The sequence below is a fragment of the Streptomyces sp. NPDC002790 genome (genome assembly GCF_040295505.1).
Taxonomy (GTDB): domain Bacteria; phylum Actinomycetota; class Actinomycetes; order Streptomycetales; family Streptomycetaceae; genus Streptomyces.
Genome location: NZ_JBEOVM010000031.1, coordinates 1 through 55,375, shown reverse-complemented (window position 1 = coordinate 55,375; position 55,375 = coordinate 1). Strand labels below are relative to the sequence as shown.

Below are 55,375 nucleotides of genomic sequence, written 5' to 3'. Positions count from 1 at the left end.
CGCGTACTGCTGGGCCGCGGCGAGCGTCTCGTCGACCACCTGGCCGTGCAGCCGGACCTCGGCGCCGTACTCGCGGGTCGCCGCGACCTTCGGCAGGGGCGCGCCGACGGGCATGAACACCGTGGAGCGCACGCCGAGGAGCGAGGAGGCGAGGGCCACACCTTGCGCGTGGTTGCCCGCGCTCGCGGCCACGACCCCGGCGGCCCGCTCCTCGGGCAGCAGGCCCGCGATCCGCACGTAGGCGCCGCGCAGCTTGAAGGAACCGGTGCGCTGGAGGTTCTCGCACTTGAGGTGGACCGGTGTCCCCGCCAGCTGGGAGAGGTGGTGGCTGTGCGCCATCGACGTCACCCGCGCCACCCCGGAAAGCATCTTCTGGGCGCCGCGGACGTCGTCGAGGGTCACCGGGGGCGTCGAGGTCGGCAAGTAGTCAGACGCGCTGTTGCTCATGACGAAAGTCTTGCAGCTCACGGCGTACGCCTCTCGGGATGCTCACGCTGCGAGACCGGATTGCGCAGGGCCGGTACGGTCGGCGCTTTCGCCGCGTACCCTGTGGGACCAATCCAGTGCAATCCACCACCCACGCATGAAGTGAGCCCCCGGCCATGCCCACACCACAGGAAATGATGGACATGACGACCGCCGGCGACACCGGCCTCCTCGAAACGCTCCAGCACGAGGTGGCGGTCTTCGCCCGTCGCGCCGAACAGACCCGGCTCGGCGGGGTCGGGCAGGTGCGCAATTCGATGGACCGAGCGGCCTATCTGCTGCTCAACCGCCTCGACAAGGAAGGCCCGATGGGCGTCAAGGCGCTCGCGTCGAGCATGGGGATCGACTCCTCGACGGTGACCCGCCAGGTCGCCCCGCTCGTCGACACGGGTCTCGTCAAGCGCACCTCTCACCCGGAGGACGGACGTGCGGTGGTGTTGCAGCTGTCGCCGCGCGGTGCGGCCCGGCTCGACGAGGTACGCACATCGAGGCAGGAATTGATGGCGCAGTTGACGCAGGAGTGGGAGCCGAAGGAGCGCGAGCAGTTCTGCGCGCTCCTCGCACGCTTCAATTCCGCGCTCTCCGCGCGCCACGGCCAGCCGACGCCGCCCGTCGACTCCTGACGGTTCCGGGGCACACCGGTACGGCACGAGCGGCTCCCGCCTCTTGACCAGGGAGCTGCGGTCGGCCTCATATGAAGGGTGCGTCAACGGCAGGCGTTGCAGGACGCCCGCCGGGCCCGTGAGTTCGAGGCGTTCGTCGCGGGCGCGGCCGGGCGGCTGCTGCGTGCCGCGACACTCCTGACGGGCGAGCCCTCGGACGACAACCCGCGCGCGCGGAAGCTGCTCACGGCCGCCCTCGGCCGAACGTACGCCTCCTGGGACCGTCTTCGGGGTGAGGATCCCTACGACTGCGCGCGCACGGATCTGGCCGCCCGGTTCGCGCGCGGCGCGTGGCGACAACATCGCGCGCGTGGCGGCGCGTTGGGGCAGCTGGGCCCCCAGGAACGCCTCGTCCTCGTGCTGCGGCTCTTCGAAGGGGTCGGCGAGGAGCAGACCGCGTCGCTGCTCGGGCTGCCCGCGGAGCGCGTCCGCGCCGTGCACGCGCGGGCGGTCGCCCTCGTCCTGCACCCGCCGCGCGGCCCCGCGCCCGCCGAACTGCGGGGAGCGGCCCGGGTATGAGTCTCCAGGAGCGCAATGAGGCGGCCGTGCGGGCCGTACTCGACGGCGGGCCCGCGCCGGTGGTGCCCGCGGAGCTGTGCGCGGACGCGATGCGCAAGGGCGGCCGCGCGCGCAAGCGGCGCAGGGCGGCGGCGCGGTTCCTGTGGTTCGTGCTGATCGTCGCCGTCGTGGCGTTCGTCGTGTGGGCGACGGTCGAGCGGCCGTGGGTGGAGCCGCCCTCGAAGACGACTCCACAGCTGACGGGTTGGTGACCTACTTGTTGTCGAGCGCCTGCTGGAGGTCGGCGAGCAGGTCGTCGACAGATTCGATGCCCACGGAGAGGCGTACGAGGTCGGCGGGGACCTCCAGGGCGGAGCCCGCGACGGAGGCGTGCGTCATCCGGCCGGGGTGTTCGACGAGGGACTCGACGCCGCCGAGGGACTCGCCCAGCGTGAAGAGCTTCGCCCGGTCGCAGACCTCGACGGCCGCCTCCTCGCCGCCCTCGACCTGGAACGACACCATGCCGCCGAACGCCTTCATCTGCTTCGCCGCGATCTCGTGCCCGGGGTGCTCGGGCAGGCCCGGGTAGAGCACCTTCGTGACGCGCGGGTGGCGGGAGAGCATGTCGGCGACGCGGGTCGCGTTCTCGCTGTGCCGGTCCATGCGGACGGGCAGCGTCTTGATGCCGCGCAGCACCAGCCAGGCGTCGAAGGGGCCCGCGATGGCGCCCATGGCGTTCTGGTGGAACGCGAGCTCGTCGCCGAGGGTGTCGTCGTTGACGACGAGCGCGCCGCCGACGACGTCGGAGTGGCCGCCCATGTACTTGGTCATCGAGTGCACGACGACGTCGGCGCCGAGCGCGAGCGGCTGCTGGAGGTAGGGGCTGGCGAAGGTGTTGTCGACGACCAGCCTGACCCCGGCCTCGCGGGCGACCTGGGCGACGGCGGCGATGTCGGTGATGCCGAGGAGCGGGTTGGAGGGCGTCTCCACCCACACGGCCTTGGTCAGCGGGGTGATCGCGGCGCGTACCGACTCGACGTCGCTGGTGTCGGCCACCGAGAACTCGACGCCCCACCGCGTCACGACCTTCGCGAACAGCCGGAACGTGCCGCCGTACGCGTCGTTCGGGATGACCACGTGGTCGCCGGGGCTGAGCAGCGTGCGCAGCAGGCAGTCCTCGGCGGCGAGCCCCGAGGCGAAGGCGAGCCCGCGCCGGCCGCCCTCCAGGGCGGCGAGGTTCTCCTCCAGGGCGGTACGGGTCGGGTTGGCGCTGCGGCTGTACTCGTAGCCGCCGCGCAGGCCGCCCACGCCGTCCTGCTTGTACGTGGAGACCTGGTAGATCGGCGGGACGACGGCGCCCGTCACGGGGTCGGCCGTGTTGCCGGCGTGGATGGCGGTGGTCTCGAAGCCGCGGGGGGTGCTGCCGCTGTGGCTGTGCGTGTCGCTCATGGCGCCCGAGCGTAGGCGCTCGGGAGGGTGCGGGTGGGGCGCGGCGCCCTTTTGCCGCCACTCCGGTTGTCGCCGCCGCGCTCGGGAACCCCGTGTCGGACCGGCACGTTAGCGTTGTTGATATGGGAATTCTCTGGGGGCTGATGGCCGCGGTCATGATCGGGCTCGTGGTGTCGCAGTTGCTGCGGCGCCGCGGCGGGATTCGGCAGGTCGCTCCGGGGTCGCCGGACGCCGCCGACCCGGCGGACTACGGGTTCATGCTTCAGGAGGACCTGGACGTCCGGCTCCCGGGGCCCGACCAGGACCTGCTCGACGTGATGTCGGTCGTGCAGCGGAACCAGGACTTCACGGCGGCCTCCCAGCTGCTCGCCGGGACCGGCAAGGAGACGGAGACCCGCTGGGAGCGCGTGCAGGCGGTCGCCGGAGCGGCCGCCCTCGAGGCCCAGCAGACGCCGCGGCTCGGCGCCGGGTGGCTGCACGCGTGGCGCTCGCAGGCGCCGAAGGACGCGGGCGGGGCGCAGGTCTTCGCCGAGTTCCTGGTGCAGCAGGCGTGGCGTGGCGGCGGCACGCCCGAAGAGCAGCGGATCGTCCTCGAGGAGGCGCGCGACGCGTGCGACCAGGCGGCGCTGCTCGCTCCCGGCGACCCCGTCCCGCACATCACGCACCTCGCCGTCGCGCGCGGACTCGGCTACTCGCAGGCCGAGTTCGAGCAACTGTGGCTGAAGATCCTCGACACCGCGCCCGGGCACATGGGCGCGCATCTGGCGGGCCTTCGGTACTGGACGGAGAAGTGGCACGGCTCGCGCGAGCAGGCCTTCTCCTTCGCCGAGGCCGCCGCCGCGCGCGCCCCGCGCGGTTCGCTGCTGGCGGCGCTGCCGCTCTTCGCCCTCTACGAGCACGTGCCCGACGTCAACCTGGTGCGCGGCTTCTACGAGAGCGAGGTCGTCACGAAGGCGCTGCACGGCGCCCTGTTCGCGGTGCACGCGGCGCGGCCGGACGACCCGATGCTCGCGCACGTCCGGCATCTCCTGTTGTTCTTCCTGGTCCGCAGCGAGCGCTGGGCCGAGGCGATGCAGCAGCTCGTGCACATCGACGGCCACGTGGGCGCGATCCCGTGGACCGCCGAGCACGATCCGGCGGCTTCGTACGCGGTGTACCGGGCGCTGGCCGTGGCCGGTTACGAGGCGAACGGCGGGAGCCCGGCGACACTGCGGGCCTGAACTCGTCAGGTGACCAGGCCCTGGCGGTAGGCGTAGACGACGGCCTGGACGCGGTCACGGAGGCCGAGTTTGGTGAGGATGCGGGACACGAAGGTCTTGACGGTCTCCCGGCTGATCAGGAGCACCGCCGCGATCTCGCTGTTGGACAGGCCGTCCGCGATCAGCCGCAGCACCTCCAACTCCCGGGGGGTGAGCGGGAGATCCCGCTCCGGGCCGCCCTCGGCGGGCCTGATCCGGGTGGCGTACCTGCCCACCAGCCGGCGCGTCACCTCCGGGTCGAGCAGTGCCGCGCCGGTGGCCACGGTCCGGATGCCGAGCAGCAGCCGGTCCGGCGGCGCGTCCTTGAGCAGGAAGCCGCTCGCGCCCGCGCGCAGCGCCTCGTAGACGTACTCGTCCAGGTTGAACGTCGTCACCACGAGCACCTTGACGGGCTGCGGCACTCCGGCGCCGGCCAGCAGGCGGGTGGCTTCGATGCCGTCGATCCCCGGCATCCGGATGTCCATCACCACGATGTCGGGGCGCAGTCGCTCGACGAGGTCGATGGCGGTCCGCCCGTCCGCGCACTCCCCCGCCACCTCCATGTCGGGCTGCGCGTCGATGATCGTCACGAGTCCGGTGCGGATCAGCGCCTGGTCGTCGCAGACCAGGACCCGGATCGGCGCGCTCACGCCGGGCTCCCCGAAGGGATGCGTGCGCGTACGACGAAGCCGCCGCCCGTCCGGGTGCCCGCGCTGAACTCGCCGCCCAGGACGTCGACCCGCTCGCGCAGACCGGCCAGGCCCCGCCCGCTGCCGCCCGGGGAGACCGCCCGCGGCCCCGGCGCCTCGGTGCTGACCTCCACGGCTATCTCCTTCTCGCCGTGGCGGACCCGGACCGAGGTACGGACGCCGTGGGCGTACTTGAGGGCGTTCGTCAGGGCCTCCTGCACCACCCGGTACGCCACCAGGTCGGCGCTGCCGGTCGACTCCGCCGGGGTGCCCTCCTCGGTGAACTCCACCGGCTGCCCCGCCCGGCGGGTCTGCTCCACCAGCGTGCCGACCCGCCCGATGTGCGGCGCTTCGGTGCCGTGATCGGGATCGAGCAGGTCGAGCAGGTGCCGCAGGTCGCCGATGGCCTGCCGGCCGGTGTCCGAGACGGCGGTCAGGGATTGTTCGAGGCGCTCGGGCGCGGCGGTCAGGTAGCGGGCCGCCTCGGCCTGCACGACCATCGCCGTCACATGGTGGGTGACGACGTCGTGCAACTCGCGGGCGATACGGGTGCGTTCGGCGGTGCGGGTCTCCTCGGCGACGTGCCGACGGCGCTCGTCCTCCGCCTCGCGGGCGGAGCGCAGCCAGGCTCCCAGGCCCCACACCATCGCCGTCACCACGTAGAACAGCACGAACTCGCTCACCGGTTCGCCCGACCCGAGCCGGGTCAGGGCGACGGCCAGCGGTACGTACGCGACCGAGAGGGCCAGCACGGTGACGCCCCGGTGCCGTTCGAGCCGGGATCCCGCGCCCAGCAGTGCGAGGGCCAGACCCGTGCCCGCCAGCGAGTGGTAGCCGCGCAGCTGGTCGGCGGCGAAGCCCAGTGACACCAGGGCCAGACAGATCGCGGGCCACCGCCGGCACACCGTCAGGGGCAGGCACTGGAGGGCGACGGCCACGACCGCCAGTGTGTCGAAGGAGCGGCCCGGCACCCCACCGACCTGCGTGCCGTGGCTGTGCATCGACGGTACGAACGACGCGGCCAGCAGGAGCGGCCCGAGCAGGACGTACGAGGTCGTGACGTCGAACCGGCGCCACTGGAGCCGGAGTTGACGCAGCCGGGCCTGGGCGGTTCTCCGGAGACCGATCACCGGACGAGCGTAGTGGTGGCCGCGGCCGGGCCGGTACGCCGGTGGGCTCGTCACTGGCCGTCGGTGACCTGCGCGGTGACCTTCCGCACGGCCTTGACGGCAAGGTCGGGCCGGTCGACGTAGATGTAGTGGCCGCTCTTGGCGGCGGTGCTGAGCCTGCTGTGGGAGGAGAGCCCGAGCCATTCCCGCTGCCCCTTGGACCACATGTCCTCCAGGGCGGGGCCGTAGTCGGGCACCTCTGCGTACTGGCTCTCGTGCTTGATGATCTCAACGGGGAGGTCGCCTGCGGAGGCGACCTCCCCGTCCTCGATGACGTACTTCTCCGGGTTCGCGCCGCCGTTGACCGCAAGGGTCTGCTCCCGCAGCTGGCCGCCCACGCCGGTGGCCGACTTGGGGATCACCTTCGTGAAGCCCGCGTTCAGCGCCGGGATCGTGGCGTCAAGGAGGACCAGGCCCTTGACCCGGTCCTGGTGCTCGGGGGCGTAGCGGGCGGCGATCAGTCCGCCCAGTGAGTGGCCGGCCAGGACGACCGGGCCGTCACCGGCCACCCGATCGAGCACGGCGGTCAGCACGTTCGCGCTGTCCGCCTGATGCTGGACGGCCTTGGGCTTGTCGCTCGCGCCCTCGCCGAGCCGGTCGTAGGCGCAGACCCTGGCCTGCTTGCTCAGGGTCTTGCGGAAGCCGGCCATCTTGCTCATCGCGTCACCCGCACCGGCCAGCAGTATGACGACGGGCTGATCCTCGTCCGCCGCCCTGCCGGAGCAGGACACGTTCACCGACCGGCCTGTCACCTTGATCTTCTTGGTTCCGGAGAACGTCTTGCCGAGGGCCTCGTCGACGGCTCCGTCGACGGCGTCGTCGATGGACTTCTCGGCGGCCTTCTCGGACGGTGAGCTGTCCTCGCAGCCAACGAGCCCCGTACCGGCCACAGCACAGCAGAGTGCGGCCAGGGCGGTTGCCTTGAGGGTGCGCTTCATGAGGAGCTCCAAGAAGAATGGGGCGAAGTTCCGGTGACTCCGGCGATTCCGAGGCCCGGTGGCCATGCCTGAACGCTAGGGAATCGGTGATCCGGAATCGTCACCCCCGGGAGCGGACTTGCCTGTCGCTCACGTGGGGGACAGCAGCGAGCCGGTCGCGTGGGCGGGCATGGCGAAGCCCCCCTCGGGGCAGGTGAGCCTGCCGGGGCCCGAGGGGGGCGATCATGACCTCTCAGTCTCAGGTCATGAGAGTGGTGCGGGTTGCTCAGATGGTCGCCGCGTCGATCACGAAGCGGTAGCGCACGTCCGAGCCGAGGACGCGCTCGTACGCCTCGTTGACCTGGCTCGCCTCGATCAGTTCGATCTCGGCGCCGAGGCCGTGCTCGGCGCAGAAGTCGAGCATCTCCTGGGTCTCGGCGATGCCGCCGATCATGGAGCCGGCGAGCACCTTGTTGCCGCCGATGAGGGAGAACAGGTTGAGCGCGATCGGCTCCTCGGGGGCGCCGACGTTGACGAGCGCGCCGCCCGTCTTGAGCAGGCTCAGGTACGCGCCGAAGTCCACCTGCGCGGAGACCGTGGACAGGATGACGTCGAAGGTGCCCGCGAGCTCCTCGAAGGTCTTCGGGTCGCTCGTCGCGTAGTAGTGGTCGGCGCCCAGCTTCAGGCCGTCGTCCTTCTTGCGCAGCGACTGCGAGAGGACGGTGACCTCCGCGCCGAGCGCGTGCGCGATCTTGACGCCCATGTGGCCGAGGCCACCGAGGCCGACGACCGCGACCTTCTTGCCGGGGCCCGCGCCCCAGTGCTTCAGCGGGGAGTACGTGGTGATGCCGGCGCAGAGCAGCGGCGCGGCCACGTCGAGCGCGAGGCCCTCGGGGATGTGGACGGTGAAGGCGTCGGAGACGACGACCTTCTGCGAGTAGCCGCCGTAGGTGGGCTCGCCGTCCTTGCCGACGCCGTTGTACGTCTGGACGTTGCCCTTGACGCAGTGCTGCTCGAACCCGGTCTTGCAGGGCTCGCACTCACCGCAGGAGTCGACCATGCAGCCGACGCCGACCCGGTCGCCGACCTTGAACTTGGTGACGCCCGCGCCGACGGCCTCCACGACACCGGCGATCTCGTGCCCCGGCACCATCGGGAAGATGGCCTCGCCCCAGCCCTCGCGGACCTGGTGGATGTCGGAGTGACAGATTCCGGCGAACTTGATGTCGATCAGTACGTCGTGCTCGCCGACGGTGCGGCGTTCGATGGTGGTGCGCTCCAGCGGGGCCTTGGCGCTGGGAGCGGCGTATGCGGCAACAGTCGTGGTCATGGGTTCAACCCTGCGCCCGCCGGACCCGGATCGGCAAAGTATGCGCAGGTCACCGCTTTGCGTACGTTCAGTGGTCCTACTACTGGCGGGGTCAGGCTCCCGGGCGTACGACCGGGAATACTGGACAGCATGGACGAGAACGATGCGGCCGGGGAACCGGCGGCGGACCGCCCGGACCAACTGGACCGGCGCGCCGAACTGAGCGAGTTCCTGCGTACCCGGCGGGCGCGGCTCAAGCCCGAGGACGTGGGTCTCGCCTCGATGGGGCGGCACCGGCGGGTGCCGGGCCTGCGGCGCGAGGAGCTGGCGCAGCTCGCCGGGGTCTCGGTCGCCTACTACACACGCCTGGAACAGGGCAACGGGCGCAATGTGTCGGCGGAGGTGCTCGACGCGATCGCGCGCGCCCTGCGCCTCAGCGACACCGAGCACGCGCACCTCGTGCACCTGGCCAGACCGACGCGGCAGCGCCGTGCGTCGCCGGCGCCGAAGCGGCAGCAGCAGGTGCGGCCCGCGCTGCGCCACCTGCTCGACTCGCTGGAGGGCGTGCCCGCCTACATCGGCGGGGCGCGCTCGGACATCCTGGCCTGGAACCGGATGGCGGCGGCCCTGTTCGGCGACTGGGGGCGGATGCCGCGCGCGGAGCGGAACTGGGCGCGGCTCACGTTCCTCAACCCGGACTACCGGGAGCTGTTCATCGACTGGGACTCCAAGGCGACCGACATGGTCAGCTTTCTGCGGCTGTACGCGGGCCGCAACCCCGAGGACCCGGAGCTGTCGGCGCTCGTCGGTGAACTCTCCGTCAAGAGCGAGGAGTTCAGGCGACTGTGGGCCACGCACGACGTGAAGGAGAAGGGCCACGGGGTGAAGCGGATGCGGCATCCGCTGGTGGGTGAACTGACGCTCGCGTACGAGACGTTGCACTTGCCGGATGATGACGGGCAGTTCTTGTCCGTGTACCACGCGGAGGCGGGGACGGCTTCGGCGGAAGGACTCCGCTTGCTGGCGAGTTGGGGGGCGGATGCCGCGTTGCGGGAGAAGTTGTAGACGCCGCGGGGCGCTGCCCCGGACCCCGCGCCTCAAACGCCGGCGCGGCTTGAATTGGGGCTAAGAGCGGTACGGCGGCGCCGCGCCCCACGTCCAGTGGGGTACCGGTTGGTCGGTGGGGCGGGTGGTGTTCGGGGCTGAGAAGTAGGTGGCCAGGCGGGTGCCCCATTCGATGTACGCGAGGAACGCGGAGCGGAACTCGGCGTCCGTCGGGAGGCCCGCCTCGTCGGCGGCGTCCTGGATGAGGTTGACCCAGCGGCGGCGCTGCGGCTCGGTGATGCCCTTGCCGATGTGCATCGCCACCATGTGGCTGTGGCCGCCGAGCTGTTCGGAGTAGGCCGAAGGGCCGCTGAAGACCTCGCCGAGCCAGAGGGCGACGTGTTGCGCGTGTTCCGCCGGGAGGTCGGCGAAGAGCGGGCCGAGGAGGTCGTCCTTCACCACCTTCGCGTAGAAGGCCGAGGTGAGGCGATCGAACGCCTCGGCGCCGCCCGCCCATTGGTAGAGCGTGGGTTCCGAGGAGCCCGTGCCGCGCACCGTGGTCGGCGCGTAGTGGCGCATCTCGTCGATGTACCCGACGTAGGGGCGGATCGCGGTGAGGTACTCCGGGAAGAGCTCGGACGTGCGGAAGCCCTTCAGGTGGTCCTCGGTCGACGTCCACTCGATGCGCAGGACGTAGTGCTCGAAGTCCTCTTCGCAGCGGGTGAGTTCGTACGAGACGCAGTACGGGGACGCCGAGAGTTGCGTTGCCGCGTGGGTGTATGCGGCGAGGAATTCGGCGGAGCGGGGCTCGGGGATGTGGTAGCGGATGTACTCGATGGTGCCGGATCGAGTCGTCATGGCTTCAGCCAAGCACCGACGTGCTCCCGCGGCCAGCGTCGGGGTTGCGGTTGCGGGGCTCCGCCCCGGACCCCGCTGCTCAATCGCCGCAGGGGCTTAATCGGCTAGTCCGCTGTCACTGGACGGTCCTCTCTCAGTTCAGAGAAGAGGAGTTGTGACTTCTGTTTGTCCCAGAGGATGACGCTGCCCTTGGAGGTGGCCAGGCCCAACGTACCGACAGGGACGCCGAGTTGTTGGCCCTGGCCCGAGGACACCGACTGCATCGACTTGAAGAGGCTGGTCAGTTGGGGGATCTTGGTGGACTTGTCGACGATGAGTGTGTCCAGGCCCGCGCCCGCGGTGCCGTACATCGTGGACGGGTTCATCAGCACCCCGGGCGACGCCGCCTTCTTGGCGAGCGCGGAGAGGAACTTCTGCTGGTTGCGGGAGCGGCCGAGGTCGCCCTCCTTCTCCTGGTGGCGCTGGCGGACGAAGCCGAGCGCCTCGCGGCCCGTCAGGTTGTGGCAGCCCTTGGCCAGGTCGAGGCCCGCCTTGTCGTCGACAATGTGCCGGTCGACGCACATCGGCACGCCGCCGACCGCGTCGACGATGCCGACGAACCCGGCGAAGCCGATCTCCGTGTAGTGGTTGATCCGCAGCCCGGTGTTCAACTCGATCGCGCGGACCAGGAGTTCGGGGCCGCCGAGCGAGAACGCCGCGTTGAGCTTGTTCTTCGCCGGCTTGTGGTGGATGCCGGTCTTCGGGTCCACGTACGGCGGGATGGTGACCCAGGAGTCGCGCGGCAGGCTCATCAGCGTGCTGCCGTGCGCGCCCGTGTGCAGCACCATCATCGAGTCGGTGCGGCGCCCCTCGGAGCCCAGCTCGGAGCCGGTGTGCAGGTTCTTGGTCTGCTTCTCGCTGAGGCCCTCGCGGCTGTCGGAGCCCACGATCAGGTAGTTCGTGCCCTTGCCCGGGGCGGCCCGCGTCGGGAGCGAGGCCAGGTCGACCTCGCCGTCGAGCCGGGTGCCCGCCCACACGTACGTCCCCGCGCCCGCGAGCACCGCAAGCAGTACGAGCAGGCACAGGCCGCGCACCACGAGCCCGAGCTTGCCGCGCCGCCGCCTGCGCTTGGGCTCGCGTTCGCTGCGCTTGTAGCTGCCGTCGGCCCGCCCGCCGGGCCTGTTGGCCGGCACCGGGTCGTACGGGTGGTGCTCGACCTCGTACTCGCCGTACGGGTACGGCGTCGGGGTGTGGGCGCTGGGGTTCACGGTCGTCACCTCGCGACCGGCAGGTCCGGCTGTTCGGCCGGCCTGACGATGTGCTGGGCCGCCGCGGCGGCCGTTCCGGAACGGTGCATGCGCTGCCACTTCAACCGGCTGCCGCCGACGAAGGCCACCACGGACTGGATGACCACGAGGTACATCAACTGTCGGTACACGAACAGCTGGAGGGGCAACGACCAGAGCGTGCGCCTGCGCTCCCCGTCGAGCTTCAGGGCGTATGCCGCGACGACCATCTGGAGGGCGAGGAAGCCCAGCCAGGCGGCCACGGACGTGACCGTGTCGCCGGCGAACACGGCGCTGTAGAACATGAAGACGTCGATCATCGGGGCGAGCAGCGGCAGCACGACCTGGAAGAGGAACAAGTAGGAGAGGCCGCGCCGCCCGAAGCGGCCCGCGGGCCCGACCTCCAGGACCGCGCCCCGGTGCTTCCACATCGCCTGGAGGGTGCCGTAGCACCAGCGGTAGCGCTGGCGCCACAACTGCCGCAGGGACGTGGGGACTTCGGTCCAGGCGATGGCCGTCTCCTCGTACACGACCCGCCAGCCGGCCCGCCACAGCGCCATGGTGAGGTCGGTGTCCTCGGCGAGGGTGTCCTCGCTCAGGCCGCCGACGCCCATCAGCGCGTCGAGCCGGAAGGCGCCGATCGCGCCGGGCACGGTCGTCATGCACTCCAGGACCTCGAACATCCGGCGGTCCAGGTTGAACCCGAAGACGTACTCCAGATGCTGCCAACGGCCGAGCAGGCGCTTGCGGTTGCCGACCTTGGTGTTGCCGCTGACCGCGCCGACGGCCGGGTGGGCCAGCGGCTGGACCAGGCGCTGGATCGCGTCGGCCTCGAAGACGGTGTCCGAGTCGATCATCACGACGTACGGGCAACGGGTGTACTTCAGGCCGTGGTTGAGGGCCGCCGCCTTGCCCGAGTTGGGCTGGCACAGCACCTGCACGCGCGCGTCACGGGCCGCGTACTCACTCGCGATCCGCACCGTGCGGTCGCTCGACCCGTCGTCGATGACGATGATCTGCATCGGCTGGTGGGTGGACGCGAGCAGCGAGCGCAACGTCGCGCCGATGCCCGCCTCCTCGTTGTACGCGGGGACGAGCACGGTCACCGGGTCGCGGATCTCGCGCAGCCAGGGCGAGCCGGGGCGGAACCGTTCGAGTCGTCTGACGTGCGCGCGGGCGAACAGTACGAGGACGAACAGGCGCAGCACGCCGAGCCCCGCGGCGGCGAGGAGCACCCACGAGATGGCCGAGACGAAGCTGCGGCCGAGGGTCTGGAACCAGATCAGGCCCTGCCCGAGCCAGCGCACGGGCGCGGCCACCTCGGACGTCGCCGGCCGGTTCGTCTGTGCGCCCTCCGTGATGGTGGCGAAGTTCTGGGCCCGCGGGTTCGCGAGCAGTTTCTGCGTCTCGCGGTAGCCGAGCGAGGTCTGGCTGAGCTGGCGCACCAGGCCGTCCCGCACCCGCTGCCCGGACCGGTCGGCGGCGACGAGGGTGTAGCCGGCGGCGGACGCGGCCTGCGCGGCGGGCCACTCGCCGCCGCACATCGTGGCGACGGTGGTGGTCATCGGCATCCGCAGGAGCGTGGTGTGGAAGCCGCCGCTGCCTGCGAACGCGCTCTGGGTGAGCCCCAGTTCGAGCTTTTTGCGCACCGTGGACGAGCTGCCCATGTCGGCGCCCGTGTAGGTGTTGGAGCCGATGTCGTGCCCTTCGGCCCTGATCCGCTCGACCAGCTTCGGGTGCTGCGCGGCCTTCGCGCCGTTGAGGAAGAACGTGGCGTGCGCGTGGTGCTTCTTGAGCAGCGCGAGCAGCTTCGGCGTCGCCTTCGGGTAGGGGCCGCCGTCGTAGGTGAGTGCGACGGTGCCGGGCCGCATCGAGGCGCTGTGCACCCGGCCGCCGTCGATGGACAGCACCGGGCCCGCGCCGGAGGCCGACGCGGGCACGGGCTGCGTACAGGCAGGCTTCTCCTTGGCGCCGTCCACCTCGTTCTGGGTCCAGCCCTGGAAGAGGAGGGCGCCGAACAGCACCGGCAGCGTGAGCGCGAGCAGCAGCCAGTGCGCCCGCGGATCCCTCGCTTGTTTGTGCCGTGCCCCCATCAGGCGTCGGCGCCGGCGTCGCCGCCCGGCCCGCCCCGGCTTCGACGAAGCGACCACATTCGGTGCCCGTTCTCCACGTTCCACTCACACATGAGAGGCGAGTGTATTGATGTGACCGGTTGAGAATTGGGGCATTGGCAAACATCTGGGACCGGAGTGCCAAGTGACAAACGGCACACCTTCCGTTTCGAGTACAACCCTTTGCTCGATACGTGTTCACTGTGACGCCACCTGTGAGGTGTCCGGGTCACCTGCGGGGCGTCCGCGTCAGGCGGCCGAGGCGTTCTCCGTGACCGTGACCCGTCCCTTGCTGATCGTCACGAGGCGGGGTGCCTTCCGCGCGATCGACGAGTCGTGGGTGACCATCACGAAGGTCGGCCCGTGCTCCTTCCAGCGCTCCTCCAGTACGTCCATGATCTCGTCGCGCATCGACTCGTCGAGGTTGCCCGTGGGCTCGTCGGCGAGCAGCACCTTCGGGTTCTTCACCAGGGCCCGCGCGATGGCGACGCGCTGCTGCTGGCCGCCGGACAGCTCCGCCGGCAGATGCCGCAGGCGCTCCCCGAGCCCCACGGACTCCAGCGCCTGCGCGGACCGCTCGCGCCGCTCGGCGCCCTTCAGGCCGAGCGGCACGAGGGCGGTCTCGACGTTCTCCAGGGCGTTGAGCGTAGGGACGAGGTTGAAGGACTGGAAGACGAAGCCGATGGACTCGGCGCGAACCTTGGTGAGCCGGGCCTCCGGCAGCGTCGCCAGGTCGACGCCGTCGAGCACGACACTGCCCGCGGTGGGCCGGTCGAGCCCGCCGAGCATCTGGAGCAGGGTCGACTTGCCGCCGCCGGTCGGGCCCTGGATGACGAGCCGGTCGCCGTCGCCGATGGTCAGATCGACGCCCGCGAGCGCGTCGACGGTTTCCTTGCCGCGCCGGTACCGCTTGGTGACGCCGGTGAGCTGATACATGGTGCAACTCCCGTACTACGTAAGGTGATGGGCGTGACCGGGGGTACTACTCGACGCGGCGCAGCGCGTCCGCCGGGCGCAGCCGGGAGGCCCGCCAGCCGCCGAAGGCGCCGGCGATCAGGCCGCCCGCGACGGCGAGGCCGACCGCGAGGGCGATGGTCGTGCCGGAGACGGGCGCGCTGAGCGCGATGTCGAGGGTCTTCGCCCCTCCCCCTGCCGCCTGACGCATCCCGCCGCCACCGCCACCACCACCGAAGCCGCCGCCCATGCCGCCACTGCCGCCCGCGCCGCCGCCCGCCGAACCGCCGAGCTGTGCGGACAGGGTGGGGCTGATCGCGGTCACGACGTACGCGCCCGCGAGCCCGACGGCGATGCCGAGGACGCCGCCGATCAGCCCGTTGACGACCGCCTCACCGACGACCTGCCGTGTCACCCGGCCCGACGTCCAGCCGAGCGCCTTGAGCGTGCCGAACTCCCGTACCCGCCGGGACACCGCGGAGGACGTGAGCAGCCCCGCGACCAGGAAGGCGGCGACGAGCACCGCGATCGACAGCCACTTGCCGACGTTCGACGCCAGGTTCGAGGCGGTCGAAAGGGAGCCCGAGACGGTGTCGGCGAGGTCGGCGGACGTGGTGACGGTGGTGCCGTCAATGTTCTTCTGGATGGCCGTCTTCACGGCGTCGATCTGCTGCGAGTCGCTCGCCTTGACGTAGACCGTCGTCACCTTGTTCTTGCTGTCGGCGAGCGTCTGGGCCTGCTTCAGCGGCACGTAGAGATTGGCGGCCGCGTCCCCGCTGTCGGCGGTCGCGACGCCGATGACCTGGTACTTGGCGCTCTTGACCGTGACCTTGTCGCCGACGGCGAGCTTCTTCTCCTTCGCGTACGAGGAGTCGACGACGGCGACCTTCGCGTTCGTCTCGGAGGTCTTGAAGCTCCGGCCCTTGGTGATCTTCGAGGAGGTCAGCGGGCCGAGTTTCTGCTGGGTGACGTCGGTGCCGTACACGGAGAAGGAGTTGACGTCGAAGTTGGCGCCGCCGCCCTGGACGCGGCCCTGCGGTTGACCGCCCTCACCGCCTCCGCCGGGGCCACCGCCCTGCGTGCCGCCGCCGCTCTCGTCCTGCTTGAACCGGCCGCGCGTGAACTGGCCGCTGACCTTCATCACTTGCAGGCTGAGCCCGCCGACGGTGTCGGCGACGCCCTTCTGTCCTGCGACCTTCGTGACGGTGGAGTCGGCGAGGGTCGTCATGCCCTGCACCATCACGCGGTCGCTGGACTGCTCTTTGTCGCCGGAGTCGCTGTCCTTGGCGTCGAAGTCGAACTTCGGGCGGCCGGTGTCGCCGGACTTCGGCGCGCTCGCGGCCTTGGTGACGGTCATGTCCGTGCCCAGGCCGTACAGCGACTGCAGGACCTTGTCCTGCGCCTTGGTCATCCCGGCGGACACCGAGCCGACCACGATGACGAGCGCGATCCCGAGCGCGAGCCCGGAGGCGACGACGAGCGCCGCTCTTCTGCGGCGGCGCAGTTCACGCCGGAGATAGGTGAAGAACATCGAAGCCTCGCCGATGACGGCCCACAACAAAGGGGCGCTGACAGGAACCAGCGGGAGCCGGAGCGTCAGGTGACGCTCCGGCTCCCGCTGCGGCGAAACGGTATGGCGGTGTTGTAAGGGTTGCGTGAGGCCGTCATGAGAACGGCATGAGACCCCCGCCGGGTATCACTCGGCCCGTTACCCGGCGGAACCGGACTTCCACTGCGACCAGCTCAGGTTCCAGCCGTTCAGACCGTTGTCCGGCTGGACCGTCTTGTCGCCGGTGTTCTTCACGACGACGACGTCGCCGACCATCGAGTTGTTGTAGAACCAGGCGCCCGGCGTGCTGCCGTCATTGGCGCCCTTGGCGTCCTGCAGACCGACGCAGCCGTGGCTGGTGTTCGCGCCACCGAAGATCGACTTGGCGCCCCAGTAGTTGCCGTGGATGAACGTGCCGGAGTTCGACAGGCGCATCGCGTGCGGCACGTCCTTGATGTCGTACTCGCCCTTGCCGTCATTGTTGGTGAAGCCGACCGTCGAGCCGTCCATCCGGGTCTCCTTGAACTTCTCGGAGATCACCATCTGACCCTCGTACGTCTTGTTCTCGGGCGAACCGGCGGAGATCGGGATCGTCTTGATCGTCTTCCCGTCCCGCGTGACGGTCATCATCTTGGTCTTCGCGTCGACCGTCGAGACCTGGTTGCGCCCGACCTTGAACGAGACCGTCTTCTGCTGCACGCCGGTCACGCCGCTCGCGCCCTCGACCCCGTCCAGGTCGAGCTTCAGGGTGACCGTGGAGCCGCCCTTCCAGTAGTCCTCGGGGCGGAAGTCGAGCCGGGTCCCGCTGAACCAGTGGCCGGCGACCTCCTGGCCGCTGCTCGACGTGACGCTGATGTGGTCCTGGACATCGGCCTTGTTGGTGATGGCCTTGTCGAAGTTGATCGACACGGGCATGCCGACGCCGACGGTCGAGCCGTCCTCCGGCGTGAAGTTCCCGATGAAGCTGTTGGCCGGGGACACCGTCGTGAACTGCGAGTTCTCGTGAGCCACGCGGCCGTCGGAGTCCTTCGCCTCGGCGGCGATCTTGTACTTCGTCGCACGCTCCAACTGGGCCGTGGGCTTCCAGCTCTTCTTGTCGGCGGCGATCTGGCCATCGACCTTCGTGCCGTCGGCCGTCGTCATGGTGACGTCGGTGAGCGAGCCCTTACTCACGGCGACCTTCGCGGCGCTGTTGATGCTCGCGTTGTCGGAGCCGTCCTTCGGCGCGATCTTGATGTCGGCCTCGGACGTCTTCTTCGCCGCCGCCTCGTCGGCCTGCGCCTGCGATTCCTTCTTGCCCGAGCCGCTCTCGTCGCCGCCGCCACAGGCCGTCAGCACGAGCACACCGCCGAGCAGAGCGGACGCGGCCATCAGACCCTTGCGCCGCTTACCGTCCGTTATCACACGCTTCTCCATAGTCGCCGAATTTCCCGCCTTCGCCGAATTCCCCTGCTGTCGACCGCCCCGAGCCCGGTCGACAGCAGGCCCAAGAGGACACAACAGTCCCCTCGTACCCAGTGAACGCCTTGACCGGTTCGTCCCGTTCCCGCAGAACCGCCAGTGTGGGCAAGGCCACGTCGGGCCCCTCACCAGGGACGACAAAACCCTGGGCGGCGGTTGCCGCCCAGGGTTCCCGTTTCATGGACCGCTACACGCCGTCTTCCGCGTCCCCCTCCTCATCATCCTCGCCGAGGTCCCAATCGGGCGAATCGGGGTCGTAGTCGACCTGCTCGCTGGACCAGGAGGCCTGCACGAGTTCGGCCCCCGGAACATCGGCGACCAGATCGAACGGGTCCACGAGATACGCGACCGCCTCCGCCTCGTCCTCCTCCACGGCGCTCACCGCCTGCGCGCGCTCCTCGGGCCCGGTCTCCTCGTCCTCCGCGACGCGCTGCAGCGCGGCCCCGGTCAGCGCCTCCGTGTCGGAGACCTCCAGGACCAATTCCACCTTGAGGCGAACAAAACGTGACGTGTCATCAGTGCTCATGAGCGGAGCGTACGACCCATGGGCCTCGTGACTTTCCTGTGACCCACGTCTGTCACTAACATGAGCCCACACGGCCAATTCGCCAGCGCCACAAGGGGGATCGCTTCCGTGCCTGCCGCACGTCGATCACTGTTCACCGCCGCCGCCGCAGCAGCGCTTCTCGGCGCGCTGTGGTTCGTTCCCACAGCGACGGCGAACCCCGAGCACATCACCCATGCCGACCAACAGCGCACCACCACCGCGGTCACCGAGCAGTCCGACCGCCAACTCCGCCTGGCCGACACGGGCCAGGTGGACACGACGCCGTACGTGATCGGCGGCTCGGCCTTCCTCGGCCTGGGCGTCGGCTTCGTCGCGTACTCGGTGCGCAGGACCAGGGCGTACGAGGCGTAGATCCCGTCGTTCGGACCGGGCGCCCGAGCAACTCCGCCGGGCGGCCCGCCACTTACCGGCCGGCTCCGGGCTCCAGGCCCCTGATCCGGCGCCGTTCACCCTCGCCCGCGGCCGGTGGCGGGGAGTCCGCGAGGCGGACCACCGGGTCCTCGAGTCCGCCGTCGCGCCCGGCCACCACGGGCTTCGCCGCGCGCAGCGCCTTCGCCTTGTACTGGGCGGCGTCCGCGAGGCGGAAGAGGCGCCGCGCGTTCGCGACCTCACCGATGGGGTCCCCGGTCGACGCGATGCCGCAGGCGACGCCGTCGCCGTGGTCGAGGTCGGCGGCCCGGGAGCAGATCTCGTCGCCGACCCGGACCACTTCGTCGGCCGACGGCCCCACGGCCACGAGCGAGAACTCGTCGCCGCCGAGCCGCGCGGAGAGCGCTCCCGGCAGCATCGCCCCGCACAGCGAGAGCACCGAGCCGAACCGTTCGAGGAGCCGGTCGCCCGCCGCGTGCCCGTAGGTGTCGTTGACCCGCTTCAGGCCGTTGAGGTCGCAGACGACGAGGCTGACCACGGAGCCGTCGGCCCGGTGCCGCTCCACGGCCTCGTCGAGGCGTATGTCGACCGCGCGCCGGTTGGCGAGGCCGGTCAGGGCGTCGGTGAAGGCGAGGCGGCGCGCCTCCTCCAGGCGTTCGGTCTGCGCGATGCCGGCCGCGACGACCGCCGCGAGGACCGTGGCGAAGTCGGCGTCGGAGCGGTCGAACACCTCGGCGCCGGTCGGCCGCGCCACATACAGCTCACCCCAGGCCCGCCCGTGCAGCACGATCGGCGCGACGACGCAGCAGCCGCGGCCCCGGCGTCGTAGCGCGGCGACCCGCTGATGGCAGTAGCCGGCCCGGTCCACGGGGCCCTCGGCCGTCTCGACCCAGGCGTCCGGCTCGCCGCCCTTGGCCCAGCGTTCGTGCAGGAATTCGGTGATCTCGGGGAACTGGTGCACCGGGTAGCCCTCGCCGTCGGGGAACTCCTCCTCGCCCTCGGCCAGCTTCCCTACGTTGACGAGCACCCGCAGCCGGCCGCGCTCGCGCTCCCACATGGAGAGCGCGGCGAAGCTTCCGGACAGCGCGTGGCAGGCGCCGCGCGCGGCCGCGCGCCAGGAGTCGTGCGGGCTCCGTGCAGCGGCCATGCCCTGCGCGAGCTTCACCACGGCGCGTAGCCGAACGTCCTCACCCATCGCTCCAGAGTAAGGAGTTTTCGGGCATTTCGGTGAATTGTGGGCACCGACCGAGGGTTCCCAACCCGGCGATTGTCACGTAGAGTAATCGGCGGGGCCGGTGCCGCGACTGGCCCTCGTCACTCGCCGGGCCACTGCGGGCTGCGCTTCTCGTTGAACGCCGCCACGCCCTCGGCCCGGTCCCCGGAGAACGCCACGGACCGCCACGCCGCGTCCTCCACCTCCAGGCCCGCCCGCAGGTCGAGGCCGTGCCCGAGGCGCAGCGCCTTCTTCGACGCGCGCAGGCCGACCGGCGAGTTGGCGGCGATCCGCGCGCCGAGCGCCAGCGCCTCCTCGCGGTCCGAGCCCGCGTCCACGACCTGGTCCACGAGCCCCAGGTCAGCGGCCTCCGCCGCCCGCACCCGGCGCGCCGTGAAGATCAGCTCGGCGGCCCGCGCGGCCCCGACGCGGCGCGGCAGCAGCTGCGTACCGCCCCCGCCGGGGATCACCCCGACGGACACCTCGGGCAGGCCCACGACGGCCGTCCCGTCGGCCACGATCAGGTCGCAGGCGAGCGCCAGCTCGAAGCCGCCGCCGAGCGCGAAGCCGTGCACGGCCGCGATCGCCGGCATCGGCAGCTCCAGGACACCCGTGTACGCGGCGCGGGTCACGGGCCGCTGGCGCAGCAGGTCCGCGTCGGAGAAGGAGTTCCGCTCCTTGAGGTCGGCGCCGACGCAGAAGGCGCGCTCGGCGCTGGAGGTGAGGACGGTGACCCGGACGTCCCGGTCGCGGGACAGCGCCTCGCAGGCGCCGGTGATCGCCCGCGCCATGTCGCTCGACACGGCGTTCATGGCCTTCGGCCGGTCGAGCACCAGCTCGGCGACCGTCCCGCCCTCGTGGCGGCGCACCGCCACGAACTCCCCGAACCGCCGCTCGTCACCCATGACACGCCCTCTCGGTTAACGCCAGTTAACCGCCAAGGTTGTCAGGTGCGCCTGGTCAGCGTCCAGGGTTCGACGACGCCGAGGCCGCGTACGGGGCGCTGCCACATGGGTTGCAGCGCGAACCGGTAGGTGGGCGGCTCCTCGCCGTCCTCCTTCGCCTTCTGCGCCTCGGCGGCGGCCTCCGCCTCCGAGGTGGGCGTCTCGCCGATCCTGATCAGTTCCTGGGCGAAGGCGCCGTCCACCAGCACGTTGTCCCGTGGCGCTATCGACGTGAGGCGGCTCGCGAGGTTCACGGTCGAGCCGAAGACATCGCCCATCCGTGTGGTGACCGTGCCGAACGCGAGGCCGACGCGCAGCTCCGGCATCGTCTCGTCGTTGCTCATCGTCTCGATCAGGCGCAGCGCGATCTCGCTCGCGACGCCCGCGTCGTCGGCCGCGTACAGGACCTCGTCGCCGAGAGTCTTGACGAGCCGGCCGCCGTGCGCCGCGACGAGGTCCGCCGCGGTGGTCTCGAAGGCCTCGACGAGCTCGCCGAGTTCCTCCTCCTCCATGCGCCGGGTGAGCCGCGTGAACCCGACGAGGTCCGCGAATCCGACGGCGAGCCGCCGGTCGACCATCTCCTCGTCGTCACCGGCCTGCACGACGCGCCCTGTCGCCGCGGCGAGCTGGCGCCGCCACACGTAGACGAGGAACTCCTCCAGCTCCGGCAGGAGGAGCTCCATCAGCGGATACGTGACCTCGGTGCGGGTCATGCCGGGTTCCGGGGGTTCGGTGAGGCCCTCCAGGAACGAGTCGATCTGCCATTCGGCGAGCCGCGCGGTGGTCTGCCCGGTGGACCGGGCGACCTGCACGGCCATGGCCTCGCTGAGCAGCCCCGCCTCCACGAGACCGGCGAGCCGCCGCAGCGCGAGGACATCGGCCTCGGTGAGGGCCTTGGCCTGCCCGATGTCGGCGAAGCCCATGGCCCGCCAGAACCGGGAGGCCAGTTCCATGGAGACGCCCGCGCTGCGCGCCGCCTGGAACGGGGTGTATCTGCGCTCGGCCCCGAGGATGAGCCCTTCGAGCCGCAGAGCGAGGGGATCCTCTGTCTCTGCCTCTTCTGGTTCCGCACCTTCCGGCTTCTCGGGGTCGGTGGGAGAGCCCGTGCCGGAGCCCGAGTCGTCGACGGTCACGCCTGCTGCCCTTCCGATCTGCCGCGGTCAGGTATCGACCGGGCTCAACTCTACGGCAGCCCCTGTGCCCCACGTCACTCCGTTCGCTTCCGGGTGGCGTCGCTTCGGAGCCGCCCGATCGTACGGCCTACGCAGGTCGCAGGTGGACGATGTCGCCCGCGCCGACCGCTTCCCGGGCCCCGGCGGCCGCCGGGGCGATCACGAGGCGGCCGTCGCCGTCGATGGCGACCGCCTCGCCCACCAGCTCCCGGTCGCCCGGCAGAATCGCCCGCACCTCGCGGCCGAGCGTGGCGCAGCCCGCCGCGTACGCCTCCTGCAGCTGCGAGAGGCCGGGGTCGCCCTCGGCCGCGCACCACTCGACGTACCACCGCTCCAAGGACCGCAGCACGGCCCGCAGCACCGGCTCCCGGTCGGAGACCTTCGCCCCGGCGAGCGTGAGCGAACCGGCCGTCGGGACGGGCAACTCGTCGGCGCGCAGCGACACGTTCAGGCCGACGCCGATCACGACGGCGTCCGAACCGGCCCGCTCCAGGAGGATGCCGCCCGCCTTGCGCTCCTCGCCGTCGACCGTGAGGAGCACGTCGTTCGGCCACTTCAGGGCGGTGTCGACACCGGCCGCCGAGGAGAGCGCCGTGGCCACCGCGACCCCGGTGAGCAGCGGCAGCCAGCCCCAGCGCGCCACCGGCACCTCGTGCTCCCCCGGCTTGAGCAGCACGGAGAAGAACAGGCCGGAGCGCGGCGGCGCCGACCAGCTCCGGTCGAGCCGCCCGCGCGCCGCGCTCTGCTCCTCGGCGACGAGCACGGTGCCCTCGGCCACGGACCCCGCCGAGGCCCGCTCCACCAGATCCGTGTTGGTGGACCCCGTGCGGGGCACCACCTCCACGGACGACCACAGCCCCCCTTCCCGTACCAGGGAACGGCGGAGGCCGGCCTCGGCCAGGGGCGGCCTCTCCAGGTCGGACCAGGGGCTGGCGGGTACGTCTGAACCATCTCGCGGCGTCATGCAACCCAGCCTAGGTGTGGCAAAGACCGCACTGCTGAACGGTATTCAGGCCACTACGCTACGAATCAGTAGCCCCACTCCCCCTTTTTTTGAACTTCCCGATTCTTGAACTTCCCCGAACCGTCCCCCGTGAGCAGCGTCGAAGCAGGCAGGGAGCCGCATCCCGATGTCCGAGTTGGAACAGCCGACAGCGCAGACCGACATCCACACGACCGCAGGCAAGATCGAGGATCTGCGGCGCCGGATCGGCGAGGCGACCCATGCGGGTTCCGCCCGCGCGGTCGAAAAGCAGCACGCCAAGGGCAAGTTGACCGCGCGTGAGCGGATCGAGCTGCTGCTCGACGAGGACTCCTTCGTGGAGCTGGACGAGTTCGCCCGGCACCGCTCCACGGACTTCGGCCTCGAGGCCAACAAGCCCTACGGCGACGGTGTCGTGACCGGATACGGCACCGTCGACGGCCGCCCCGTCGCCGTCTTCTCGCAGGACTTCACCGTCTTCGGCGGAGCCCTCGGCGAGGTCTACGGGCAGAAGATCATGAAGGTGATGGACTTCGCGCTGAAGACCGGCTGCCCGGTCATCGGCATCAACGACTCCGGCGGCGCCCGCATCCAGGAAGGCGTCATGGCCCTGGGCATGTACGGCGAGATCTTCCGCCGCAACACCCACGCCTCCGGCGTCATCCCGCAGATCTCCCTCGTCGTCGGCCCGTGCGCGGGCGGCGCCGTCTACTCGCCCGCCATCACCGACTTCACGGTCATGGTCGACCAGACCTCCCACATGTTCATCACAGGACCCGACGTCATCAAGACCGTCACCGGCGAGGACGTCGGGATGGAGGAACTCGGCGGCGCCCGCGCCCACAACACCCGCTCCGGTGTCGCCCACCACATGGCGGGCGACGAGAAGGACGCGATCGAGTACATCAAGTCGCTGCTGTCCTACCTGCCGTCGAACAACCTGAGCGAGCCGCCCGCCTTCCCCGAGGAGGCCGACCTCGCGCTCACCGACGAGGACCGCGAGCTCGACACCCTCATCCCGGACAGCGCCAACCAGCCCTACGACATGCGCACGGCGATCGAACACGTCGTGGACGACGCCGACTTCTTCGAGACCCAGGCCCTGTTCGCGCCGAACATCATCACCGGCTTCGGCCGCGTCGAGGGCAGCCCGGTCGGCATCGTCGCCAACCAGCCGATGCAGTTCGCCGGCTGCCTCGACATCCACGCGAGCGAGAAGGCCGCACGCTTCGTCCGCACCTGCGACGCCTTCAACGTCCCCGTGCTGACCTTCGTCGACGTCCCCGGCTTCCTGCCCGGCGTCGAGCAGGAGCACGAGGGCATCATCCGGCGCGGCGCCAAGCTGATCTTCGCCTACGCCGAGGCCACCGTCCCGCTCATCACGATCATCACCCGCAAGGCCTTCGGCGGCGCCTACGACGTCATGGGCTCCAAGCACCTGGGCGCCGACCTCAACCTGGCCTGGCCCACCGCCCAGATCGCCGTCATGGGCGCCCAGGGCGCGGTCAACATCCTGCACCGCAAGACGATCGCGGCCGCCGAGGCCGCGGGCAACGTCGAAGAGACCCGCGCCCAGCTCATCCAGGACTACGAGGACACCCTCCTCAACCCCTACACGGCGGCCGAACGCGGCTACATCGACGCGGTCGTCATGCCCTCCGACACCCGCTCCCACGTCGTCCGCGGCCTGCGTCAGCTGCGCACCAAGCGGGAATCACTGCCCCCGAAGAAGCACGGCAACATCCCGCTGTAAGGAGCGCCGCTGTGATGATCAAGGTCGTACGGGGCAATCCGACCCCCGAGGAGCTGGCCGCCGCACTGGCGGTGGTCCAGGCGCGCGCCGCGGCGGTCCCGGACGCCCCGGCCGCGACGGAGGGCCGGGACGCGTGGTCGGACCCCTCCCGCATCGCCCGGCACCGGCTGCCCGCGCCGGGGGCGTCGAGCTGGTCGCGCACGTACTGGCCCGCGTGAATTAGTCCCTTCGTAGCGGGGTGCCTGAGTACGCGTACTCAGGCACCCCGCACGCGCGAGCAGCACCATGTTGTATGTGCTGTGGTCAGACCCCGAGAACGAGCCCCCAGAGGAGCTCCGCGAAACGCAGGCGATGCTGCGGCGCGCGGGGTTCGTGGTGGCGCTCGCGATGGTTCTCGCGTTCCTGATGCTGGGGATCGGCTAGCGAGTACGTAGCCGGGCATCGCGTGGCGTCGCGCTGGATAACCTGGGCCCCATGACCGCTCCACGCCGCCTGATCCTGGCCTCCCAGTCCCCCGCCCGCCTCGGCCTGCTGCGACAGGCCGGTTTCGCCCCCGAGGTGATCGTCAGCGGGGTCGACGAGGACGCCGTGACGGCCCCGACGCCCGCGGAACTCGCCCTCGCCCTCGCCGAGGCCAAGGCCTCCGTGGTCGCGGCGCTGCCCGAGGCCCACGGCGCCGTCGTCATCGGCTGCGACTCCGTGCTCGACCTCGACGGCGAGGCGCTCGGCAAGCCGGCCGACGCCGAGGAGGCCACGGCCCGCTGGAAGTCGATGCGCGGCCGCGCGGGCACGCTGCAGACCGGCCACTGCGTGTACGACACAGCGAGTGGCCGGTACAGCTCGGGGACCGCCTCCACCGTCGTCCGGTTCGGCGAGCCGAGCGACGCGGAGATCGCCGCGTACGTGGCGACGGGCGAACCCCTCTACGTGGCGGGCGCGTTCACCCTGGACGGCCGCTCGGCCCCGTTCATCGACGGCATCGACGGCGACCACGGCAACGTGATCGGACTCTCGCTGCCCCTGCTCCGCCGCCTCCTCGCCGAACTCGGCATCGGCATCACGGAGTTGTGGGCGCCGGCGGAGTAGCGGGCCCGTTCTGCGCGGAGGCGTTCCGCTCCGGCCTCCGCTCGCCCTGCTCGTGCCTGTCGTACGCCACCAGCGTCAGCACGAGCAGCGCGAGCACGACCATCATGAACACGAAGCTGAGCCAGCCCACCAGGCTGATCGAGAACGCCCCGAGCAGCCCGTGCACCACGGCCGCGCTGATCAGCAGGATCCGCCCGAATCCGCCCGGCGCCCGGTCGACGCTCGCGGTGCGCACGAGGACGATCCCGCACACCACCAGATACAGCCCGAACAGGCCGCCCGCTATCCACGCGCCCACCGACATCGCCCGCGAGTCGAGCCCGGCGAGGGACATCTCCTGACTGTCGACCACCAGGCCCAGAAACCAGTTCAGGAGAACGATCCCGAACGCCTCCGCGAACAACACGATCGCGGCCACCCACGCCACCGGCCTGCGTGCCACCGGCCCCACCCACTTCCACTGACTGTTACCGCTAGTACGGCCAAGACATCCCGAACGCTACTAACGGGTAAACCCCCGTACAAGGGTTCTGCCGAGGTTCCCGCGAAGGCAAAGAATCGTTGGGCCATTCGTAGGGACTCCACAAAGAATGCCGCCGGGCCGCAGCACGGTCTCACAGAGACCTTGACCACAGAGGCGGGCTAGGGTGGCGGTGAGGGACCGCGCGTATCCAGGCGCGACAAGGGATTTCATGTACCAGATGGACCCCGGGTGACACTCCGTGTGGGCAAGCTCACGCCCGGGGGAGCCTCGTGGGTCCGTGTCGGCAGTCCCTAAACTCAGCTTGTTTCAGTGAGTCAAGCTTCATGGTGACCCGCCGACCGCCCCGGCTCGGGCGACAACGGCCGGGAGTCCGGGGCCCGCGGCACAGCCGCACATGGGGACAGTCCCCGGGAAGACACAGCAAGGAGGGAGCCATCGTGCGCAAGGTGCTCATCGCCAACCGTGGCGAAATCGCTGTCCGCGTGGCCCGGGCATGCCGGGACACGGGGATCGCGAGCGTTGCCGTCTACGCCGAGCCGGACCGGGACGCTCTGCACGTCCGTGCGGCCGACGAGGCATTCGCCCTTGGCGGGGACACCCCGGCCACCAGCTACCTGGACATCGCCAAGGTGCTCCAGGCGGCCAAGGACTCCGGCGCGGACGCCATCCACCCCGGCTACGGATTCCTGTCGGAGAACGCCGAGTTCGCCCAGGCCGTCCTCGACGCCGGCCTGATCTGGATCGGCCCGCCCCCGCACGCCATCCGCGACCTCGGCGACAAGGTCGCCGCCCGCCACATCGCGCAGCGCGCCGGCGCCCCGCTGGTCGCAGGCACCCCGGACCCGGTCTCCGGTTCCGACGAGGTCGTCGCGTTCGCCGAGGAACACGGCCTGCCGATCGCGATCAAGGCCGCGTTCGGTGGCGGCGGCCGCGGCCTGAAGGTCGCCCGCACCCTCGACGAGGTCCCCGAGCTGTACGAGTCCGCGGTCCGCGAGGCCGTCGCCGCGTTCGGCCGCGGCGAGTGCTTCGTCGAGCGCTACCTCGACAAACCCCGCCACGTGGAGACCCAGTGCCTGGCCGACCAGCACGGCAACGTGGTCGTCGTCTCCACCCGTGACTGCTCGCTGCAGCGCCGCCACCAGAAGCTCGTGGAGGAGGCCCCGGCGCCCTTCCTGTCCGAGGCGCAGCTGGAGCAGCTGTACTCGTCCTCGAAGGCGATCCTCAAGGAGGCCGGCTACGTCGGCGCGGGCACCGTCGAGTTCCTCGTCGGCGCGGACGGCACGATCTCCTTCCTCGAGGTCAACACCCGCCTCCAGGTCGAGCACCCGGTCACCGAGGAGGTCGCCGGCATCGACCTCGTCCGCGAGATGTTCCGCATCGCCGACGGCGAGGAACTCGGCTACGGCGACCCGGAACTGCGCGGCCACTCCTTCGAGTTCCGCATCAACGGCGAGGACCCGGGCCGCGGCTTCCTGCCCGCCCCGGGCACCGTCACCAAGTTCGAGGGCCCGGCGGGCCCCGGTGTCCGCCTGGACGCGGGCGTCGAGTCCGGCTCCGTGATCGGCCCGGCCTGGGACTCCCTGCTCGCCAAGCTGATCGTCACCGGCCGCACCCGCAAGGAGGCCCTCCAGCGGGCCTCGCGCGCGCTCGCCGAGTTCGAGGTCGAGGGCATGGCCACTGCCATCCCCTTCCACCGCAAGGTCGTCACCGACCCGGCGTTCGCCCCCGAACTCACCGGCGGCGAAGACCCGTTCACGATCTTCACGCGGTGGATCGAGACCGAGTTCGTCAACGACATCGAGCCGTTCGCCGCCCCGGCGCCCGGTGAGGAAGAGGACGAGGCGGGCCGCGAGAACATCGTCGTCGAGGTCGGCGGCAAGCGCCTGGAGGTCTCCCTCCCCGCGGGCATGGGCATGTCCCTGGCCCGCACCGGCCTGACCGCGGGCGCCAAGCCCAAGCGGCGCGCCGCCAAGAAGTCCGGCTCCGCCGCCTCCGGCGACACCCTCGCCTCCCCGATGCAGGGCACGATCGTCAAGGTCGCCGTCGAGGAGGGCCAGGAGGTCAAGGAGGGCGACCTCGTCGTCGTCCTGGAGGCCATGAAGATGGAACAGCCCCTGAACGCCCACAAGTCGGGCACCGTCAAGGGCCTGTCCGCCGAGATCGGCGCCTCCCTCACCTCCGGCGCCGCGATCTGCGAGATCAAGGACTGACACCGGGAAACCGGCGTACGCGAAGGGCCCGTTGAACCGAAGCCGGTTCAACGGGCCCTTGCCTGTGCGCGGGTCGGCGGGTCAGGGTTCGGCCCGCGCCCAGCCGGTTCCGTGGTGGGCGATCTCCAGCGCGATCACGCCGAAGGCGACGGTCAGCAGCGCGAACCCCGCGTACGCGAGGGCCTCGACACCAGTGGTCCAGCCCACGACGTTCAGCGGCATCGAGACCATCAGCACCCAGGCCGCCCAGGCCGGCACGGCGTGGCTGCGCAGCAGCCCGATGCCGAGGAGGACGACGCCGAGGACGAGCCCCGCGATGAACCAGATCCCGGCGACCGCTGCCATCGGCAGACTGTCGCCGCCGTCGAGGACCTTCACGATCGTCACCTGGTCGACGCCCTTGTCGAGGCCCGCGAGCGTCACGAAGTCGTACGAGGGCGCCATATTCGCGGCGGTGGCGCCGCCGCCGAACAGCAGCAGCCCGGCGAGCCCCAGCTTCGGGGAGCGCGCCATGACGTACACGGAGACCAGCAGGGCCGCCGCGGCCATCATGATCCCCAGGGCCAGCCACGCCCAGGCGGCGGCCTTCTCCCGGCCCTCGTTGGCGGCGATGTCGGCGACGATCCTCGACGTCTTGTCCTCCGTCATGTCGTACGGGGACAGGAGCGAGGCGACGATGAACAGCAGTGGCCCGAGCACGAGGACCGCGGCCATGACGGCCCGCAGCGGACGGACCCGTTCGACGGCGACTCCCCTGGAGACCGGGACGTGCGCGGGTGATGGTGTGGCGGTCATGGCGTTCCCCCTGAGGCCCGTGGATGCCACTGGATTCCACCAGTGAAGCGGGCGGCTCCCGGCCGGGCCAGCCGTCAATTCTGAGGGGCGCCTCACTCCCCCAGCAGCCCCGCCTCGCGCCCCGCGCGCAGCAGCGCCGCCGTGTGCCCGGCGTTCAACTTGCGGTGCAGGGCGGCCACATACCCCCGTACGGTCGTCAGCGAGATGCCCATCGCACGCGCCGCCTCGGCCGGGGTGCGGCCGGCGTCGATGTGCTCCAGGGTGCGGTGCTCGCGCTCGGTCAGGCCGAGGGCGCGGGCGGCGGCGCGGCCCGGCGCGAGGTCCCTCAGCAGCAGGAGCCATGGCACGTCGGGCACGGCGCACTCCACGGCCCGTACGTCGATGTCGTCGCGGTCCAGGCGCGGCAGCAGCTCCGCCGCGACGGCGTCGAGCGCCCGCACCACCCCGTCCCCGGCCACGGCGGCGACCCCCTGCCCCGGCCGCCCGACGGACGCGAGCGCGGCGGCGAGCAGCGCGTACATCCGCTGCGGCTCGGTCAACGGATGGTCCACAGGCTGGAAGCGCAACTCGGCCACGTCCACGGCCTCTTCGCGTTCCCGGACGAGCTGCCGCACTCCTCGTCGGCCCGCGTCACTGATGTCCATGCCGCGCTCCAGGGCGTCCTGCGTCCGCGCCCTCCGTATCGACGCTACCGCGGTGGCGGTCCCTCCACACCGTCGCGGTCCCGCGATCGGGCATCCTTGAAGTACCGCGCACCAGGGCCCCAGGGTCCGCGCACGCCCAGGGAGGCCCGATGACGACAGCCGAGCACGACCGCTCGCGCCGGATGCGCGCGGACGCGCGCCGCAATTACGAGCGGCTCCTCGCGCAGGCCCGGATCGCGTTCGCCGAGCACGGCACGGGGGCGTCCTTGGAGGAGGTGGCCCGCGGGGCCGGGGTCGGCATCGGCACGCTGTACCGGCACTTCCCGAACCGGCACGCGCTGATGAGCGCCGTCTTCGAGGAGGCCGTGAACGATCTGCTGGCGCGCTCGCGGGCGCTCCTCGACGCTCCGCAGCCCTGTACGGCGCTCGTGACCTGGCTGCGCGAGATCATCACGCACGCGAGTGAGTACCGGGGGCTTTCCCGGGCCCTCATGTCGGCGTCGCAGGACGCGAGTTCGGCGTTGGCGCGGTGCAGTGATCCGATGCGGGAGGCGGGGCAGGCGTTGTTGGCGCGGGCGCAGCGGGTGGGGGCGGTGCGGCCGGATGTTTCCATCACGGACCTTTTGCAGCTCACGAATGCGATTGCCCTCGCGGCGGAGGAGACTCCGTCGGACCCCGGAGTGGCGGACCGCCTCCTCCGCCTCACACTCCGCGGCATCACCGATTGACCGGCGACGTGGTTGCACTCCTGGGGCTCTGCCCCAGACCTCGCTGCTCAATCGCCGCAGGGGCTTGACAGGCGGGCCAAGCCGAATCAAGCCCCGCCGGCGATTGAGGCGCGGGGTCCGGGGCGGAGCCCCGTGGCCGCAACGCCGGACGGGTGCAACACTCAGCGGCGGCGCATATCGGCGACCCGGGCCGTGCGTTCCGAGGGGGCGTCCAGGGACGTGGAGCGCAAGGGGTGGCCGCCGCCAGGGAGTTGGCCGCGCCGCTGCCCCGGCAGAGGCACATCCCGGCGCGGCTGCCGCGCCGGGACGGGTTCACCGCCCCCGGACGAGCCCTCCGCCCCGCCCCCCGCGACAGCGACCTGCACACCCTGATCGGCCAGCGCCTGAAGCTCCGTCGCCGCCCGGTCGTCGTGCGCGGGCGGCTCGTCGGTCACGAGGCGCGTGATCACATCGGTCGGCACGGTCTGGAACATGGTGTCCGAACCGAGCTTGGTGTGATCCGCGAGCACGACGACCTCGGACGCGGCCTGCACGAGCGCCCGGTCCACGGACGCCGACAGCATGTTGGACGTGGAGAGGCCGCGCTCGGCGGTCAGACCACTGCCGGACAGGAAGGCGCGCGACACTCTCAGGCCCTGCAGGGACTGCTCCGCCCCGCTGCCCACCAGCGCATAGTTGGAACCCCGCAGCGTGCCACCGGTCATGACGACCTCCACCCTGTTGGCATGGGCGAGCGCCTGTGCCACGAGGAGGGAGTTGGTGACGACGGTCAGGCCCGGCACACGCGCGAGCCGGCGGGCCAGCTCCTGCGTGGTCGTCCCCGCGCCCACCACGATGGCCTCGCCCTCTTCGACGAGACCCGCGGCGAGATCGGCGATGGCCGTCTTCTCTGCGGTCGCGAGATGTGACTTCTGCGGAAAACCGGACTCCCGCGTGAATCCGCCCGGCAATACCGCACCGCCGTGCCGGCGGTCGAGGAGTCCTTCTGCCTCCAGTGCGCGCACGTCCCGCCGTACGGTCACTTCAGAGGTCTGGACGACGCGGGCGAGCTCACGGAGCGAAACCGCTCCGTTGGCTCGCACCATTTCGAGGATCAATTGACGACGTTCTGCAGCGAACACGAAACTGACAGTAACCCCAACGACCGTCTGCTTTCAGCAGTTTGCGCCGATTTACCGATTCTGTTCGCACAGGAACCGTGGAAGTGGTATACGCACGGCGGGGTGCCTATACGTCACGCCTATGCCCCCCGCATGGGCCGCAACTCACCGTGACCTGCGGCCCGTTGCCCCCCTCAGCCCTCTTCGGCGACCTTCCGCGTGTGCAGCTGCCGCGCCACTTCCGCGATCGATCCCGACAGCGAGGGGTACACGGTGAACGTGTTCGCGATCTGCTCGACCGTCAGATTGTTGTCGACCGCGATCGAGATGGGGTGGATCAGTTCCGAAGCGCGCGGCGCGACGACCACTCCACCGACCACGATGCCCGTACCCGGACGACAGAAGATCTTGACGAAGCCGTCCCGGATGCCCTGCATCTTCGCGCGGGGGTTGCGCAGCAGCGGCAGCTTGACGGCGCGGGCGTCGATCTTGCCCGAGTCGACGTCGGCCTGCGTGTAGCCGACGGTCGCGATCTCCGGGTCGGTGAACACGTTGGACGAGACCGTCTTGAGGTTCAGCGGCGTGACCGCGTCACCCAGGAAGTGGTACATCGCGATGCGGCCCTGCATCGCGGCGACGGAGGCGAGGGCGAAGACCCCGGTCACGTCACCGGCCGCGTACACGCCGGGGGCGGTGGTGCGGCTGACCTTGTCGGTCCAGATGTGGCCCGACTCCTTGACCCTGACGCCCGCGTCCTCCAGGCCGAGACCCTCACTGTTGGGCACGGCGCCGACCGCCATCAGGCAGTGCGTGCCGGAGATGACCCGGCCGTCGGAGAGCGTGACCTCGACGCGGTCGCCGACGCGCTTGGCGGAGGCGGCGCGGGAGCGGGCCATGACGTTCATGCCGCGGCGCCGGAACACGTCCTCCAGGACGGCGGCCGCGTCCGGGTCCTCGCCGGGCAGCACGCGGTCGCGGGAGGAGACGAGGGTGACCTTGGAGCCGAGCGCCTTGTAGGCACCCGCGAACTCGGCGCCGGTGACACCGGAACCGACCACGATGAGCTCCTCGGGGAGCTCGTCCAGGTCGTACACCTGCGTCCAGTTGAGGATCCGCTCGCCGTCGGGCTGCGCGTCGACGAGCTCGCGCGGGTGGCCGCCGGTGCACAGGAGCACGGCGTCGGCGACGAGGGTCTCCTCCGCGCCGTCGGCCGCGGTGACGATCACCTTGCGGGAGCCGTCGAGCGCCTGCTGGCCGTCCAGGCGGCCCTTTCCGCGCAGCACGCGCGCACCCGCGCGGGTGACGGAAGCGGTGATGTCATGGGACTGCGCGAGCGCGAGGCGCTTCACACGGCGGTTGACCTTGCCGAGGTCCACGCCGACGACACGGGCCGGGCTGTCCGGGTCGGGGGTGTCGTCCTCGACGATGATGCCGAGCTCTTCATAAGAAGAGTCGAAGGTGGTCATCACCTCGGCCGTGGCGATCAAGGTCTTCGACGGTACGCAGTCGGTCAGCACCGACGCCCCGCCGAGGCCGTCGCAGTCGACGACGGTCACCTCCGCCCCGAGGGACGCGGCCACCAAGGCCGCCTCGTATCCGCCAGGTCCGCCGCCGATGATCACGATCCGAGTCACATGCCCCATTGTCCCGCACGCTTCAAGGCCGCACCGAGCCGGGGCCCCCGTCCGGGCGTCGCGCGGGCCCGGGATGCGCATATCCCCTCCTGGAAGCAGTGCTCGTCCCCTCTTAAGGGGGGGGTAGTAGCTGCTCGTCGGGGAGTGCGTTCGGGGTCGAGCTAGCTCGATCGTGTGATGATCCGGGCGGGGGCTCCGCCCAGGGGTCGAGCCCGCCGGGGACCAGTGCGCCCAAGACCGTTCGGGGCGTGCGGGTGGACGGGACCCACTCCTGCTCAGTCACCAGGAACGGTGCTTCGGTTACTCACGAGACACCTGGTCCGTCTGACGTACGCTCGGTCCCATGTCGCTCTACGCCGCGTACGCCGGCACTCTCGACGCGCGGCTCATGACGCGCCGCGCACCGCACTCGCCGCTGCGCGCGACCGGCTGGCTGAACGGCTGGCGGCTCACGTTCGGGGGCGAGCACATGGGCTGGGAGGGCGCACTCGCCACCATCGTCGAGGCGCCGCGTTCACAGGTCTTCGTCGCGCTCTACGACATCGCCCCGATGGACGAGGAGTCGATGGACCGCTGGGAGGGTGTCGGCCTCGACATCTACCGGCGGATGCGGGTCCGCGTGGACACCCTGGAGGGCGAGGAGCCCGCGTGGCTCTACGTACTGAACGGTTACGAGGGCGGGCTCCCCTCGGCGCGGTACCTGGGCGAGATCGCCGACGCGGCGGAGTCGGCGGGCGCGCCGCACGACTACGCGATGGAGCTGCGCAAGCGCCCCTGCTGAGGCGCATCGAGGCCATCCGGCGTCCCTGGTTGTCGGAAACGACAAAGCAACGATCACAAGGACGTGACCTCCGACATCTACGCGCGTAGGCAACGACAGGCTACTCTCGTCGGCGTGAACGCTTCTCTTACTCCGGACCACGTCCTGGCCGACCCGTACGCCGCCGCCGACGCCGCAGCCGCGCGGCTGCGCGAGCTGACGGGCGCCGAGACCCACGATGTCGCCCTCGTGATGGGCTCCGGCTGGGCGCCCGCCTCCGAGGCGCTGGGCGAGCCCGCCGCCGAGTTCCCCTTCACCGAGCTGCCCGGCTTCACCGGCGCCGCGGTGGCGGGCCACGGCGGCACCGTCCGCTCGTACCAGGTCGGCGAGAAGCGCGCCCTGGTCTACCTGGGCCGTACGCACTTCTACGAGGGCCGCGGCGTCGCCGCCGTCGCGCACGGTGTGCGCACGGCCGCCGCGGCGGGCTGCAAGACCATCGTGCTCACCAACGGCTGCGGTGGTCTGCGCCAGGGCATGCGCCCCGGCCAGCCGGTGCTCATCTCCGACCACATCAACCTGACCGCGGCCTCCCCGATCGTCGGCGCCAACTTCGTCGACCTCACCGACCTGTACTCGCCGCGACTGCGCGCGTTGTGCAAGGAGATCGACCCGAGCCTGGAAGAGGGCGTCTACGCCCAGTTCACGGGCCCGCACTACGAGACCCCCGCCGAGGTCCGGATGGCCGGCGTCCTCGGCGCCGACCTCGTCGGCATGTCCACCACCCTGGAGGCCATCGCGGCCCGTGAGGCGGGCACCGAGGTGCTCGGCATCTCCCTGGTGACGAACCTGGCGGCGGGCCTCTCCGGCGAGCCCCTCAACCACGAAGAGGTCCTCCAGGCGGGCCGCGACTCGGCCTCCGCCATGGGCGACCTGCTGACCAAGGTCCTAGCGAAGATCTGATCCGGCGCCCGCCGGGCATTCAAGCCCCTGCGGCGATTGAGCAGGGCCTTTAAGCCGGTGCGGCGGTAGGGCATTTCAAGCCCCTGCGGCGATTGAGCAGGTCTTTTAAGCCCCTGCGGCGATTGAGTAGCGGGGTCCGGGGCAGAGCCCCGAGACGTCAACCCCGTTGCGGCCCAAGAACTCCCGAAGGAATGCGAACCGTGACCGTATCTGGCACCGCACCGTTCGACCGGGCGAAGACCTGGCTCGCGGAGGACCCGGACCCGGAAACCCGCGAGGAACTCGCCAAGCTCATCGAGGCCGCCGACCTGGAAGCGATCGGCGAGCGCTTCTCCGGCACGCTCCAGTTCGGCACAGCAGGCCTCCGCGGCGAACTGGGCGCAGGCCCCACGCGGATGAACCGCGCGGTGGTCATCCGCGCGGCCGCGGGCCTGGCGGCGTACCTGAAGGCCAAGGGTCAGACGGACGGGCCGGTCGTCATCGGCTACGACGCCCGGCACAAGTCGGCGGACTTCGCGCGCGACACGGCCGCCGTGATGGAGGGGGCCGGGCTGCGCGCCGCGGTCCTCCCCCGCCCGCTGCCCACCCCCGTACTCGCCTTCGCCATACGGCACCTGGGCGCGGTCGCGGGCGTCGAGGTCACGGCCTCGCACAACCCGCCGCGTGACAACGGCTACAAGGTGTACCTCGGCGACGGTTCCCAGATCGTGCCACCGGCCGACGCGGAGATCGCCGCCGAGATCGCCGCGGTGGCGTCGCTGCACGACGTGCCGCGTGCGGAGAGCGGCTGGGAGACGCTGGGCGAGGACGTCCTGGAGGCGTACCTGGCGCGCACGGACGCGGTCCTGGCTCCGGGCTCGGCCCGCAGCGCCCGCACCGTCTACACGGCGATGCACGGTGTCGGCAAGGAGACGCTCCTCGCGGCCTTCGCCCGCGCGGGCTTCCCCGAGCCGGTGCCCGTGCCGGAACAGGCCGAGCCCGACCCGGACTTCCCCACGGTCGCGTTCCCGAACCCGGAGGAGCCGGGGGCGATGGACCTGTCCTTCGCGACGGCCCGCGCACTGGACGAGACCCCGGACCTGATCATCGCCAACGACCCGGACGCGGACCGCTGCGCGGTGGCCGTGCCCGACGGCGGCGAGTGGCGGATGCTGCGCGGCGACGAGGTCGGCGCGCTGCTGGCCGCACACCTCGTCAAGCGGGGCGTGAGCGGCGTACTCGCCGAGTCGATCGTGTCGTCCTCGCTGCTCGGCCGGATCGCCGAGTCGGCGGGACTCCCGTACGAGGAGACGCTCACCGGCTTCAAGTGGATCGCCCGTGTCGAGGGCCTGCGCTACGGCTACGAGGAGGCGCTCGGCTACTGCGTCGACCCCGAGGGCGTACGCGACAAGGACGGCATCACGGCCGCGCTGCTCGTGACCGAGCTGGCGAGCGAGCTGAAGTCGCAGGGCCGTACGCTCCTCGACGCGCTCGACGACCTGGCGCTGGCCCACGGCCTGCACGCCACGGACCAGTTGAGCGTGCGGGTCGAGGACCTGTCGGTCATCGCGGACGCGATGCGCAGGCTCCGCGAGGTGCCGCCGGTGGAGCTGGCGGGGCTCGCGGTGACCCGGGCGGATGACCTCTCGGAGGGGGAGGGTGGGTTGCCGCCCACGGATGGGCTCCGCTACGCCCTGGACGGGGCGAGGGTCGTGGTGCGGCCGTCGGGGACGGAGCCGAAGTTGAAGTGTTACCTGGAGGTTGTGGTTCCGGTGGCCGACCGACCGTCGCTGCCCGCGGCCCGGGACGTAGCCGCCGAACGCCTCGCGTCACTCAAGCGCGATCTTGCGGTTGCGGCGGGTATCTAGCTCGGCGTCGCCCGCGGTTGCGGTCACGGGGCTCCGCCCCGGACCCCGCGCCTCAATCGCCGGCGGGGCTTGAAATGCCCATCCACCGGCGGGGCTGGAAAGTCCTGCTCAATCGCCGGCGGGGCTTGAGAGATCAAGCCCCTGCGGCGATTGAGCAGGACTTTCAGCCGGTGCGGGGTACAGGCCTTCAAGCCCCTGCGGCGCTTGAGCAGGTCTTTCAAGCCGGTGCGGCGGTATCGGCATTTCAAGCCCCTGCGGCGATTGGGTTTTTAAGCCCCGCCGGCGATTGAGGCGCGGGGTCCGGGGCGGAGCCCTGTGGCCGTAACGGCCTAGCCCAGTGCGATGAGGACCACGAGGAGCACAGCCCCCACGACTGCCGGGGCGATGATTTCGTACGCCCAGCGGATCGTCACGGTGCCCGGCGCCGGCTCGGCCTCGGTGCGTGCCGCGTGCAGTTCACGGATCTCGTCCATGGCCAGGTCCCCCGTGGACCGCGGCTCGGTCACAGGAAGCCCGGAGGCACCGGTGGTGGTGCGGCCCCCCTTCGCGGCGCGCATCTGCTGGCGCTGCGCCTTGCGGCGGCCACGCAGCGAAACCGGGATCGACCAGAGCTGGTACTTGGCACCCGCCTCGTCGAAGACCTCGTTCGAGTACCCGGACTTGAAGGCCGAGATCGCCGACCACGGCAACGTGATGTCCCGGAACGGGTTGCGCACACGCAGCCGCTCCTCGTTCCCGAAGACGGCCGGCCGGATGGTGAACGCGACGACGAGCGGCACCACGAACAGCAGGCCCGCGAGCGCCATCCACGGCGTCCGCCCGTCCCCGTTGACCACGGCGTCGATGCCCAGCCAGGCCCCGACCAGGATCAACACGACTCCACCGGCGATACCGGCGGGAGACCGATAGATCCGGTCACGTGCCTGCGGGGGCGTGGTCTGGCTGCTCGTCATGGCTCGATTGTGCCCGACCCGTCAACCCTCGTTGTTCCAGCCCCGGCGGCGGGTGAGCCATTCCAGCCCCGCCGGCGCTTGAGGCGCGGGGGTGCGGGGCAGAGCCCCGCGACCGCAACCACGTCGCAGCGAACCATGAACCCCGACCTGTACAAGCCGCTACGCGCGTAGATATGCTCCCCTCGTGACCATGCCCAGTTCTGCACCCGCACCCGCCGCTTACCAGGACGTCACCACGTCCGAGCGCACGCTGCGCCGCTTCCTGCACGGGTTGCCCGGCGTCGACGCGGTCGGCCTGGAGGCGCGCGCCGCTTCGCTCGGGACCCGTTCGATCAAGACCACGGCGAAGGCGTACGCCATCGACCTGGCCATCTCGATGATCGACCTGACGACCCTGGAAGGCGCCGACACCCCGGGCAAGGTCCGGGCCCTCGGCGCGAAGGCGGTCCACCCGGACCCCACCGACCGCGACACCCCGCGCACCGCGGCGCTCTGCGTCTACCCCGACATGGTGGCCACCGCGAAGGCCGCCGTCGCCGGCACGGACGTGAAGGTCGCCTCCGTGGCGACCGCCTTCCCGGCAGGCCGCGCCGCCCTCGAGGTCAAGCTCGGGGACGTACGAGAGGCCGTGGCCGCAGGGGCGGACGAGATCGACATGGTCATCGATCGCGGCGCCTTCCTCGCGGGCGACTACATGAAGGTCCACGACGAGATCCGCGCGGTGAAGGAGGCCTCCGGCACCGCCCGCCTCAAGGTCATCTTCGAGACCGGCGAGCTCTCGACGTACGACAACATCCGGCGCGCGAGCTGGATCGGCATGCTGGCCGGGGCCGACTTCATCAAGACCTCGACCGGAAAGGTCGGCGTCAACGCCACCCCCGCCAACACCCTCCTCATGCTCGAAGCCGTACGCGACTTCCGCGCCGCCACCGGGGTACAGGTCGGTGTGAAGCCGGCGGGTGGCATCCGCACCTCCAAAGACGCCGTCAAGTTCCTGGTCATCGTGAACGAGACCGCGGGCGAGGACTGGCTCGACAACCACTGGTTCCGCTTCGGCGCCTCCAGCCTCCTGAACGATCTGCTGATGCAGCGTCAGAAGCTGGCCACAGGACGCTACTCCGGTCCCGACTACGTGACGGTGGACTGATCACCCATGGCAAACGCATTTGAGTACGCGCCCGCGCCCGAGTCGCGGTCCGTCGTCGACATCGCACCGTCCTACGGGCTGTTCATCGACGGCGAGTTCACCGAGGCCGCCGACGGCAAGGTCTTCAAGACCGTCTCGCCGTCGACCGAAGAGGTCCTCTCCGAGGTCGCGCAGGCCGGTGAGGCCGACGTCGAGCGCGCGGTGAAGGCCGCCCGCAAGGCGTTCGAGAAGTGGTCCGCGCTGCCGGGCACCGAGCGCGGCAAGTACCTCTTCCGTATCGCGCGCATCATCCAGGAGCGCAGCCGCGAACTGGCCGTCCTGGAGACGCTCGACAACGGAAAGCCCATCAAGGAGACGCGCGACGCGGACCTCCCGCTGGTCGCCGCGCACTTCTTCTACTACGCGGGCTGGGCCGACAAGCTCGACCACGCGGGGTACGGCGCGGACCCCAGGCCGCTCGGCGTCGCGGGCCAGGTCATCCCCTGGAACTTCCCGCTCCTGATGCTGGCGTGGAAGATCGCCCCGGCGCTGGCGACGGGCAACACCGTCGTCCTCAAGCCCGCCGAGACGACCCCGCTCTCCGCTCTCTTCTTCGCGGACATCTGCCGTCAGGCGGGCCTGCCGAAGGGCGTGGTCAACATCCTTCCCGGGTACGGCGATTCGGGCGCGGCGCTCGTCGCCCACCCCGACGTGAACAAGGTGGCCTTCACCGGCTCCACGGCCGTCGGCAAGGAGATCGCCCGCACCGTCGCCGGTACGGACAAGAAGCTGACGCTCGAACTCGGCGGCAAGGGCGCGAACATCGTCTTCGACGACGCTCCCATCGACCAGGCCGTGGAAGGGATCGTCACCGGGATCTTCTTCAACCAGGGGCAGGTCTGCTGCGCGGGCAGCCGTCTCCTCGTCCAGGAGTCGATCCAGGACGAGTTGCTCGACCGCCTGAAGTCGCGCCTGTCGACCCTGCGTCTCGGCGACCCGCTCGACAAGAACACGGACATCGGCGCCATCAACTCGGCGGAGCAGCTGGCCCGGATCACCGCGCTCACCGAGCAGGGCGAGGCCGAGGGCGCCGAGCGCTGGTCGGCGCCCTGCGAACTCCCCTCCTCCGGCTACTGGTTCGCGCCGACGCTCTTCACGAACGTCACGCAGGCGCACACCGTCGCCCGCGACGAGATCTTCGGCCCGGTCCTTTCCGTGCTCACCTTCCGTACGCCGGACGAGGCCGTCGCCAAGGCCAACAACTCGCAGTACGGGCTCTCGGCCGGCATCTGGACGGAGAAGGGCTCGCGCATCCTCGCGGTCGCGAACAAGCTCCGCGCCGGGGTCGTCTGGGCCAACACGTTCAACAAGTTCGACCCGACCTCGCCGTTCGGCGGCTACAAGGAGTCGGGTTTCGGCCGCGAGGGCGGTCGGCACGGCCTGGAGGCGTACCTCGATGTCTGACCGTAATGACGCGCGACTGAGTGTCCTCAAGACCTACAAGCTGTACGTCGGCGGGAAGTTCCCGCGTTCCGAGAGCGGCCGGGTGTACGAAGTGACCTCCAGCAAGGGCGAATGGCTCGCCAACGCGCCGCTCTCCTCCCGCAAGGACGCCCGTGACGCCGTGGTCGCCGCCCGCAAGGCGTTCGGCGGCTGGCAGGGCGCGACGGCGTACAACCGCGGGCAGGTCCTGTACCGCGTCGCCGAGATGCTGGAGGGCCGCCGCGAGCAGTTCGTGCGCGAGGTCGCCGAGGCGGAGGGCCTGTCCAAGTCCAAGGCCGCCGCAGTCGTCGACGCCGCGATCGACCGCTGGGTCTGGTACGCGGGCTGGACCGACAAGATCGGGCAGGTGGTCGGCGGGGCGAACCCCGTCGCCGGACCGTTCCTCAATCTCTCCACGCCCGAGCCGACCGGCGTCGTCGCGGTCCTCGCGCCGCAGGACTCGTCCTTCCTCGGCCTGGTCTCGGTGATCGCCCCCGTGATCGCGAGCGGCAACACGGTCGTCGTGATCGCCAGTGAGCGGTCCCCGCTCCCGGCGCTGTCCCTCGGCGAGGTGCTCGCGACCTCGGACGTGCCCGGCGGCGTCGTGAACGTGCTGTCCGGCAGGGCGGCGGAGATCGCGCCTTCGCTCGCCGCGCACCAGGACGTCAACGGCATCGATCTGACGGGCGCCGACGCCGAGTTGGCGAAGCAGCTCGAGATCGGCGCCGCCGACAACCTGAAGCGCGTACGCCGTCCACAGCCTGTGGAGGACTTCATGGCGGACCCCGGCACGGACCGCCTCACGCACTTCCTGGAGACCAAGACGGTCTGGCACCCGACGGGTTCGCTGGGCGCGTCCGGCTCCGCGTACTAGGGCGTCACCGCTCGAGCAACGCAGTGGCCCCGGCTCCTCCGCCGTCCAGGAGGGGCCGGGGCCACTGTCATGCCGATCAGCCCGGCAGCACGCTCGTGACCGGGCCCACCACGGGCAGCTCCTCCAGCGACGCCCCCGAAGTCACCGGATCGGTGATCGCGGCCGTGCTGACCGGCGCGAAGTCCGCGACCTGCGTGGCGATCGCGTTGTCCAGCGGGTCGACGCCCGTCCCGGCCAGCGGGTCCAGGGGCAGCCTCTTCAGCGTGCCCAGACCGTTCGACGTGGCCGAGTTGAGCGCCGTGGAGATGCCGTCGGCCGCCGAGTCGACGTTGGAGTCGCCGGTCGCGGACTGCGGCAGGGGGATCGGCGCCGCGCTCGCGGCGGCACCACCCCCGGCGACGACGGCGCCGGCCGCGGTCACGGTGAGTCCGACGCGCATCAGGGTGCGCCGCACGGAGGTCGAGTGTTTGTGGTCTGCGTGTCGTGCCATGGTGTTACGCCCGAAACCTTTCGCCAGTGTAATCATGTGGGTACACAGGGTAGTTGGCGTGGTGCGTGCCACAACCACACCACGCGGGGCGGCAGGGCGGTCGCCATGCCTCACACTGGTGTCTCGTGAGTTCGCATCCTCCGATACCGACGCGGGTCGTCCTGCTCTGTGGCCCCTCGGGCTCCGGCAAGTCGTCCTTCGCGGCCCGCTCCGGGCTGCCCGTCCTGTGTCTCGACGACTTCTACAAAGAGACGGGCGACCCCACGCTGCCGCTGGTGCCGGGCACTTCGGACATCGACTGGGACTCGCCGCTGTCCTGGGACGCCGAGGTGGCGGTCGCCGCGATCGTGGCGCTGTGCGCGAAAGGCCGGACGAGTGTTCCGGTCTACGACATCTCCTCCAGCTCGCGTGTGGGCGAGGAGACGTTGGACATCGAGCGCACGCCACTGTTCATCGCCGAGGGCATCTTCGCGGCGGACATCGTGGAGCGCTGCCGGGAGGCGGGGGTGCTGGCCGACGCGTTGTGCCTGCGCGGCCGGCCGTCGACGACGTTCCGGCGTCGGCTGCTGCGTGACCTCAGGGAGGGGCGCAAGTCGGTGGGGTTTCTGGTGCGGCGCGGGTGGCGGCTGATGCGGATGGAGCGGGGCATCGTGGGGCGGCAGGTGGCGCTCGGTGCGCATGCGTGTGGCAAGGAGGAGGCGCTCGGCCGGGTCGCGGCGGCTGCGGCGGGTCGTTGCGTGAAGGCGCGCGCCTAAATCAAGCCCCTGCGGCGATTGAGCAGCGGGGTCCGGGGCGGAGCCCCGAGACGTCGACCACGGTTGGCCGGAAAGACGGAACGGGACCGGAAAGACCCCCCGGCCTTCCGGTCCCGCTCACACCCCCCTACTGCTCCCCCGTAGGGCCCCCGTTCCCCCCAGCCTTCAGGCGACAAGCTCGCCGAAGGACTCCTCCTGGTCACGGCCGAAGCTGAGCACCTCGTCCTCGCGCAGCCGCCGCAGCGAGCGCCAGATGCTGGACTTCACCGTTCCCACACTGATGTCGAGGATGTCCGCGATCTCCGGGTCCGTGCGGCCCTCGTAGTAGCGGAGCACGAGCATGGTGCGCTGCAGTTCGGGGAGGCGGGCCAGGGCCTGCCAGAGAACCGCGCGCAGCTCCGTGCCGCGCATCGCGTCCGTGTCGCCTACCGTCTCCGGCAGCTCCTCGGTCGGGTACTCGTTCAGCTTGCGGCGGCGCCACGCGCTGATGTGCAGGTTCGTCATGGTGCGGCGGAGGTAGCCCCCGACCGCGGCCTTGTCGCTGATCCGGTCCCAGGCCCGGTACGTCGAGAACAGCGCGCTCTGCAGCAGGTCCTCGGCCTCGAACCGGTCACCGGTCAGGTGGTAGGCGGTGGCGTACAGGGAGGAGCGGCGTTCCTGGACGTAGGCCGTGAACTCGGCCTCCGACAAGGACGTCCGGCACGACTCCCCCGAGTCCTCCCTGTACGCGGCACCCCCGTGACCCCCCTCGGTCACCGTTTCCCGCGTGTCAACCACCGTCATGAACCCGGTGTGCTGACGCCCGGCGCCGCGTGCGCACCCCCGCCCGCTCACAGTGCCGGACTTCTCGTGACGCTCGGAAGCCACCCGGCCCATGTCGTGCAGACGCGTGACAACCGCGCTTGAGGTGGTGCTGTGCAGCGTGTTCATCTCGCGCCCCCCGTCGTGGAGTACCGAATACTTCTGAGTCGTCGTCGCGGTCGTTCTTCGCGATGACCAAAAGCTTGCCGGGCCGAGTTCATGACGGTGTCCGGCGACTGTCACAGGCCTGTCACAGCGGCTCCCGCAATGGGGAGCAGGCGTGGAGAAAGCGGACCCGCCGGGCCGCTCCCGGGCCCCTTCCGACCCTCTTCCCCGCACCTGAAGGGCACACTCGGTCGAACTGAAGGCCTCTGATGGGCCAGAATGGCGCTCGTGCCTTCCCTGTTGCTGATCGAGGACGACGACGCCATCCGAACGGCCCTGGAGCTGTCACTTACGCGCCAGGGCCATCGGGTCGCCACCGCTGCCACCGGAGAGGACGGTCTGAAGCTGCTGCGCGAAGCGCGGCCCGATCTGATCGTCCTCGACGTGATGCTGCCCGGCATCGACGGTTTCGAGGTGTGCCGGCGCATCCGGCGCACCGACCAACTGCCGATCATCCTGCTGACCGCGCGCAGCGACGACATCGACGTCGTGGTGGGCCTGGAGTCCGGCGCCGACGACTATGTCGTGAAGCCGGTGCAGGGCCGCGTGCTCGACGCGCGGATCCGAGCGGTGCTGCGGCGCGGCGAGCGGGAGGCCAACGATGCCGCTTCCTTCGGCTCGTTGGTGATCGACCGCGCCGCGATGACGGTGACGAAGAACGGCGAGGACCTCCAACTGACGCCGACCGAGCTGCGGTTGCTGCTCGAACTGAGCAGGCGGCCCGGACAGGCGCTGTCCCGGCAGCAGTTGCTGCGCCTGGTGTGGGAGCACGACTACCTCGGTGACTCGCGGCTCGTCGACGCGTGTGTGCAGCGGCTGCGCGCGAAGGTCGAGGACGTGCCGTCGTCGCCGACCCTGATCCGTACGGTGCGCGGGGTGGGCTACCGGCTGGACACGCCTCAGTGACGAAACCGCACGACAAGCTCCGGGGCGCGGCCGCCGCCAAGAAGACCCTGCTCGCCGGCCTGCGCTTCACCAGCCTGCGGCTGCGCCTCGTCGTCGTGTTCGCGCTCGTGGCGCTGACGGCCGCGGTGTCCGCGTCGGGGATCGCGTACTGGCTCAACCGCGAGGCGGTGCTCACGCGCACGCAGGACTCCGCGCTCAGCGACTTCAAGCAGGAGATGCAGAACCGGGCGGCGGCGCTGCCCGGGGTGCCCACACAGGGCGAGTTGCAGCACGCGGCGAACCTGATGGCGGGCAGCAGCCAGCACTTCAGCGTGATGCTCATGGCGAAGGACGAGAACGACCGCCGGGTCGTGGGCAATTCCGACCTGGACGCCTTCACCGTCGCCGACGTGCCGAGGTCGCTGCAGGCCGCGGTCACCAAGAAGCAGCCGGTCGACGGCGGCAACAAGCACGCGTACCACCTGTACTGGCAGCGGATCACGCAGGACGGCACCCCGTACCTGGTCGGCGGCGCCACCGTGGACGACGGGCCGACCGGCTACATGCTCAAGTCCCTTGAGCCGGAGGCCAAGGATCTCGGCTCGCTCGCCTGGTCGCTCGGCATCGCCACCGCGCTCGCCCTCATCGGCTCCGCGCTGCTCGCGCAGGCGGCCGCGACGACGGTGCTCAAGCCGGTGCACCGGCTGGGGGTCGCCGCGCGCAGGCTCGGCGAGGGCAAGCTCGACACCCGGCTGCGCGTCTCCGGTACGGACGAACTCGCGGAGCTGTCCCGTACGTTCAACAAGACGGCGGAGAACCTGGAGAAGAAGGTCGCGGACATGAGTTCCCGCGACGAGTCCTCGCGCCGCTTCGTCGCCGACATGTCGCACGAGCTGCGCACGCCGCTGACCGCGATCACCGCGGTGACGGAGATCCTGGAGGAGGAGCTCGACGCCGAGACCGGCTCGGTCGACCCCATGATCGAACCGGCCGTACGTCTCGTGGTCAGCGAGACCCGGCGCCTGAACGACCTCGTCGAGAACCTCATGGAGGTCACCCGCTTCGACGCGGGCAGCGCCAAGCTCGTCCTCGACGACGTCGACCTCGCCGACCAGATCACCGCCTGCATCGACGCCCGCGCCTGGCTGGACGCCGTCGAACTCGACGCCGAGCGCGGCATCACGGCCCGCCTCGACCCGCGCCGCCTCGACGTGATCCTCGCGAACCTGATCGGCAACGCGCTCAAGCACGGCGGGTCCCCGGTGCGCGTCTCGGTGCGGGTGGAGGGCGACGACATCGTCATCGCCGTACGCGACCACGGTCCGGGCATCCCCGATGACGTCCTGCCGCACGTCTTCGACCGCTTCTTCAAGGCGAGCGCCTCGCGGCCCCGCTCGGAGGGCAGCGGCCTCGGCCTGTCCATCGCCGTGGAGAACGCCCGTATCCACGGCGGCCGGATCGGCGCGGCCAACTCCCCCGAAGGGGGAGCCGTGTTCACGCTGCACCTGCCGCGGGACGCCGAGCGTCTCGCATCCGCCACGGAGGAGGACACCGAGGAAGCGCGGGAAGGCGGTGCCTCGTCGTGACGCGACGGGTACGCCCCTGGGCCCACATGGGCCTCGCCGCTCTGCTGCTCACCGGCTGCGGGATCCGTCCCACGGAGGTGCCGACGGAGTTCGGCGCCGCGCCCACGCGCGTGGGCTGCTCCCTGGCGGGCTCGGACGAGGTGGGGGCGCAGGCGGGCGGCGAGTTCCCGGTGCAGGTCTATCTGGTCTGTACGTCGCAGCTGGTCACGGTCGACCGGACCATCACGCTGGAGCGCGGCCAGTCGTCCGACCGGATCGTGGTGGCCCGGGAGCTGCTCGCGCAGTTGGCCGCGGCCCCCTCCGGCGAGGAGAAGACGGCGGGCTACACGACGGACGTCCGCTCCGGCCTCAAGGTCTCGGGCCCGCGCGAGGGCGACCCCGCGGACACGCTGCGCCTGAACACCACACCGGCCGACCTGTCCCCCTACGCCCTGGCCCAGGTCATCTGCACGTTCGCGACCAGCGAGGTCACGGCGGAGGACGAGGAGCACGTGGTCCTCGGCGGCCCTGACTCCGCTCCGCCCCGCGAATACTCCTGCTCGGAGGCGCTGAAGGCCCGCCCTGGCCTGATCCCGGCCCCGACGAGAACCCTGAACTGACGGACACCGCACGGCCCGGCGCCACCCCCGCCGCGTCCCCGCCGCGACCTCGGCGGAAGCCCATCGGAAGCTCGTCCGAGCTTGGGCGGAACCGATCCTGCCGCGTCCGGCGTCTAGGGGTGCGTGCAGCGCCATCGCTCGAGCGGCCAAAGGGCCGCCGTCCGTTTCCGTGCGGCGGGGATCGCCCTTCTCGCCGCGCATCTCCTCTTCGTTGCCTGGTTCACGCTGCGCCCCCTGGACGTGCCCTGGGTCAGCGCGGCGAACCTGCACCCCTTGGCCGGCATCCGCTCCGACCTCGCGCTCGGCAGGCGCGAGGCGGCGCTGCGTATCGGTGAGGGCCTGGCGCTGCTCGCCCCGCTCGGCGTGCTGCTGCCCGTCGCGGGCGGCCGCCTGTACGTGTCGTTGTGGGGTTCGCTTGTGCGCACGGTCGTCATGGCCGCACTGATCTCGCTCGGCATCGAACTGCTGCAGACCGGCGTGCCCGGCCAGGTCGTGGACATCGACTCGCTGTTCCTGAACACGATGGGCGTCGCGCTCGCCCACCTCCTCGTGGTGCCCGCCCTGCGCTCCCGGCTACGCCGCTGGGCGGAGCACGTCCCCCTCCCCCCGCAGGAGCCGCTTCAGGGTCCGACCCCGACGATTTCCAGGGTCGGCATCGCCCCGTGAGCTGACGTTTTACCCGGTCGAGCGGCGTACCTTCGAAGACGTAAGCACGACACACCGAAGACATACGGTTCGCGAAGGAGCCCACCATGACCGCCCTTGCCCGCCCCACGAACGGACGGATGATCGGCGGAGTGTGCGCAGCGCTGGCACGGCGCTTCGGCACCTCCGCGGCCACGATGCGCGTGATTTTCTTGGTCTCGTGCCTGCTGCCGGGCCCGCAGTTCCTGCTCTACATCGTGCTGTGGATCCTGTTCCCGAGTGAGAACAAGGTCCGCCAGGCCTGGTGACGTCCGTTCGCATCCACGCCGAAGGGGCGCATCCGCGTGATCGCGGGTGCGCCCCTTCGGCGTGTGCGGTGGGTCGGGTCAGCCGAGCGGGCCGACCGGCAGGCCGCCGAGCAGCCCGGAGACCGGGTCGCCGTCGAGCGGCAGGGCGCCCTTCGCGGCCTGGTCCACGACCGGCGTGGCCGTGGTCAGGCCGTTGGCCACGGCGCCCTGAGCGGCGGACACGGACTCGGCACCGGCGGGCAGCGTCGACGCCACGTCCTGCAGCGGGAGGGCGGAGGTCACGGATCCGACGGTGCCGGCGGCGTCGGGCACGGCCGGGGCGGCGTTCGCGGCACCGGCACCGGCGGCGGCGAAAGCGGCTCCGAGAGCGGCGACACCGAGGGTCTTGGCAGCAGAGTGCTTCATTGTGAAATGCGTCCTCTTGACGATGACGGGGGAATGAGCGGTCCACGACCGTAAACATTCCTCCGCTGCACCCGCAAACAGCGAACCGCCGGGAAAAGCGGTCGGGAACAAGCGTTCCCGACCGCTTCAATGTCCCCCGGAAAGGCCCTACTCGGCGGCAGACCCGCTGGTGGAAGCGGTCTGACGGAACAGCCATTCGGATTTCAACTCGGCATATCCGGGCTTGACGACGTCATTGATCATGGCCAGTCGTTCATCGAAAGGAATGAATGCTGACTTCATCGCATTGACGGAAAACCACTGCATGTCGTCGAGCGTGTAACCGAACGCGTCGACCAGGTGCTCGAATTCGCGGCTCATCGACGTACCGGACATGAGGCGGTTGTCCGTGTTGACCGTCGCCCTGAAGTGCAGCTTCCGCAGCAGCCCGATGGGGTGCTCCCCGTAGGAACTCGCGGCACCGGTCTGCAGGTTCGACGAGGGGCACAGCTCAAGCGGGATCCGCTTGTCGCGCACGTACGAGGCGAGGCGGCCCAGCTGTACGCTGCCGTCGGCCTCCACCTTGATGTCGTCGATGATGCGCACACCGTGCCCGAGCCGGTCCGCGCCGCACCACTGCAACGCCTGCCAGATGGACGGAAGGCCGAAGGCCTCGCCCGCGTGGATCGTGAAGTGGTTGTTCTCCCGCTTGAGGTACTCGAAGGCGTCGAGGTGGCGGGTGGGCGGGAAGCCGGCCTCCGCTCCCGCGATGTCGAAGCCGACGACGCCCAAGTCCCGGTATCCGTTGGCGAGTTCGGCGATCTCCAGGGCGCGGGCCGCGTGCCGCATCGCGGTGAGCAGGGCGCCGACGCGGATGCGGTGACCGCTCTCCTTCGCGCGCCGCTCGCCTTCCCTGAAGCCCTCGTTGACCGCCTCGACGACCTCTTGGAGGGTGAGCCCCTGTTCCAGGTGCTGCTCCGGGGCGTAGCGGACCTCGGCGTAGACGACGCCGTCCTCGGCGAGGTCCTCGGCGCACTCGGCGGCGACCCGAACCAGCGCCTCGCGCGTCTGCATGACGGCGCAGGTGTGACTGAACGTCTCCAAGTACCGCTCCAGGGAACCGGAGTCGGCCGCTTCACGGAACCAGACGCCGAGCTTGTCGGCGTCGGCCTCCGGCAGGTTCTCGTACCCCTGCTCGCGGGCCAGGTCGACGGTCGTGCCGGCCCTGAGGCCGCCGTCGAGGTGGTCGTGCAGGAGCACCTTGGGCGCGCGACGGATCTGCTCGGCGGTCGGCACCCGGGGGCTGTTGGGGTTCGCGGTGATCGGGCTCGTCATTTCCGCACTCTAACTCCTACGCGCGTAGATCGCTGCGGTTCGTTGCCAGTTCGTTGCGAGGAGTGAGGAGGAGCGAGGGGGACGGGCGTGGGCCGCCGGGCATGATCCGTCGATACGCAACAGTGACCCGCTCCACCGGCGGCGTACGCCGGGCTTCTGACACTGTGCAGTCATGCAGCAGCGAGCGACGCAGAGCCGCGAGGCGCGGCTTGCCAAGGCGGCCGGGCCGGTGCCGGGAGCGGTGGGCGGCGTCGTGCTGCTGCTCCCCGCGGGCGAGGAGACGTCGGCCCGCAGACCCTCCCCCATGGACCGGGCCGCGCTGCGCCCGCTCGCCCGCCGCCTCACGCGCGCGGGGCGGGACGCCGGCCTCGTCACGCATGTCGTGCAGTACCGGTGCCGCGGCTGGAACGGGACGCAGGCCGAGCTCGCGCGCGATGCCCGGTGGGCGGCCGACGAGGTGGTGCGCCGCTACGGGGACGTACCGATCTGCCTCGCGGGCATCGACATGGGGGGCCGAGCCGCGCTGCACGCGGGTGGCCACGAGGCCGTCAACTCCGTTCTTGCTCTTGCCCCTTGGCTTCCGGAGGACGATGTGGCGGCGCCGCTCGAACCGGTCAAGCAGCTCGCGGGGCGCCGGGTCCTGATCGTGCACGGGACCGATGACCGGCGTACGGACCCGGAGTTGTCCTTCCGGCTCGCGGGCCGTGCGAAGAAGGCGAACCGGGATGTGTGCCGGTTCGAGGTGCATTCGGACGGGCACGGGTTGGCGCAGCATCGGTATGAAGTGGGCTCGCTGGCGGTGGACTTCGTGCTGGGCACGTTGTTCGGGCGGCCGTTTTCGCGGCCGCTTCAGGATGCGTTTGCGGCGCCGCCGCCGTTGGGGTTGCGGATGCCGCTTGCCGCCGGCTTTGGGCGGACGTTGTAGTGCTGCTGCGGCGTCGGGCCTACGTCGCGGAGCTCTGCCCCGGACCCCGCTGGCTCTCGTCCGACGGCGGGGCTTGAAAGACCTGCTCAAACGCCGCAGGGGCTTAAAAGACGCGCCTCAATCGCCGGCGGGGCTTGAAATGTGCTCCGGTAGGAGTCTTCCCCTGCGGGAGAGCAGGAACTTCTTGAAGGCGGCTACCGGAGGGGTGTCCGGGTGGCCGTCGAGCCAGGCGACGCCGATTTCGCGGACGGCGCGTTGGCCGGTCACCGTCAGTTCCACGACTCCCGGGCGTGGCACGGTCGGAGGTGGGAGGAGGGCGACACCGAGGCCCGCCGCGACGAAGCCGCGCAGCGTCTCGGTCTCCTCGCCCTCGAACGCGACCCGCGGCTTGAACCCGGCCTCCGCGCACAGGTCGTCGAAGATGCGGCGCATCCCGTAGCCGGGTTCGAGGGTGACGAAGGTTTCCTCTGCCGCCTCCTCCAGACGGATGCGCTTACGGGCCGCGAGGCGGTGGTGGTCGGGGACGACGAGGCGCAGGCGCTGCTCGTCGAGGCGGCGCGCGACCAGGCCCGGCTCGTCCGGGACGGGCGAGGTGAGGCAGAGGTCCAGTTCGCCCGCGCGCAACCGCTCCAGCATCGCCTCTCCGTAGTTCTGCACGAGGCTGAAGCGGATGCGGGGGTATTCGGCGCGGAAGGCGCGGATCAGACCGGGCACCGTCTCCGTACCCATCGTGTGCAGGAAGCCGAAGGCGACCTTCCCGGACTCGGGGTCGGCGTCGGCGCGCACCGACTCGGCCGCCTTCTCGACCTCGCCGAGCGCGCGCTCCACCGAGGAGAGGAAGGTGCGGCCCGCGGGGGTCAGCGACACCGTGCGACCGTGCCGGGCGAACAGCTCGACGCCCAGGTCGCGTTCGAGGCGGACCATGGCACGGGAGAGCGTGGACTGCGGCATGTTCAACTCCTGCGCCGCGCGCGTGACGTGCTCGGTGCGGGCGACCCCGGCGAACTGGACGAGGCGCGGGGCGAGCAGCGTGACGATGTCTTCCGTGTCACTGAACGGTGGCAGTTGCCGCTGTGCCCTGTGCTCATGCTCCATGGGAACGATTATGGCGTCTTCATGCATTGGACGCATGAACGCAGGTGAGCCTACGTTCAGTGCATGTCACCTGCCAGTAGCCCGGCGGCCGTCTCCACCGACGCGGTCGCCGACACCCAGCCCGCCGCCGACACCCGGTTGACGCCCGGCGGTCCCGGTTACCGCCGCATGAGCTTCGCCCTGTTCCTCGCCGGAGTCGCCACCTTCGCGCTCCTCTACTCGACGCAGGCACTGCTCCCCCTCATCTCCGACGGCTACGGCGCGAGCGCGAGCGCGGCGGCCTGGACGGTGTCCGCGTCGACCTTCGCGCTCGCCGTGTGCGTGCTGCCGCTGAGCGCGCTGTCCGAGCGGTTCGGGCGGCGCACGGTGATGACCGCCTCGCTGTCGGTGGCGGTCGCGGTGGGGCTGCTGGTTCCCTTCGCCCCGAACCTCACCGTGCTGATCACGCTGCGCGCGCTGCAGGGCGCGGCCCTCGCGGGCCTTCCTGCTTCCGCGATGGCGTATCTCGCGGAGGAGGTACGGCCGAAGGCGCTGGTCGCGGCCATCGGGCTGTTCGTCGCGGGCAACTCCATCGGCGGCATGAGCGGCCGGATCATCGGCGGCTGGCTCGCGCAGGCGTGGGGCTGGCGAGTGGCCCTCGGAGTGATCGGCGTGATCGCGGTGGCGTGCGCCGTCGCGTTCCGGATGCTGCTGCCGGCGCCGCGTCACTTCACGCCGGGCTCGCTGCGCCCGCGCGCCCTTGCCGCCACGGTCGGCAGCCATCTCGCGAACCCGCTGCTGCGCCGCCTGTACCTGATCGGCGCGCTGTTCATGATGGTGTTCGGCGGCGTCTACACGGTGATCGGCTACCGGCTGTCCGCCGCGCCGTTCTCCCTCCCGCAGGGTGTCGTCGGCTCGATCTTCATCGTCTACCTGGTGGGGACCGTCTCCTCGGCGGCCGCGGGCCAGCTCGTGACGCGGCTCGGCAGGCGCGGCACGCTGTACCTGTCGGCGGGCACGACGATGGCGGGGCTGCTGCTCGCCCTCGTCCCGAACCTCGTCCTCGTCCTGCTGGGCCTCGTGCTGATCACGGCGGGCTTCTTCGCGGGCCACGCGACGGCCTCGTCGTCCGTCAGCCACACCGCCACGCACGGGCGGGCGCAGGCCTCGGCGCTCTACCAGACCATGTACTACGTCGGGTCCAGCGTCGGCTCGGCGGTCGGCGCGGTCGCCTTCCACGCGGGGGGCTGGTCGGGGACGGTGGGCCTCGGCTTCCTCGCGGTGCTCGGCGTCGTGGCGATCACGGTGTGGGGGTCGTACGCGGCGCGGTCCGCGCGGCACCGGACGGGCGGCCCCACGGTCGCGGCGCACTGAACCACTGCCACTGGCGTTACCGAACCGGCCTTCCGACCTGGACTTTTTCCCGGTCGGGGGGCCGTTGTCAGTGGGCTGCGGTAGCTTTCGGAGTGCTGGGCCGGACACTGTTCCGTGCCTGTAACTCACCGCGGCAATGGGGGCGTTGGAATGAGTGACACCGCGACGCAGGCCGGGCTGGACGACCTGGAGAAACACCGGGTCGAGCTGACCGGGTACTGCTATCGGATGCTGGGCTCGGCGTTCGAGGCCGAGGACGCCGTGCAGGACACGATGGTGCGGGCCTGGCGCAGCTTCGACAAGTTCGAGGGCCGGTCCAGCCTGCGCTCCTGGCTGTACCGCATCGCGACGAACGTGTGCCTTGACTCGCTGAACGCGGGGAACAGGCGGGCCCGCCCGATGGACCTGACGGCGGCGGCGCCGCTCGCCCAGGCCGCACTCAACCCCCGCCCCGACAATGTGTGGCTCGAGCCCGTCCCGGACGCCCGCGTGCTGCCCGCGGTGCACGATCCGGCGGAGGCGGCCGTGGCGCGGGAGTCGGTGCGGCTCGCGTTCGTCGCCGCGCTCCAGCAGCTGCCGCCGAAGCAGCGGGCGGTGCTGATCCTGCGCGAGGTCCTGGCGTGGAAGGCGCAGGAGGTAGCGGACCTGCTCGACACGTCGGTGGCTTCGGTGAACAGCGCGCTGCAGCGAGCGCGGGCGACGCTGGCGGAGTCCCCGCCCGCGGACTCCGCGACGTCCGATCCGCTCGACGAGGAGCAGCAGAAGCTCCTGGAGCGCTACGTCGCGGCGTTCGAGGGCTACGACATGAAGGCCCTCACCGAACTGCTCGCCGAGGACGCCATCATGACGATGCCGCCGTTCGACCTGTGGCTGCGCGGCCCCGAGGACATCACGGGCTTCATGACGACGATCGGCGCTTCCTGCGCGGGTTCGCGCCTGCTGCCGGTGGTGTCGAACGGGACGCCGGCGTTCGCCCACTACAAGCCGGATCCGGACAAGGGAGGCTTCACGCCCTGGGCGATCCAGGTCGTCGAGTTCTCAGCGGGGCGGATCGCGGGGTACCACTGCTTCCTGGACACGCAGCGCTGGTTCCCGCTGTTCGGCGTCCCGGACCATCTCGACGCCTGACTCCTCGCCGGCAGGCGCGCCCAGCACCTCGGCCATCCCTGCGAGTCCGAGGAGCACGGCGAGTCCCGCGGGCGGGTCGCGGAGCACCATCCGGGATCCGGCGCGGCGGGCGGCGAGCTGCATCCGGGCGAGCGCGTCGAGGGTCGCGAGGTCTGCGGTGGTCACGCCGGAGACGTCGCAGGTCACGGTCGGCGCCCCCGGCAGGGCGGCGCCGAGGCGCTCGCACAGCCGGGGCGCGTCACCGGAGCGGATCGGCCCGGCGAGCACCACGACGGGCGGGGACTCGGGAGAGAGCGAGGAAGCGGACACGTACGAATGACCGTGCGGCGGTGCGGAATTCATCGGTCCCGTGCGCAGACGGGCACGTGGGCCGGGTCACGTTGTTCCGGATAGTGGATCAACGTTGACCGGGGATCCGTTCACGACGGAGTCTTGACGCGTGCAGGGGGTACTCAACGGTTTCGCGGTCATCGCGATCGTCATCGCGGTCGGCTACGTCATCGGGCGGCGCGGCCACCTGGGCGCGGAGGGCCGCGAGGTCCTCACCAAGCTGACCTTCCATGTGGCGACGCCCGCGCTGCTGTTCACGATGCTGGCCAAGGCGGACCTGGCGGTGATCCTGTCGCCGAGCCTGGTCGTCACGGCGCTCTCCACGGCGGCGATGGCCGGGCTCTTCATCGCGGCGAGTGTCGTACGCGGGTGGGGTGCGGGCCGGACCACGATCGGGGCGCTGTGCTCGAGTTACGTGAACTCGGGGAACCTGGGCATCCCGATCGCGGTGTACGTCCTCGGGGACGCGTCGCTCGTCGCCCCGGTGCTGCTCTTCCAGCAGCTCGTTGTGACACCGGTGGCGCTGACGGTGCTCGATCTGTCGGGGGCGGCGGCCGGTGCGGCGCGGTTGTCGTGGGGGCAGCGGCTGCTGACGCCGTTCCGGAACCCGATCGCGATCGGGTCGCTGTGCGGGGTGCTGGTGTCGGCGGCGGGGTGGACGGTGCCGTCGCCGGTCTTCGACCCGCTGGAACTGATCGCGAACATGTCGGTGCCGGCGATCCTCATCGCGTTCGGCATCTCGCTGTGCGGGAGTTCCTGGCCGGGTGGCCGAGGCGCGGACCGGGGGCCGGTGCTGTTGTCGACGGTGCTGAAGGTGGTGGGGCAGCCGGTGGCGGCGTGGGCGCTGGCGTCCTTCGTGTTCGGGCTGCATGGGGCGCGGTTGCTGGACGTCGTGGTGACGTCGGCGCTTCCGGCGGCCCAGAACATCTTCACGTACGCGAGTCACTATCGGGTGGGGGAGCGGTTGGCGCGGGAGTCGATTCTGTTGTCGACGATGGGGGCGGTGCCGGTGCTTGTGGTGGTCGCGGCGTTGTTGGGGTGACCATCACGTTGACGCGGGCCGCTGCCCCGGGCCCCTCCGCGCCCCCGTCCCCACGCCTCGGGGCTCCGCCCCGGACCCCGCGCCTCAATCGCCGGCGGGGCTTGATTTTGCCGCAGGGGCTTGATCTATCAATCCCCTGCGGCGATTGAGCAGGCCCGCCCGGCAGGGCCGCTTATAGCCCCAGCGGCGATTTAGCAGGCCCCTCC

Annotated in this window: 57 protein-coding genes (1 of these 57 cut by a window edge); 28 read left to right on the top strand and 29 right to left on the bottom strand. The window is 70.8% G+C overall.

The window, feature by feature from the left end; translation table 11 throughout:
- A protein-coding gene (gene ilvA, locus ABT004_RS16945; RefSeq protein WP_351337023.1) for a threonine ammonia-lyase crosses the window boundary here: on the bottom strand, positions 1-447 show its beginning. 795 nt of this gene lie to the left of the window's left edge; only the first 447 of its 1,242 coding nucleotides appear in the window; the start codon lies at positions 445-447; its stop codon lies beyond the left edge, outside the window.
- A gap of 176 nt (positions 448-623) precedes the next feature.
- On the opposite strand from ilvA, the gene ABT004_RS16940 reads away from it, so the two are divergent.
- The 3 genes from ABT004_RS16940 (at position 624) to ABT004_RS16930 (ending at position 1,918) form a co-directional block, all read left to right on the top strand.
- Positions 624-1,109 (top strand): MarR family winged helix-turn-helix transcriptional regulator, encoded by a 486-nt coding sequence (locus tag ABT004_RS16940; protein WP_351337067.1) that lies wholly within the window; start codon positions 624-626, stop codon positions 1,107-1,109.
- 78 nt (positions 1,110-1,187) lie between these two features.
- Positions 1,188-1,667, top strand: a complete 480-nt coding sequence (locus tag ABT004_RS16935) for a sigma factor-like helix-turn-helix DNA-binding protein (RefSeq protein ID WP_351337020.1) — start codon at positions 1,188-1,190, stop codon at positions 1,665-1,667.
- The gene (locus ABT004_RS16930; RefSeq protein WP_351337017.1) at positions 1,664-1,918 is read left to right on the top strand and encodes a hypothetical protein; all 255 of its coding nucleotides are present in this window, start codon (positions 1,664-1,666) and stop codon (positions 1,916-1,918) included. Before ABT004_RS16935 ends, ABT004_RS16930 begins: the two co-directional genes overlap by 4 nt.
- 1 nt (position 1,919) lies before the next feature.
- Here ABT004_RS16930 and ABT004_RS16925 read toward each other — a convergent pair whose 3' ends face one another.
- Positions 1,920-3,095, bottom strand: coding sequence for a cystathionine gamma-synthase (locus tag ABT004_RS16925; RefSeq protein WP_351337014.1), 1,176 nt, complete (start codon positions 3,093-3,095; stop codon positions 1,920-1,922).
- A gap of 122 nt (positions 3,096-3,217) precedes the next feature.
- On the opposite strand from ABT004_RS16925, the gene ABT004_RS16920 reads away from it, so the two are divergent.
- A complete protein-coding gene (locus tag ABT004_RS16920) occupies positions 3,218-4,315 on the top strand; it encodes a hypothetical protein (RefSeq protein ID WP_351337012.1) in 1,098 nt (365 codons plus the stop codon).
- Positions 4,316-4,320: 5 nt separating this feature from the next.
- Here the strand turns inward: ABT004_RS16920 and ABT004_RS16915 are convergent, their stop codons facing one another.
- The 4 genes from ABT004_RS16915 to ABT004_RS16900 all read right to left on the bottom strand — a co-directional run bounded on the left by ABT004_RS16915 (position 4,321) and on the right by ABT004_RS16900 (position 8,438).
- Positions 4,321-4,983, bottom strand: coding sequence for a response regulator (locus ABT004_RS16915; protein WP_351337009.1), 663 nt, complete (start codon positions 4,981-4,983; stop codon positions 4,321-4,323).
- The gene (locus ABT004_RS16910; protein WP_451189682.1) at positions 4,980-6,152 is read right to left on the bottom strand and encodes a sensor histidine kinase; all 1,173 of its coding nucleotides are present in this window, start codon (positions 6,150-6,152) and stop codon (positions 4,980-4,982) included. Before ABT004_RS16910 ends, ABT004_RS16915 begins: the two co-directional genes overlap by 4 nt.
- 50 nt (positions 6,153-6,202) lie before the next feature.
- On the bottom strand, positions 6,203-7,129 hold the full coding sequence (locus ABT004_RS16905; protein ID WP_351337007.1) for an alpha/beta fold hydrolase: 927 nt from the start codon (positions 7,127-7,129) through the stop codon (positions 6,203-6,205).
- Between the two features lie 265 nt (positions 7,130-7,394).
- A complete protein-coding gene (locus tag ABT004_RS16900; RefSeq protein WP_351337004.1) occupies positions 7,395-8,438 on the bottom strand; it encodes an NAD(P)-dependent alcohol dehydrogenase in 1,044 nt (347 codons plus the stop codon).
- A 129-nt stretch (positions 8,439-8,567) separates the two neighbouring features.
- On the opposite strand from ABT004_RS16900, the gene ABT004_RS16895 reads away from it, so the two are divergent.
- On the top strand, positions 8,568-9,482 hold the full coding sequence (locus tag ABT004_RS16895; RefSeq protein WP_351337002.1) for an MmyB family transcriptional regulator: 915 nt from the start codon (positions 8,568-8,570) through the stop codon (positions 9,480-9,482).
- 60 nt (positions 9,483-9,542) lie between these two features.
- Here ABT004_RS16895 and ABT004_RS16890 read toward each other — a convergent pair whose 3' ends face one another.
- From ABT004_RS16890 to ABT004_RS16860, 7 genes are all read right to left on the bottom strand, one after another.
- Entirely contained in the window at positions 9,543-10,319 is a 777-nt protein-coding gene (locus ABT004_RS16890) for a globin domain-containing protein (protein ID WP_351336999.1), read from the bottom strand.
- A 104-nt stretch (positions 10,320-10,423) separates the two neighbouring features.
- Entirely contained in the window at positions 10,424-11,566 is a 1,143-nt protein-coding gene (locus ABT004_RS16885) for an LCP family protein (protein ID WP_351336996.1), read from the bottom strand.
- A gap of 5 nt (positions 11,567-11,571) precedes the next feature.
- Positions 11,572-13,677 carry a bifunctional polysaccharide deacetylase/glycosyltransferase family 2 protein gene (locus ABT004_RS16880; RefSeq protein ID WP_351336993.1) on the bottom strand — a complete coding sequence of 702 codons (2,106 nt, stop codon included), beginning with the start codon at positions 13,675-13,677 and terminating at the stop codon, positions 11,572-11,574.
- A 267-nt stretch (positions 13,678-13,944) separates the two neighbouring features.
- Entirely contained in the window at positions 13,945-14,631 is a 687-nt protein-coding gene (locus tag ABT004_RS16875) for an ABC transporter ATP-binding protein (protein ID WP_351336990.1), read from the bottom strand.
- A 46-nt stretch (positions 14,632-14,677) separates the two neighbouring features.
- Positions 14,678-16,180 (bottom strand): ABC transporter permease, encoded by a 1,503-nt coding sequence (locus ABT004_RS16870; RefSeq protein WP_351336987.1) that lies wholly within the window; start codon positions 16,178-16,180, stop codon positions 14,678-14,680.
- Between the two features lie 177 nt (positions 16,181-16,357).
- Entirely contained in the window at positions 16,358-17,599 is a 1,242-nt protein-coding gene (locus ABT004_RS16865) for a L,D-transpeptidase (protein WP_351337062.1), read from the bottom strand.
- Positions 17,600-17,846: 247 nt separating this feature from the next.
- Entirely contained in the window at positions 17,847-18,185 is a 339-nt protein-coding gene (locus ABT004_RS16860) for a hypothetical protein (protein ID WP_351336984.1), read from the bottom strand.
- Positions 18,186-18,245: 60 nt separating this feature from the next.
- Between ABT004_RS16860 and ABT004_RS16855 the strand changes: the two genes are divergently transcribed.
- Positions 18,246-18,578: a hypothetical protein gene (locus ABT004_RS16855; protein ID WP_451189691.1), complete on the top strand. Its 333-nt coding sequence runs from the start codon at positions 18,246-18,248 to the stop codon at positions 18,576-18,578.
- 52 nt (positions 18,579-18,630) lie between these two features.
- Here ABT004_RS16855 and ABT004_RS16850 read toward each other — a convergent pair whose 3' ends face one another.
- From ABT004_RS16850 to ABT004_RS16835, 4 genes are all read right to left on the bottom strand, one after another.
- Positions 18,631-19,791: a GGDEF domain-containing protein gene (locus ABT004_RS16850; RefSeq protein ID WP_351336978.1), complete on the bottom strand. Its 1,161-nt coding sequence runs from the start codon at positions 19,789-19,791 to the stop codon at positions 18,631-18,633.
- Between the two features lie 119 nt (positions 19,792-19,910).
- Positions 19,911-20,714, bottom strand: a complete 804-nt coding sequence (locus tag ABT004_RS16845; protein ID WP_351336975.1) for an enoyl-CoA hydratase/isomerase family protein — start codon at positions 20,712-20,714, stop codon at positions 19,911-19,913.
- Between the two features lie 41 nt (positions 20,715-20,755).
- Positions 20,756-21,886, bottom strand: a complete 1,131-nt coding sequence (locus tag ABT004_RS16840) for an adenylate/guanylate cyclase domain-containing protein (RefSeq protein WP_351336973.1) — start codon at positions 21,884-21,886, stop codon at positions 20,756-20,758.
- 127 nt (positions 21,887-22,013) lie between these two features.
- Positions 22,014-22,889, bottom strand: a complete 876-nt coding sequence (locus ABT004_RS16835) for a biotin--[acetyl-CoA-carboxylase] ligase (RefSeq protein WP_351336970.1) — start codon at positions 22,887-22,889, stop codon at positions 22,014-22,016.
- Positions 22,890-23,055: 166 nt separating this feature from the next.
- Between ABT004_RS16835 and ABT004_RS16830 the strand changes: the two genes are divergently transcribed.
- The 4 genes from ABT004_RS16830 to ABT004_RS16815 all read left to right on the top strand — a co-directional run bounded on the left by ABT004_RS16830 (position 23,056) and on the right by ABT004_RS16815 (position 25,746).
- Positions 23,056-24,660: an acyl-CoA carboxylase subunit beta gene (locus ABT004_RS16830; RefSeq protein ID WP_351336967.1), complete on the top strand. Its 1,605-nt coding sequence runs from the start codon at positions 23,056-23,058 to the stop codon at positions 24,658-24,660.
- Positions 24,661-24,671: 11 nt separating this feature from the next.
- Positions 24,672-24,878, top strand: a complete 207-nt coding sequence (locus ABT004_RS16825; protein WP_351336965.1) for an acyl-CoA carboxylase subunit epsilon — start codon at positions 24,672-24,674, stop codon at positions 24,876-24,878.
- Positions 24,879-24,954: 76 nt separating this feature from the next.
- Positions 24,955-25,083: a morphogenic membrane protein MmpB gene (mmpB, locus tag ABT004_RS16820; protein ID WP_351336962.1), complete on the top strand. Its 129-nt coding sequence runs from the start codon at positions 24,955-24,957 to the stop codon at positions 25,081-25,083.
- A 51-nt stretch (positions 25,084-25,134) separates the two neighbouring features.
- Complete coding sequence (locus tag ABT004_RS16815; RefSeq protein WP_351336960.1) at positions 25,135-25,746, top strand: nucleoside triphosphate pyrophosphatase; 612 nt, start codon at positions 25,135-25,137, stop codon at positions 25,744-25,746.
- Here ABT004_RS16815 and ABT004_RS16810 read toward each other — a convergent pair.
- Positions 25,718-26,188, bottom strand: a complete 471-nt coding sequence (locus tag ABT004_RS16810) for a hypothetical protein (protein ID WP_451189699.1) — start codon at positions 26,186-26,188, stop codon at positions 25,718-25,720. The genes ABT004_RS16815 and ABT004_RS16810 overlap by 29 nt on opposite strands.
- 479 nt (positions 26,189-26,667) lie before the next feature.
- Here ABT004_RS16810 and ABT004_RS16805 point away from each other — a divergent pair, with 479 nt between their 5' ends.
- A complete protein-coding gene (locus ABT004_RS16805) occupies positions 26,668-28,440 on the top strand; it encodes an acetyl/propionyl/methylcrotonyl-CoA carboxylase subunit alpha (RefSeq protein WP_351336955.1) in 1,773 nt (590 codons plus the stop codon).
- Positions 28,441-28,521: 81 nt separating this feature from the next.
- On the opposite strand, the gene ABT004_RS16800 is transcribed toward ABT004_RS16805, so the two are convergent.
- Both ABT004_RS16800 and ABT004_RS16795 read right to left on the bottom strand, forming a co-directional pair.
- Positions 28,522-29,235 (bottom strand): hypothetical protein, encoded by a 714-nt coding sequence (locus ABT004_RS16800; RefSeq protein ID WP_351336953.1) that lies wholly within the window; start codon positions 29,233-29,235, stop codon positions 28,522-28,524.
- A gap of 92 nt (positions 29,236-29,327) precedes the next feature.
- Entirely contained in the window at positions 29,328-29,879 is a 552-nt protein-coding gene (locus ABT004_RS16795; protein WP_351336950.1) for a response regulator transcription factor, read from the bottom strand.
- 182 nt (positions 29,880-30,061) lie between these two features.
- On the opposite strand from ABT004_RS16795, the gene ABT004_RS16790 reads away from it, so the two are divergent.
- Entirely contained in the window at positions 30,062-30,607 is a 546-nt protein-coding gene (locus ABT004_RS16790; protein WP_351337059.1) for a TetR/AcrR family transcriptional regulator, read from the top strand.
- A gap of 161 nt (positions 30,608-30,768) precedes the next feature.
- Here the strand turns inward: ABT004_RS16790 and ABT004_RS16785 are convergent, their stop codons facing one another.
- The gene (locus ABT004_RS16785) at positions 30,769-31,728 is read right to left on the bottom strand and encodes a DeoR/GlpR family DNA-binding transcription regulator (RefSeq protein WP_351336948.1); all 960 of its coding nucleotides are present in this window, start codon (positions 31,726-31,728) and stop codon (positions 30,769-30,771) included.
- Between the two features lie 173 nt (positions 31,729-31,901).
- Positions 31,902-33,350, bottom strand: coding sequence for an NAD(P)H-quinone dehydrogenase (locus ABT004_RS16780; RefSeq protein WP_351336946.1), 1,449 nt, complete (start codon positions 33,348-33,350; stop codon positions 31,902-31,904).
- Positions 33,351-33,684: 334 nt separating this feature from the next.
- On the opposite strand from ABT004_RS16780, the gene ABT004_RS16775 reads away from it, so the two are divergent.
- The 3 genes from ABT004_RS16775 to ABT004_RS16765 all read left to right on the top strand — a co-directional run bounded on the left by ABT004_RS16775 (position 33,685) and on the right by ABT004_RS16765 (position 36,908).
- Positions 33,685-34,122, top strand: coding sequence for a gamma-glutamylcyclotransferase family protein (locus ABT004_RS16775; protein ID WP_351336944.1), 438 nt, complete (start codon positions 33,685-33,687; stop codon positions 34,120-34,122).
- Between the two features lie 114 nt (positions 34,123-34,236).
- Positions 34,237-35,061 (top strand): purine-nucleoside phosphorylase, encoded by an 825-nt coding sequence (locus ABT004_RS16770; RefSeq protein ID WP_351336941.1) that lies wholly within the window; start codon positions 34,237-34,239, stop codon positions 35,059-35,061.
- A 200-nt stretch (positions 35,062-35,261) separates the two neighbouring features.
- Positions 35,262-36,908 (top strand): phospho-sugar mutase, encoded by a 1,647-nt coding sequence (locus tag ABT004_RS16765; RefSeq protein WP_351336939.1) that lies wholly within the window; start codon positions 35,262-35,264, stop codon positions 36,906-36,908.
- Positions 36,909-37,237: 329 nt separating this feature from the next.
- Here ABT004_RS16765 and ABT004_RS16760 read toward each other — a convergent pair whose 3' ends face one another.
- On the bottom strand, positions 37,238-37,861 hold the full coding sequence (locus ABT004_RS16760; RefSeq protein WP_351336936.1) for a PH domain-containing protein: 624 nt from the start codon (positions 37,859-37,861) through the stop codon (positions 37,238-37,240).
- A gap of 190 nt (positions 37,862-38,051) precedes the next feature.
- Here ABT004_RS16760 and deoC point away from each other — a divergent pair, with 190 nt between their 5' ends.
- From deoC to ABT004_RS16745, 3 genes are read left to right on the top strand one after another with little or no spacing between them, the layout of a single operon-like run.
- Positions 38,052-39,008: a deoxyribose-phosphate aldolase gene (gene deoC / locus ABT004_RS16755; protein WP_351336933.1), complete on the top strand. Its 957-nt coding sequence runs from the start codon at positions 38,052-38,054 to the stop codon at positions 39,006-39,008.
- A 6-nt stretch (positions 39,009-39,014) separates the two neighbouring features.
- On the top strand, positions 39,015-40,451 hold the full coding sequence (locus ABT004_RS16750) for an aldehyde dehydrogenase family protein (protein ID WP_351336931.1): 1,437 nt from the start codon (positions 39,015-39,017) through the stop codon (positions 40,449-40,451).
- Positions 40,444-41,343 carry an aldehyde dehydrogenase family protein gene (locus ABT004_RS16745; protein ID WP_351336928.1) on the top strand — a complete coding sequence of 300 codons (900 nt, stop codon included), beginning with the start codon at positions 40,444-40,446 and terminating at the stop codon, positions 41,341-41,343. The genes ABT004_RS16750 and ABT004_RS16745 overlap by 8 nt, the downstream gene beginning before the upstream one ends.
- Positions 41,344-41,419: 76 nt before the next feature.
- On the opposite strand, the gene ABT004_RS16740 is transcribed toward ABT004_RS16745, so the two are convergent.
- Positions 41,420-41,833, bottom strand: a complete 414-nt coding sequence (locus tag ABT004_RS16740) for a hypothetical protein (RefSeq protein WP_351336925.1) — start codon at positions 41,831-41,833, stop codon at positions 41,420-41,422.
- 125 nt (positions 41,834-41,958) lie between these two features.
- On the opposite strand from ABT004_RS16740, the gene ABT004_RS16735 reads away from it, so the two are divergent.
- The gene (locus ABT004_RS16735; RefSeq protein ID WP_351336922.1) at positions 41,959-42,588 is read left to right on the top strand and encodes an ATP-binding protein; all 630 of its coding nucleotides are present in this window, start codon (positions 41,959-41,961) and stop codon (positions 42,586-42,588) included.
- A 165-nt stretch (positions 42,589-42,753) separates the two neighbouring features.
- On the opposite strand, the gene ABT004_RS16730 is transcribed toward ABT004_RS16735, so the two are convergent.
- Complete coding sequence (locus ABT004_RS16730) at positions 42,754-43,518, bottom strand: SigE family RNA polymerase sigma factor (RefSeq protein ID WP_351336920.1); 765 nt, start codon at positions 43,516-43,518, stop codon at positions 42,754-42,756.
- A 264-nt stretch (positions 43,519-43,782) separates the two neighbouring features.
- Here ABT004_RS16730 and afsQ1 point away from each other — a divergent pair, with 264 nt between their 5' ends.
- The 5 genes from afsQ1 to ABT004_RS16705 all read left to right on the top strand — a co-directional run bounded on the left by afsQ1 (position 43,783) and on the right by ABT004_RS16705 (position 47,577).
- Positions 43,783-44,460, top strand: coding sequence for a two-component system response regulator AfsQ1 (gene afsQ1, locus ABT004_RS16725; protein WP_351336917.1), 678 nt, complete (start codon positions 43,783-43,785; stop codon positions 44,458-44,460).
- A complete protein-coding gene (locus ABT004_RS16720; protein WP_351336914.1) occupies positions 44,457-46,025 on the top strand; it encodes an ATP-binding protein in 1,569 nt (522 codons plus the stop codon). Before afsQ1 ends, ABT004_RS16720 begins: the two co-directional genes overlap by 4 nt.
- The gene (locus ABT004_RS16715; protein ID WP_351336912.1) at positions 46,022-46,624 is read left to right on the top strand and encodes a hypothetical protein; all 603 of its coding nucleotides are present in this window, start codon (positions 46,022-46,024) and stop codon (positions 46,622-46,624) included. The genes ABT004_RS16720 and ABT004_RS16715 overlap by 4 nt, the downstream gene beginning before the upstream one ends.
- A 123-nt stretch (positions 46,625-46,747) precedes the next feature.
- On the top strand, positions 46,748-47,290 hold the full coding sequence (locus ABT004_RS16710) for a VanZ family protein (protein WP_351336909.1): 543 nt from the start codon (positions 46,748-46,750) through the stop codon (positions 47,288-47,290).
- Between the two features lie 86 nt (positions 47,291-47,376).
- Positions 47,377-47,577 (top strand): PspC domain-containing protein, encoded by a 201-nt coding sequence (locus tag ABT004_RS16705; protein ID WP_351336906.1) that lies wholly within the window; start codon positions 47,377-47,379, stop codon positions 47,575-47,577.
- A 78-nt stretch (positions 47,578-47,655) separates the two neighbouring features.
- On the opposite strand, the gene ABT004_RS16700 is transcribed toward ABT004_RS16705, so the two are convergent.
- Positions 47,656-47,982, bottom strand: a complete 327-nt coding sequence (locus tag ABT004_RS16700) for an ATP-binding protein (protein WP_351336903.1) — start codon at positions 47,980-47,982, stop codon at positions 47,656-47,658.
- Between the two features lie 147 nt (positions 47,983-48,129).
- Positions 48,130-49,296 (bottom strand): adenosine deaminase, encoded by a 1,167-nt coding sequence (locus ABT004_RS16695; RefSeq protein ID WP_351336900.1) that lies wholly within the window; start codon positions 49,294-49,296, stop codon positions 48,130-48,132.
- A 172-nt stretch (positions 49,297-49,468) separates the two neighbouring features.
- Between ABT004_RS16695 and ABT004_RS16690 the strand changes: the two genes are divergently transcribed.
- Positions 49,469-50,221, top strand: a complete 753-nt coding sequence (locus tag ABT004_RS16690; RefSeq protein WP_351336899.1) for an alpha/beta hydrolase — start codon at positions 49,469-49,471, stop codon at positions 50,219-50,221.
- Positions 50,222-50,338: 117 nt separating this feature from the next.
- On the opposite strand, the gene ABT004_RS16685 is transcribed toward ABT004_RS16690, so the two are convergent.
- Complete coding sequence (locus tag ABT004_RS16685) at positions 50,339-51,316, bottom strand: LysR family transcriptional regulator (RefSeq protein WP_351336896.1); 978 nt, start codon at positions 51,314-51,316, stop codon at positions 50,339-50,341.
- Between the two features lie 63 nt (positions 51,317-51,379).
- Here ABT004_RS16685 and ABT004_RS16680 point away from each other — a divergent pair, with 63 nt between their 5' ends.
- Both ABT004_RS16680 and ABT004_RS16675 read left to right on the top strand, forming a co-directional pair.
- Positions 51,380-52,669 carry an MFS transporter gene (locus ABT004_RS16680; RefSeq protein WP_351336894.1) on the top strand — a complete coding sequence of 430 codons (1,290 nt, stop codon included), beginning with the start codon at positions 51,380-51,382 and terminating at the stop codon, positions 52,667-52,669.
- Positions 52,670-52,819: 150 nt separating this feature from the next.
- Positions 52,820-53,797, top strand: a complete 978-nt coding sequence (locus ABT004_RS16675; RefSeq protein ID WP_351336892.1) for a sigma-70 family RNA polymerase sigma factor — start codon at positions 52,820-52,822, stop codon at positions 53,795-53,797.
- Here ABT004_RS16675 and ABT004_RS16670 read toward each other — a convergent pair.
- Complete coding sequence (locus tag ABT004_RS16670; RefSeq protein WP_351336890.1) at positions 53,708-54,106, bottom strand: STAS domain-containing protein; 399 nt, start codon at positions 54,104-54,106, stop codon at positions 53,708-53,710. The genes ABT004_RS16675 and ABT004_RS16670 overlap by 90 nt on opposite strands.
- Positions 54,107-54,236: 130 nt before the next feature.
- On the opposite strand from ABT004_RS16670, the gene ABT004_RS16665 reads away from it, so the two are divergent.
- Complete coding sequence (locus ABT004_RS16665) at positions 54,237-55,169, top strand: AEC family transporter (protein WP_351336887.1); 933 nt, start codon at positions 54,237-54,239, stop codon at positions 55,167-55,169.
- Positions 55,170-55,375: the final 206 nt, after the last annotated feature.

Coding starts and splice junctions, on each gene's coding strand:
- ABT004_RS16940 (WP_351337067.1), top strand. CDS start 624: ATGGACATGACGACCGCCGGCGACACCGGCCTCCTCGAAACGCTCCAG.
- ABT004_RS16930 (WP_351337017.1), top strand. CDS start 1,664: ATGAGTCTCCAGGAGCGCAATGAGGCGGCCGTGCGGGCCGTACTCGAC.
- ABT004_RS16925 (WP_351337014.1), bottom strand. CDS start 3,095: ATGAGCGACACGCACAGCCACAGCGGCAGCACCCCCCGCGGCTTCGAG.
- ABT004_RS16920 (WP_351337012.1), top strand. CDS start 3,218: ATGGGAATTCTCTGGGGGCTGATGGCCGCGGTCATGATCGGGCTCGTG.
- ABT004_RS16905 (WP_351337007.1), bottom strand. CDS start 7,129: ATGAAGCGCACCCTCAAGGCAACCGCCCTGGCCGCACTCTGCTGTGCT.
- ABT004_RS16900 (WP_351337004.1), bottom strand. CDS start 8,438: ATGACCACGACTGTTGCCGCATACGCCGCTCCCAGCGCCAAGGCCCCG.
- ABT004_RS16895 (WP_351337002.1), top strand. CDS start 8,568: ATGGACGAGAACGATGCGGCCGGGGAACCGGCGGCGGACCGCCCGGAC.
- ABT004_RS16890 (WP_351336999.1), bottom strand. CDS start 10,319: ATGACGACTCGATCCGGCACCATCGAGTACATCCGCTACCACATCCCC.
- ABT004_RS16880 (WP_351336993.1), bottom strand. CDS start 13,677: ATGGGGGCACGGCACAAACAAGCGAGGGATCCGCGGGCGCACTGGCTG.
- ABT004_RS16875 (WP_351336990.1), bottom strand. CDS start 14,631: ATGTATCAGCTCACCGGCGTCACCAAGCGGTACCGGCGCGGCAAGGAA.
- ABT004_RS16870 (WP_351336987.1), bottom strand. CDS start 16,180: ATGTTCTTCACCTATCTCCGGCGTGAACTGCGCCGCCGCAGAAGAGCG.
- ABT004_RS16860 (WP_351336984.1), bottom strand. CDS start 18,185: ATGAGCACTGATGACACGTCACGTTTTGTTCGCCTCAAGGTGGAATTG.
- ABT004_RS16855 (WP_451189691.1), top strand. CDS start 18,246: ATGAGCCCACACGGCCAATTCGCCAGCGCCACAAGGGGGATCGCTTCC.
- ABT004_RS16850 (WP_351336978.1), bottom strand. CDS start 19,791: ATGGGTGAGGACGTTCGGCTACGCGCCGTGGTGAAGCTCGCGCAGGGC.
- ABT004_RS16845 (WP_351336975.1), bottom strand. CDS start 20,714: ATGGGTGACGAGCGGCGGTTCGGGGAGTTCGTGGCGGTGCGCCGCCAC.
- ABT004_RS16835 (WP_351336970.1), bottom strand. CDS start 22,889: ATGACGCCGCGAGATGGTTCAGACGTACCCGCCAGCCCCTGGTCCGAC.
- ABT004_RS16830 (WP_351336967.1), top strand. CDS start 23,056: ATGTCCGAGTTGGAACAGCCGACAGCGCAGACCGACATCCACACGACC.
- ABT004_RS16815 (WP_351336960.1), top strand. CDS start 25,135: ATGACCGCTCCACGCCGCCTGATCCTGGCCTCCCAGTCCCCCGCCCGC.
- ABT004_RS16800 (WP_351336953.1), bottom strand. CDS start 29,235: ATGACCGCCACACCATCACCCGCGCACGTCCCGGTCTCCAGGGGAGTC.
- ABT004_RS16795 (WP_351336950.1), bottom strand. CDS start 29,879: ATGGACATCAGTGACGCGGGCCGACGAGGAGTGCGGCAGCTCGTCCGG.
- ABT004_RS16790 (WP_351337059.1), top strand. CDS start 30,062: ATGCGCGCGGACGCGCGCCGCAATTACGAGCGGCTCCTCGCGCAGGCC.
- ABT004_RS16780 (WP_351336946.1), bottom strand. CDS start 33,350: ATGGGGCATGTGACTCGGATCGTGATCATCGGCGGCGGACCTGGCGGA.
- ABT004_RS16775 (WP_351336944.1), top strand. CDS start 33,685: ATGTCGCTCTACGCCGCGTACGCCGGCACTCTCGACGCGCGGCTCATG.
- ABT004_RS16760 (WP_351336936.1), bottom strand. CDS start 37,861: ATGACGAGCAGCCAGACCACGCCCCCGCAGGCACGTGACCGGATCTAT.
- deoC (WP_351336933.1), top strand. CDS start 38,052: ATGCCCAGTTCTGCACCCGCACCCGCCGCTTACCAGGACGTCACCACG.
- ABT004_RS16750 (WP_351336931.1), top strand. CDS start 39,015: ATGGCAAACGCATTTGAGTACGCGCCCGCGCCCGAGTCGCGGTCCGTC.
- ABT004_RS16745 (WP_351336928.1), top strand. CDS start 40,444: ATGTCTGACCGTAATGACGCGCGACTGAGTGTCCTCAAGACCTACAAG.
- ABT004_RS16740 (WP_351336925.1), bottom strand. CDS start 41,833: ATGGCACGACACGCAGACCACAAACACTCGACCTCCGTGCGGCGCACC.
- ABT004_RS16730 (WP_351336920.1), bottom strand. CDS start 43,518: ATGAACACGCTGCACAGCACCACCTCAAGCGCGGTTGTCACGCGTCTG.
- ABT004_RS16705 (WP_351336906.1), top strand. CDS start 47,377: ATGACCGCCCTTGCCCGCCCCACGAACGGACGGATGATCGGCGGAGTG.
- ABT004_RS16700 (WP_351336903.1), bottom strand. CDS start 47,982: ATGAAGCACTCTGCTGCCAAGACCCTCGGTGTCGCCGCTCTCGGAGCC.
- ABT004_RS16695 (WP_351336900.1), bottom strand. CDS start 49,296: ATGACGAGCCCGATCACCGCGAACCCCAACAGCCCCCGGGTGCCGACC.
- ABT004_RS16690 (WP_351336899.1), top strand. CDS start 49,469: ATGCAGCAGCGAGCGACGCAGAGCCGCGAGGCGCGGCTTGCCAAGGCG.
- ABT004_RS16685 (WP_351336896.1), bottom strand. CDS start 51,316: ATGGAGCATGAGCACAGGGCACAGCGGCAACTGCCACCGTTCAGTGAC.
- ABT004_RS16680 (WP_351336894.1), top strand. CDS start 51,380: ATGTCACCTGCCAGTAGCCCGGCGGCCGTCTCCACCGACGCGGTCGCC.
- ABT004_RS16675 (WP_351336892.1), top strand. CDS start 52,820: ATGAGTGACACCGCGACGCAGGCCGGGCTGGACGACCTGGAGAAACAC.